The sequence below is a fragment of the Vibrio sp. 1180_3 genome, from assembly GCF_029478545.1.
GTDB lineage: Bacteria > Pseudomonadota > Gammaproteobacteria > Enterobacterales > Vibrionaceae > Vibrio > Vibrio aestuarianus.
In genome coordinates this window covers 1-57,671 of the sequence record NZ_SJFM01000010.1, presented here as the reverse complement: position 1 = coordinate 57,671, position 57,671 = coordinate 1, and the positions used below count along the sequence as shown (strand labels likewise).

The window sequence follows — 57,671 nt, the reverse complement described above, 5'->3', positions numbered from 1 at the left end:
CCATGTCACAGACTACACCAACGCATCTCGCACCATGCTTTTCAATATCAATAACTTGCATTGGGATGAGAAAATTTTAAAAGAGTTTAATATCCCACTCGCAATGATGCCTGAAGTGAAAAAATCCTCTGAAGTTTATGGTCAAACGAACATTGGTGGTATTGGCGGTACGCGTATTCCAATTGCAGGTATTGCTGGTGACCAACAAGCAGCGCTTTATGGCCAAATGTGTGTTGAAGCAGGTCAAGCGAAGAATACCTATGGAACGGGCTGTTTCTTATTGATGAACACAGGTAAAGAGAAGGTGACTTCTCATAATGGTTTGTTAACCACGTTAGCTTGTGGGCCATCCGGTGAGCCTGCATATGCGCTTGAAGGCGCGGTGTTCATGGGTGGTGCTTCGATTCAATGGCTACGTGATGAACTAAAGCTGATTTCTGATGCCCATGACTCTGAATACTTCGCAACCAAAGTTGACACTTCTAATGGTGTATACGTGGTACCAGCCTTTACTGGTCTTGGCGCACCATATTGGGATGCTTATGCCCGCGGTACGATTGTTGGTTTAACGCGTGGTGTTAACTCGAATCATATCATCCGAGCCACACTAGAGAGTGTTGCTTATCAAACTCGTGATGTACTTGATGCAATGCAAGCTGACTCGGGAATTAAACTGTCGGCTCTGCGTGTTGATGGTGGTGCTGTAGCTAATAACTTCTTGATGCAGTTCCAAGCGGATGTGCTTGATACAGAGGTTCATCGTCCTAAAGTGACCGAAGTTACAGCGTTGGGCGCTGCATATCTTGCCGGTTTGGCGGTTGGCTTCTGGGGAAGTCTCGATGAGTTAGCTAATAAAGCGGTGATTGATCAGACATTCATACCTCATCAAGATGAAGAGAAAAGAGCACGTCGTTATAGAGGTTGGAAGCGTGCTGTGAACTGTGCACAAGCCTGGGCAACTGAACACGACGAAGAATAACCCCCTAATTGCTTCTATGTGTCCCCCGCTAGAGGCTTTTTTAAATGGTACTAAAATAAAAATGCTCTGCCTGTTAAGGCAGAGCATTTTTCACACGTCGATTTTAAATGCGTTCTATTGCTTATTTACGCGGCATTTTTCGCTTCAGCTGTTTTTTTTTCCTGTTGCATTTTGACCAGGAAGTAGACATTAACACAAGCGATAAAGCTATTGGTTAAGACGACTGGCCATGCATCAATCATCAAGCCGTAAGCGGTAAACAGCGCACAACCCACGAAGTTAAGAATACGTAGCTTAACGATATCTTTCATAGTGAGAGATATGGCTACCATGATCGAAGCAGCATAACCTAAAATTTCAATCACGTTCATTTCCATAATTTGACCCTTTTTAATATGCCGAACAGTGTCAGTGTCGGTACCAATCTTCTCGTCGTGAGATAATTGAGGAAGCTCCCTGCCTCGAATGGTCATAATTGTTTAACTGTGTATAAATATAGCAATAGCTAATCTGTGATGAAAGGCTCAAAATCAGGTTCGGTGAAGGTTAGCGATTACGCAAACGTTTAATGCCTCTCACATAAAAATAATCACAGCTTTTGTTGATATAATTATTGATTGATTTTGTGAATTATTCAAAAAAGAAAAACCCGCATTAAAGCGGGTTTTAAAAGATAGAAAAGCGTTCGCTTTATTTCTTACCTTGTGTCATCTGTTTATCTTGATTGGTCAGCTCGCTAATACGACGACTGATGTCACGGCGTTCTTTTGAAATCTCGGCACTTTTAATGATGTGATCATCAACGCGATCTTCATAATCGGCTTTCATGTTAGTGACGATTTCCATGATTTCCTGATAAGTCATGTTAGGTTTGATGTAATCAAGCAGGTTCTCTAAAAGTTCTACTCTTTTACGGTTGTCGCGAACTTTTTTTTCGTTGTCTAGCAGTTCACGCTTTAGCTTGTTTTTACGGCGAGCTTGGCTAACGATTTCAAATACAATACTCATAAGTTCTCTTCCTAGCTTAAATGTAGACTGCCAATGATTAAATCATATTGGGCGGCCTCGTAACAGTCTTTAGATCAATCCTAGCGTTAACTTGACCAATAAATAGCCACACTAACGACTAGTGATTGTACTGATAAGGTTTTGCGCTATATGATGTGCGCTTCAGATGACAATGTAATTATATAAAGATGCAACTTTCAGAAATTGTAGTACCACAAATTGAGTACGCACCAGAAGAGTCACATCATAATGTCAAATTGCGCGAAGCTTATGTTAGTGAGCGTGAAAAACTAGAAATGACTGAATTAGAGCTAAGCCGCGCTAAAATAGTGATGATTGATGAAAATGGGAATGTGACCCGTATTTCACTGTTGCTAGAGCATTGAGCGTGGTGATAATAAGGGAATCACCCTTAGAAGAAGGAAATGATAATGAATATTGAGCTTTCTCCCCTTGAAGCAAGGATCATTGGTTGTTTGATCGAAAAAGAAGTCACAACTCCGGATTATTACCCATTAACCCTCAATAGTTTAACTACTGCTTGTAACCAAAAAAGTAACCGTGAACCAGTATTATCTTTAAGCGATGCAGAGGTACAAGATGCCGTTGAAGGCTTGGTTGCTCGTCGTTTAGTTAGCGATGAAAGTGCATTCAATAGCCGGGTAAGTAAATTTCAGCACCGTTTTTGTAACACCGAATTTGGTGACCTAAAACTGACGGAGCAAGAACTTGGATTAGTCTGTTGTATGTTGTTGCGTGGAGCACAAACACCAGGGGAATTACGCACTCGTACTGCTCGTTTATGTCATTTTACGGATGTAAAAGAAGTCGAAGCGGTATTGGATAGCCTAGCTAGTCGTGAGTCTGGAGCTTTGGTCGTAAAATTACCTCGTGAAGCTGGTAAGCGTGAGTCACGTTACCAACATTTGTTTTCGGGTGAAGTTGACTTAGACGCTTTTTCACAAGCCAATAGCGTTGTATCGACTGACGCTGATACGTCTCGCATTGATGAATTAGAGCAAGAAGTTAATGCATTAAAAACTGAATTGGAAGATTTAAGAACGCTAGTTGAAAGTTTAATCTAAGCAATGCCTGAATCGTACGATATGAGTTCTAATTGGTGGGTGTATTTGATTAGGACTCGTAATCAGTCGTTGTACTGCGGTATTACGACTGATATTAAAAGACGTTTCGCCCAGCACCAAGCGGGTAAAGGTGCTAAGGCATTACGCGGCAAGGGGCCGTTGCAATTGGTGTGGTCACAGAGTTTAGGGGGCAGTAAAAGCCACGCTCTCAAAATTGAGCTAGCGATAAAAAAGCTCAACAAACGACAAAAAGAACAGTTGGTCATAACCCAAGAACCGTTTTATTTTCCGACAGATCTCCCTTCCTAAGTAAAAATGAGAGCTGCATCCTCTAATTTTGTGTCTGAATTGTAAAACTGTATTAACCTTGTTCATAGGACGACTAAAACAAGGTTGATAATGATGGATACATACAAAAAATGGTCTGTGGTAGCATTGCTTATATTGTCTTCGGCATCTGTACAATCGGCGAATACAGTAGCCGATGCGCGCGGTAATGGCATGGGGAATACTGGTGTCACAACTGCGGACTACTTAATTGCCCCGTTTTATAACCCAGCACTGGTTGCGGTCTACCGTGACCGCGATACTTTTGGTGTGCTTTTCCCTGCAGTTGGTGCAACTGCAAGAGATCCTAACAAAAGCCTTGAGACAATTGACGACTTACAAGACAGCATCAAGACTTTCGAAAACACCAGTAACCCTAATCAGAGTAATGTCACACAATTGAACAATTACCTAGATCAATTAGCTGATGATAAACCTTTGGCGGTTTCTGCCGGTGCTGGCATGGCGGTCGCTGTTCCACTCGATGTTTTGTCGCTGAATATTTTTGCTCGTGGCTACGCCGAAGTTATTTCTCGGTCAGACATTGCTGCCAATGGTGGCGACAGTATCGCTGCTGTTGAAAATCGCTACCAAAACTCAACGGTTGACTTAATTGCGTTTGGTTATTCTGAATTTGGTGTGGCCATGGCTAAAATGTATAGCCTGGCTGGTCAGCAATTATCATTTGGTATCACCCCTAAAATTCAACAGCTTAGAACCTACAAGCAAACGGTTTCGGTCAAAGATTTTGACTTGTCAGATTATGATAAGAGTGAAACCAACGATAACGCTTTTAATCTCGATTTTGGTGCTATTTGGCTCATAGGTAACTTTCGTATTGGTGTCGCTGTTAAGGACCTTTTTGCTCAGGAGTTGAAAACTATTGATGGTATCAGCGCCTATCAACTTGATACGCAGGTTGCTTTTTCTGGTGGATACGTCACAGAATTATTTTCGGCTGCTATCGACATCGATGCGACTAAACAAGAGCGATTCAAAAATCTAAAAGATGACACACAATATCTACGTTTTGGGGTAGAAGGGAATGCTTGGGGTTGGGTGCAATTACGAGCCGGTTATGAAATGGATCTTGAAGATACATTAGATGATGCGTTTACTTTTGGTATTGGCATCAGTCCGGGGGATTTAGTGAGCTTTGATCTTGCAGGTAACTACGCGGGAGACAACCAATTTGGTGTTTCAGGTAATTTAGCTTTTACCTTTTAAATCGATCGGATAAATGGTGCTTGGTAATTGAGCAGTTATCAGTGTAAGCCAGTTTTTTTTGAAGGCTTGCACTATCATTTGTATAACACATGTTTGATAATCAATATGATATGCTGCATTTTGTTTTGTGAAATATAAAACAGCAGCGTTTGTATATTTTATCAGGGTTAAGTCGATCATTATTTGTTTAAACTCTGAATCTGGTATAGAGAATTCCATGAAAAAAATTTTGCTCAATTTTTTAGTCTTAAGTTTTGCATTACTGATGACGGCTCAGGCTTCTGCTCAACCCTTAAATGGTTACTGGCAGTATCAAGAGTTTTTGGATCTGAATCCAGAGCAAAAAATTTTAACTAACAAGATGATGGAAACGGTCAGTCATGCTCCGATCCCACTTTCTAAAAAGCAAACCAAGCCAGTTAATATTTCGGTCGTGTACCCTGGACAGCAAGTTTCTGATTATTGGATCCGTAATATCAAAGCATTTGAAATGCGATTAGATGAATTAGGCATTAATTATCAACTTAATCAGGTGTTTACGCGCCCTAATGTAGATGTTCGGCAACAAAGTCTTTCTTTGATGGAGGCGATTAAAAATAAGTCCGATTATTTGATTTTCACCCTCGACACCACTCGCCACCGTAAGTTTATTGAGCAAATTCAAAGCGCTAAAAAAACTAAAATCATATTACAAAACATCACCACACCGTTGAAAAGCTGGGCTGATAGGCAACCTTTTATGTATGTGGGGTTTGATCATAAAACGGGTGCAATGCAGTTAGCGGATTACTATAAGCAAGCAATACCGGCTAAAGGTTCTTATGCTGTGCTTTATTTTTCTGAAGGGTATGTAAGTGATGCTCGCGGTGATACGTTTATTCAAGAAATGACTCACGATGATAACTATCAGTTAGTCTCTTCCTTTTATACTAAGGCAACTCGCGAGAGTGCGTTTGATGCCACCATAGCTCTTCTTGAAAAAACACCACACATAGACTTTATATACGCTTGTGCTACTGATGTAGCATTAGGAGCTATGGATGCTTTGAAACTTCACCATAGAGAAGATATTAAATTAAACGGTTGGGGTGGGGGATCGGCTGAACTAGAAGCGATACAAAATGGAACGCTTGATGTCACTGTGATGCGTATCAATGATGATACAGGTATTGCGATGGCTGAAGCCATCAAGTGGGATCTAGAAGGTAAGTCCGTTCCGACAGTGTATTCGGGAGGTTTTGAAGTGGTCACCCAAGATGTTCCGCCTCAGCACATTGAAATGCTCAAACAACGTGCATTTCGTTACTCAGACCGTTAACGGTTGATCTGACGATGAGTTTAAGATCTAGCAGCGTTAAAAAAAAGCAGAAAATAGCCACTCTGATTACCAAGTCGGTTATCGCTGTGATCGGTATATTGACGTTGAGTGTGTTATTTCAAAGCTATCAGATCAGTAGCAATATCATTGCTCAAGAAGTGCAGCGAACAGCGGTACAAACTTCTCGTTTGATTCAAAATCTGTTTAATTTTCGACTTTCATTGTTACAAATTAATCAAGATAGCAGTGCAAAGAATGCTAATTTAGTGAAAGCCATCCGCCAAGACAGTAATCAATTATTGGATCTCTACTTTCTGGGAGTAGATCAGCTTGAACCTATCAATACTCCAGATATTCGCTTTATTTCGAATGTTGATGAGTTGATATGGGAAGATGGTAACGCTCAATTTTATGGTATAGCACGACTAGATTTAGCGAAAATGGCCCGTAAGATTGCGCTCAGTAGCAACTGGCATATGATTAAGTCTGGGTCGATTTATTTGATGGCTAGGCGTTCACCAATTATTGATTTGGTGTCTGGTGAAGTGGTTGGTTTACTGCATATTGCTACTGTATTGAATAATAATTTCATATTAGCTGAAACATTACGAGATGGCAGTAACTCAGAAAACTTACTCATTACGGCTGGTGAAAATATCTTAGCTTCAACGCTCAACGGCAATGAAATCTACTCTGAAAATGATGTGTTAGCTGATAGCATCAACCAAGATGATTTTGAAGAGCTTATCGTTAGTCGCACTAATTTGACGATTGAAGGTGTGCCTATTTATATTGATGTGCTCAGTGTTCAAAGTAATGAGAATGTACTCAAATTACGCGATAATTTCTATTTTTGGATGGTTTTCGCCTTAATTGCAATGGCGTGTATATCGGTGTTAACTCGCTGGTGGCTACACCGACGAGTTAAGAACGAAATCAGTAGTTTGATGATTTACACCCATAAGGCGGCAGAAATCGGTAGTTATGAGCTATTTTCAGGTTCTAAAATTTATGAATTTGATCATTTTGGACGAACGCTAGAGCACACTTTTAAGCTCCTGTCTGAGCAAGAAAAGCAGTTTGAAGATCTGTTCAATTTCTCACTTTCCCCCATTATTGTATGGGACATCGACGGTCAACCGATCAAAATGAATCCGTCTGCGCAAAAGCATTTTATGCACCTGAATGAGAATCAGGAGTGTCTATTTGACGCTTTACAATTGGAACTACAACCTAAAATACGCCAAGCGGCGAAAGAAGAAACTTTCCGTGAAGTGAATGTAGAGGTGGGGAATAAAGTTTTCCGCTGGAATTTGTCGCCAATAGTGTTTGAACAAGAAATTGAATCGATCATTACCCAAGGACAGGACATTACGACCATTGCTGAAGCAGCCAAACAGAGTCGCCTTGCAAGGCAAGAGGCGGAAGAAACGGCCAGAATTCGTGCCGAATTCTTAGCAAAAATGAGTCATGAACTGCGAACGCCATTAAATGGTATTTTAGGGGTATCCCAATTACTCAAGCGAACCGTTCATAGCCAAGAGCAGCGTGAGCAAGTGGATGTGCTATGCAATAGTGGCGAGCATTTACTGGCGGTACTCAATGATATCCTCGATTTTTCTAAAATTGAACAAGGTCAATTTAGGATTCAAGAGGCTGATTTTAAATTGGTTGAAGTGATTTCTGCGGTTGAGAGTATCTACCGTCCACTTTGCGTAGCGAAAAATATCGACTTCAAGATCGAAGGAAATATTGCACCAGATATGGTTATCCATAGTGACCAGGTGCGTTTAAACCAAATTCTTTTTAACTTATTAAATAATGCAACCAAGTTTACCCATCAAGGCTCTATTTGCGTCGAATTTCTACACAAGCAAGTCAACGAGTTAGATTATCTGCACATTGCTTTGTCTGATACTGGCATTGGCATTAAAGAACAAGATCTTGAATCAATTTTTGAGCCCTTTATGCAAGCAGAGTCGAATACAACTCGTGAATATGGAGGAAGCGGTTTAGGGCTTGCAATAGTGAAGAGCTTGGTTGAGATGTTAGGTGGTTGCATCAGCGTTGAAAGTCAATTTGGTATGGGGACGCAGTTTTTTATTGAGCTGCCACTTGCCTTAGGTCATACCTCTTGTGATGCGCTTTCCGTTGAAAAAGTACTGCCAAACAACATGTTTGAAAGTACGATCAAAGTTTTACTTGTTGAAGATAACCATACCAACGCTTTTATTGCCCAAGCTTTTTGCAAGAAATATAAGATGGAAGTGATTTGGGTTGAAGATGGTCTACAAGCAATTGATTATTTGAAGGAGCATAGGGTAGACCTTATTCTCATGGATAACCAACTTCCATACTTAGGCGGTGTGGAGACTACACAATTGATTAAGTATGAATTGGGGTTAGATACGCCAGTTTATGCTTGTACTGCCGATGGCATGCCGTCAACCAGTGAAGCGTTTCTTAAGGCTGGCGCTGAGTATGTGATCGTCAAACCGATCAAAGAAAAAGCACTGCATGCTGCATTTAGTCACTTTCAGCAACAACGGGTTAATTTAAATCGTAACCTGAGAAGTTAAGCCTGCCATAAAAGAGTGTTCGAGCACTTCTTGTTTTAGTTCAGGTGTCATCTCGATTGGTTGTGCAAACTTAACACCAACCAAATATCCATTCTCGTGAGAACGAATGCTAATAATTTGGCTGGTTAAATCACTAGGTAGTAGCGGTGTTAAAGCTGACTTCACATTAATTATCGTTTCTTTTTCTAAGTCGTTAGTTGTTGTGATAAACAGAGCACACCCCGAAATGGAAAAGTCGACCAATTTTGCCTTTATTTTTCGTTCATTGTCAGTAATCGTAGCAGGAAGCGACAATTTATAACGTTCATGCTCTCGAATTGCTTTGGTCACAAAATGGTTGGGGAAGCGAATAAAAAGTAACCCTATAGGTTTGGACATCGAGCGAATGATTGTCGATTTAAACGCAAGAATATGGCCAAACTCAGTGTCACAAATGCCACGAAGGGTGACTTGGACATTGACTATTTTGCGCATTACTAAGTCATCTTGCACTTTGGTTGGCATATCGAGCAACGCGTAGCGATCTCGCTTATATCCAACAACCGAGGTTGAAAAGCTATAAGAATCTTCAGGTCCGAATTCTATATTAGCCATCATTTTCATACCGGGTTTGAGAAGCCGGAGTAACTCAATTAGGTTTGTATTTGGTATCGGCATTGACGTCACGCTGCTACATTGACATATATTAACTATAACTCGTGATGTATTTCCGGACTACTAAGATCAAGGAAAAAGCTCTTAGAATGTGAGGTTTCTAAGAGCTTACGTCAAATCATCTGCTACCTATCCACATTAACTTTCAGGCACTGATGCGTTTATCATTATCTTGCTGCAAATAAACAAGATATTCTTCGAGCTGTTGAAGTTGTGGTTTGGTTAACGTTAATCCTAACTTACTGCGACGCCAGACGATATCTTCGGCGGTAGCCGCAAATTCGTAGTGGACCAAATAATCGACCTCTTGTTGATAGAGACCTTCACCGAAATCTATGCCGAGTTCTGTTGCACTATTAACGCCATCAAGCATCACTCTAACATGGCTACCATAATTGGTGACCCAGCGTTTGATTGTGCTGCTTTCTAGTTGTGGAAACTGTTGTTCAAGATGTTGTCTCAGTTGTACTGGATAAAAATCTTCCCCGCCGGGGAGTGCTTTATCAGCGGTCCAACTGCCGGACATTTGATTGAAAAATGGTTTTAAATGGCCCATTGCCGATTCGGCTAGCTTACGATAAGTGGTTAATTTTCCACCAAAAATGGACAGAAGAGGCGCGTTATCAGCAGATTGGTCAAGAGACAAAGTATAGTCACGAGTGATCGCTTGTGGTGAGTCAGATTCATCATCACAAAGTGGTCGAACGCCACTAAAGTCAGCAACTATATCTTCTAACCCAATTTGGTGCACAAAGTGCTTATTGACGACTTCCAGTAAGTAGCGCTTTTCTTCGCCACTGATAGCCACCTGACGGGGGTCGCCTTGGTATTCTACATCTGTTGTACCAATCATTGAGTATTGATCAAGGTATGGAACGACAAAGACGATCCGCTTGTCTTCATTTTGCAAAATGTAAGCTTGTTCTTCATCGTGTATTTTCGGCACGATGATATGTGAACCTTTGATCAATCGAATGCCATAAGGTGATTTAATATCAATTTTATCATCAATAAACTGCTTTACCCATGGCCCAGTCGCATTGACTAAAGCATGACTTTGACGCATAAAATGGGTCTGCGTTCTTTCATCAAACAAGCTGACCTGCCACAAGTCACCGACACGTTTGGCTGATTCAACTCGGCAATAATTTCTTACCTCGGAACCGAGTTCACGAGCTTGCATCGCATTTAGCACAACTAAACGTGCATCATCTACCCAGCAGTCTGAGTACTCAAAACCCACTTTCATGTCAGGTTTTGTCACACTGCCAGCTTCCAAGGTGATTTTTTTACTCGCAGGAAGTGATGTTCGTTTGCCCAAATGATCATAGAGAAACAAGCCAGCGCGAATCATCCATGCTGGCCTTAAAAAAGGACGGTGTGGCAGACGAAAACGCATTGGCCTGGCAATATGCGGTGCTTTACGAAGTAGAACCTCTCGTTCTGCTAAGGCTTCTCCTACCAGGCGAAATTCATAGTGCTCAAGGTATCTCAAGCCACCATGAATGAGTTTTGAACTGGCTGACGATGTTGCGCTTGCAAAGTCTTGTGCTTCATATAAGCCAACTTTCAGTCCACGACCGGCAGCATCAGTCGCAATACCAGCACCGTTGATACCACCACCCACAACAATAAGATCAAGCACATCATGTTCATTATCATTAGGGTTTGAAACAGAAATATTGTTCATTGAGCATGCCTTTATTTTCGTTTTTATTCTTTAATGTTCGTATGAAAACATAAAGTGAGTGTTTTGGTTAGTTTTTTGTGTTTTTATTTTGATCTTGATCATTGTTTGAATTGAATCCGAAATACAAAAAAGGCCCTGCGTAATGGCAGGGCCTGATAAAAATAAAAACTGAAAGCGTGAGAGCGCTAGTTTGTTAGCGAGCGAGTTTGTGGTGCGCGCGTGAGAAATGCCCGGCGCAAAACGCGCCTACAATAGAAAGTTCACCAGCTAAGCAAAGTGCTGCTGCAACTTCTGCTAGCGCTTGTGATTGCCCTGTGCCATGCAGACCGAGAATGTCTAAACACGCTTTTTGGCTTGGTAGGCCAGTTCCGCCCCCAACGGTTCCTATCATCAAATTTGGCAGCGTTACGCTAGCGTATAAATCGCCATTTTTATCGACTTCCATACGAGTCATGCCCACCGCTGATTCAGCAACACACGCGGCATCTTGCCCACATGCAATATAAAGAGCGGCAAGGGCGTTGGCATAATGAGCGTTAATACCAATGGTTCCGCTGAGTGCACCACCAACGGTTGTCATTTGACCAAACTGCATCATGGCTTGTGGGGTAGTATGTAGGTACTTGTTGATTAAAGATGCTGATAGGTGAATTTCAGCCGTTACTTTTTTACCTCGTACACTGCGCAAAGTTTGGCTATTTGCTTTTTTGTCACCCGATAAATTGCCATCAAGAAACGCATATTCTGGCGCTATAGGTGTTGTGGCTAAAATGGTTTGAAATACGGCATTGGTAGCAATGGTTACCATATTCTGGCCAGACGCATCGCCCGTTAAAAATTCAAACACAAGGTAGACATGATTGCCCTCAATATTGACGTTGATATCAGTGAGTTTGCCGTGTGAAGTGGTCGATTCTGCTATTTGCTTAAAATAATCATATTGTGTCACTAGCCATGCGACAAATTGACCAGCTTCAACCAGATTATAGAAAGCGAAACCGGGAGTTCGAGTTACTCCTTCATTGAGTAACATAGCACTAGCGCCACCAGCTGCGGTGATGAGGTTGGCTCCACGGTTGTAGGAAGCAACCAAAGCGGCTTCTGTTGTGGCTAGTGGGACTAGATAATCATCGGTGGCAAACAAGCCATTTACTCGTAGTGGGCCTGCAATACCCACCGGAACTTTGACTGTGCCAATAAAATGTTCGATATTTTTGCTATAGCACTGCATATCTTGTGCTGTTGAAGGGTCAAATAACGCTGATTTGTTCGTTCGCTCATCAAGTACTTGCCAACGGCGATGTACATTTTTCTCGGTAAGATAAGGACTTGGGGTTAATTTCAGTGTCGGACGGGCTATATTTGGCTGAAGTTTTTGCTCTAATTGTTGAGCAGAGACGTCATTACCCAAAACAGATACATAGTCTCGTCGATGCAGATTTAACTTAGGCATTGCGAATCGTCATAAAGAATTTTCAGGCATTGTACTAATCAAGCGCGTAAACACAACGCTTGCTCAATTTCTCTTACAGTTTATTGCTCGGCATGTTAATTTTTTGAGAGAGGTGAAAGCTATACTTGGATATCTAGCAGAGAACCTATCATATCTTGATCTCGCTGAATGACATTAGTACCAATGCGGCTGTATTGGGTTGCTTGATTTAATTTGACTAAGCTATCTACTTGCGGAGGTTTTTCTGGTGGTCTTGTATATTCGATTTTGTTAAAAGAAAGGGCTTGATCGGCTTTACCAACGGGAGAGATCTCTTTCTCTATATTAATTTCACGCGCCGCTTCATCAGCCATTTTTCCTGACTGATTGAGTATTTGATAACCCGAATGAACTGCTGATATTGCCATAGACTCACCCTCGTTGCTCTTACAAGCATAAGTCTGGTTTGCTATTTTAGCAAGCTGTGCTATTGGTTGCGAAATAAGCTCGAAATGACACTTATCTCTTCATCAGTTAGTAAGATGTCACAACTCTTCTCAAGTGAATTTTGGATTTCATTTTGTAATGATCTCAGTTGCTGAGGGGTCAAGTGATGCAACTGTGATTTTAAAGATTCAAACTGTACATGTGTCATAGGGGCTTTTCCCAGAAAAAAATGATTGTCCTTATGATTGCTATAAGCTTGATTTCCTTTCATTGCTCTGCGTCTGTAAGAAATTTCTTAATCTAGGTTATTGGCGGATAGGTGTCTTTTTGTCCGAACAATGTCAGTTTACAACAAGGAAAAAGTAAGAGCGCACTTAACTAGAGGCGCTCTTATTTTTGTGACAGAGTGTTAGTTGACTCTTACGGCGAATTTACTGGCTAGCGAGTGAAGCTCCGGAAGCATACGGTAAATAAGGTGCAATTGTTGGAGTACCATTCTGGCTGAATTTTCGTCTTCTTCGCGCCATTCAGATAATCTTTTTTCTAATCCTGAATCTTCAATGTCACTGGTATCACATGCATCACAATGCTCGTACAGTTGCTTATGCAATATATCTAGATGACGATGAATAACGCGGTGCGTTTCTAAAACCAATTGATGGGTTGTTTCATCTTCAATGCGCGTTCGGTGAGCACCGAGTGCTGAAATGTAGCTCAACAGTGCATGGTTTAAGGTAAGAAAACGGAAACTTTCATCGACAGCGGCTCTATATTTTCCTGGTTCTACCAGCATATTACTAATAGCTGCTGTTAAGTTTGCATCTTGGTTATGAGCATTTCGGCGGGAAATTCGGTAGCTCAAGCTATCTTTTTTACCGATGCGGTACTGCCCAATGATTTGCCCTAAATACGTTTTGTTGGCATCTATCGCTTCAGCCATCACTTTGTGTAACCGTTTGGATTGCCAGTCTGGCAAAATCATGACGACTGCGGCAACGGCTAATGCACAGCCGATCAACGTATCAGCTAGCCTTGGCAGTACTACCGCGTACCCTTCACCCAATTGATTAAAACAAAATAAAACCAATAGGGTAATAAAACCGGTAGCGTATCCGTAATTATTAAGTCGGAAAGCAAAGAACATCACGCCAGATAAAACGATAAAGACCAATTGGCTTTCTTGTGAGGGAAACAAGGTGAGCAGTAACACACCGATAAACAGACCAGCCAGCGTCCCGATAATACGAGCAGCGAGTTTTTGACGTGTTGCCGAATAGTTTGGTTGGCAGACAAATAGAGTGGTCAGTAAGATCCAATAGCCTCGCTCAATATTAAAACCTTGGATAATGGCATAGCCAATAGTCAGTGCGATAGACATACGCAAGGCATGGCGAAATAACATCGAATCTTTATTGAAGTTAGCTTTTACCCGCAACCACATCGCTTTCAATGTATGCGCTTCGGTATCATCCAGCACGCCCTCTTCTGGCTTGTTTATATCTGGATTACTGACGTTGCTCAGCTGTTTTTCTACTGTTGCTAAGTTATTGAACAGGTAACCTAACTGAGCAAGCAGCATGCGCCAGTCTGAGCGTTTTTGCTCTTGCAGGTGATTGAGTGAACTTTGTAATTCGTCTAACGCGATAACGGACTCTGAACTGTGCTGATAGCTGCGACCCAGTTGGATCGATTGGGCAATGTCGCGACATGCGGTCGCTTGTGTTTCCAATAAATATTTAAACCGAAACAGAACGTCTGTTCGCCCGAAATGCTCAGCTAATTCTTGATAGCGGTAGTGGGTCGAACTGACACGTTCATGGATATCTTGTGCTAAGAAGTAGATATTTAGAAAACGGTCGCTAGCACCATCGATGTGTCCACGTTTTGAACGACTTAGTAGCGTTGCTTTACATTGGTTTAAGGCGGTGACAGTCGCAGCATTTAGATTCGCTTCGGCAATACGATGCGGCTGTGGAACTAAGTCTGATACTGGATGAAATAGATGACTTTTCGACTCAAGGTAGTTCGCTAGTTGCAAAAATACGTTGGCCAAGCTTTGTTGTACCGGTTGCATTGGCCAAATGATGTGCCAAATCATTGACATAAAATAGTACCAAGCTGATCCAGTTAATAGCAGCACGGGTTGGAACCAGAGGTTAACGCTTTGATGTGCGCCCAGCATGGTGTAAATGGCAATGAGTAGCGAACCAAATGCAATACTGGCATAACGAGGACCAATAGCTCCGAGAATGATAAAGCCAAAGGTTGAGATAAAAAGCCCAATAGCGAACAAGATTGGTGTATGAAACAAAAATTCGATCGAAAACGCCGCAATCGCAAAACAGATAAAAGTTAGTGTTAGTGACTTTATCCTACCAGTGAAACTGTCGTCACTTTCCGCCAATGCCGCTGCAATAACACCCAGAATAAGCGGTGTTATCCAAGTATTTAAGTCGAAATGCCAAGCTGGTATCACCACCCCTAACAGGGTGAGGAGTATAAGAATGCTGTAATTGACAGTTTTGTTCGCCCAATGTAGACGCAATTTGCTTGAGAGCTGCACGGTTATTCAACATATAAAAATAAAAAACTAGTGTAGCAGAAGCTTAAACTAACACCCTGATCAAAATAAAGAAAAGTGACTACTTGCTGAGAAAAGAAGCATTGCAGTATTGACATTAATTTTTCAATGGCCACAGTGATTGGTATATCATACTTACACCTTCATTAAAGAGCATAAAACAATGCAGCTAAGCGCAAATAAGACTGCACAATACCTAATTCAAAATGAATACCACCAAGTTGAACTAGAGCATGAACTTTTGATCATTGCTTCCACAGTTAGTGAAGAGCGTATTCCATTTAATGTTTGGAACGGTAAGGTTCGAATTAAACGTGGCTTAGTGTGGGGAACATTACAGTTTTTTGCTCATGAAGAAGAAGATATTCAGCAGTCTTGGTTAGTACAAGGGTTACCCTGGCCGCAATGTCGTCAGTTTGCTCATACTGCTGTGGCCGCTTATCAAGAGTGGCATCATCATCAGTGTTTACAGTTGAGCCAGTATTTGCCTCGCTGGGAGCTCGAACTTGAACGCCTTAAGCGTTTACCTTCATTTTTGCCCCACTCTTTATTAAATGCATGGATTGCTCAAGTTGAAGATGATTTCCAGACGATGGGGATGAATCTCACAGAAGCTCACCAGCGCTTACCCGATGCAATTGAAAAGTTATTGCCGTGGTTAACGGAACCGTCAACGTCTATCGCTGAGCGTAACCAAAGTTGGTTAGAAACAGAGCGCAAAAATTGGGAAGTGTTATTTTCTCAAGTAGAGCGTTCACCGCTCAATCTTTCCCAACAATATGCAGTGCTGCTTAATGATGATCACAACCTTATTTTAGCAGGCGCAGGTTCAGGTAAAACCAGTGTATTGACGGCACGTGTTGCGTATTTGCTGCAAAGTCACCTTGCTCAAGCTGAAGAGCTACTTTTAGTGGCATTTGGTCGTGATGCTGCAAAGGAAATGGAGCAGCGGATTGATGCTCGTATTGGTATGGCGGCTGAACAGGTGCGTGTTAACACCTTCCATCAACTGGGTTTGAAAATTCTAAACGACGTTGAAGATGGTGATGTTGTTATTTCACCGATTGCTTTAGATAGTAACTTAAAACAAGCGTGGTGCGTCGACTGGTTGAAAAAACATTGGATGACGCCCACCAATTTCAAGCGTTGGCAAAAGCATTTATCGAATTGGCCGATTGCTTATTTGGCCGGTGATGATGAGCTAGGCAGTCATGTTGAAAATCCAAAGCTGATTGCGTGGCTTGAAAAGCAACTTGATCAACTTGCGATGCTTGGCCTTGGGAAAAAAGAGCTACAACAACGTTTGATTGATCACCATGACTATACGCGCCTTAACAGCGAGCTTTCATTGTGCTGGCCTTGCTACCAAGCATGGCAACAAATGTTGAAAGAACAGAAGCAGATTGATTTCAATATTATGATCAGCCGTGCGACTGAATATGTTGTAAAAGGCAAATTTAAGTCGGCGTGGAAATTTATCATGATTGATGAATATCAAGATATTTCGCCGCAACGTATGGCGTTGATCCAAGCTTTGTGTGACCAAAACCCTCAAACATGCAATTTGTTCGCAGTTGGCGATGATTGGCAATCCATCTATCAATTTGCAGGATCTGATGTCGACTTAACCATGGGCTTTACTGAACGGTTCCCACACTCGACTGTTCATAATCTCGATACGACGTATCGCTTTAATGATCAGTTGGGAGCGGTGGCGAATCAATTTATCCAAGTGAATCCGAACCAAATTCGCAAAACGCTCAATAGTTTTAAGCAGCAAAAACAAAAGTCGGTATTTATTGCGCCAAGCAGTAATCTTGAGAAAATCTTGGATCAATTAAATCGTCAAGCCAGCCAGACGAAATCGGTGCTGCTGTTAGGACGTAACCACTACCACAAACCTGAATTGCTCAAGGATTGGCAAAACCATTATCGCTCGCTTGATATTGAGTTTATGACTTGTCATGCAAGTAAAGGGAAAGAAGCCGATTTTGTTATTATTGTCGGGGTCGATGAAGGCCAGTTCCCAGCTCGCGTCAAAGCGCTGCACATTGATGGTGCTTTAGCTCAGTCATCGGATGATTTCCCATATGCAGAGGAACGACGTTTATTTTATGTGGCGTTAACGCGTGCTAAAGAGAAAGTATGGATTACACACAGCGGCAGTGGTTCGATGTTCGTGCGAGAATTGTTATCGGGTGACTATCCTGTTGTGAAGCAGAAATGATCTGCCCCCTATGTTTAGGGGGCAGGATTTACCTTTCAACTCAACGTATGTAACTTAATATTCAGTTACATACGCTCAGCGAGATAGGCCTGATAGTCAGGAATTTCAATATCGACTTCTTGTTCAATTAGCTGTGATGAAAAGAGAAATTTTGCGCTAGCGCGGTTGGTGGCGACAGGAATATTCCACACGCTAGCAATTCGTAATAGCGCTTTGACATCAGGGTCATGCGGAACAGCGTTCAGTGGATCCCAGAAAAAGATCAATATATCAATTTTACCTTCCGAGATTAGCGCACCGATCTGTTGATCGCCGCCCATAGGGCCGCTGATCATGCTTTTGATAGCCAAGCCCGTTTCTTTACTGAGCATACTGCCGGTTGTACCTGTAGCGTATAAAAAATGACGTTGCAATTTTTCTTTATTTTCTTTAACCCAGCGAAGTAATTCTGGCTTGCAGTTATCATGAGCAACGAGAGCGACATGTTTATGCGCAGGCATAGTACGAGTCGTGTTTTGCATTGAAGTGTTCCTAATATTTTAAATAAGCACTTTAAATAACGAAATCGCCGCTTTTATTCAATCTCTTTTACGCTAAAAGTTGGCCTGTATTCGGATGGGGATAACGAATCTGCAATTATCTGCTTATTAAGTGAATGTGGTGTTAGCGGCTCAATGATGGGGGCTGCGTTTTTTTGATAAGTTTCATTATTCAAAAAAGCAGCCGCTTGCTGAATCGATAAACGCCCTTGTTGAACCATTTTATCTGTAGGGGAAAACTGTACTCGCCCACGCAATAACCCACGATAAACGCCGTGACTCAAGTAGGTGGAAACTAAGCCAATATTCTCTGTTTTGCCGGTTGTTCTTAATTCGCTAATAGCTGCTTCAATAGCCACTGCACTGCCTACGATGTAATTGATGTCAGGAATATCAATCGCTTGCTGGACTAAGTTGCGTTGTAGCTCTTTATCGTTGTCTGCCCATAAACTTTCGATTACCTCAATATCACTGCCTTTAATGGCACTATAAAACCCTCGCGTTACTGGCTTTGTGCCCCCGCTGACTTTAGGACCAAGCAGAAGTGCTATTTTGGTTGTTCCACTGCCTTTCGGGTGCTTATCGGCAAGGTATTTCCCTGCGTAGTAGCCCATCCAGTACCAATCGACACCGACTTGACCCTGCAGTAATTGAGATTGTGTTTTATCCAAAAAAAGGTGATTGACTACAGAAAAGACAGGCGTTGAACCTACATATTGGTTTAGTTCAGAAAAGTATAGATCGGGTGACACGGTACCTAAAATAATCGCATCGGCTCCCCAGCGGACACATAATGACAGTTGCTCTTTTTGGCGTTCATGGTTTGGATAACCGCCAGATTCTAAGACGCGTAAATTCAGTTTCTGCTTTTGAGCTTCATCAACCATGCCATAGTTGACTGACAACCAGTAAGAATCTTTAAGATGCGGGTACAAGGCGCATACTTTGTTTGGTGTATCGGCAATAGCAGAACCGGTAAATAGGGTAAGAAGCACGGCTGCTAGCGAACGTAAAAGGCATTTGGATATCAATCGCATTAGGGATTCATTGGCATAACAAGAATAAACACTGCAAAATATAGCCTATTCCGTCTTGCTTAAGAAGTTATGTTTAAGGTTGAGTGTCATGCGATTAGCTAAGGCCAGTATTGGTAGAAAATTAATGTTGTCCTTTTCAGCGATGGCATTACTGGTTTTGATGTCAGCGTTGATTGGCGTATTTGGTTTTTCTTTGGTCGCAAAGACAGAGCGTGATGTAGTAAATAGCGCTATTCCATCAATGTTAGAAGCTCGTCAAGTTTCAGAACTAAGCAGTCGAATTATCGCATCTGTACAGACATTAACCAATGCAAAAACGGAACAAGAACGCAAGCAATCAGGTAAGGAGTTATTCGACCAGTTAGACTCTTTACTCGGTCATATCAAACAATTAGGAGCGGATTCTTTTGATTCAGAACTCCTGACGCGTTTAGAAAGCCATGTGCAAAATGTTATTGATGCGCTGGCGCAACTCGGCATTACCGTTGAGCGCAAATTGTATATTGCGGATGACTTAGATATTCGAGTTGAAGAGATGCGTCAGTTAACGCAGCAACTCGAAGAACTAACGCGCACACAAGTGTTGAACACGAGTACCATTGCGGTAGCCAATATCACGCATATTTATGACTTATTGCAGGCAAATAAAACACAGCAAGTTTATCAAGCGCTTGATGCATTGGTTGAGGTTGATTTAGATCTTTCTGAACGGTTGCACGAGTTGCATCTACTTGCCTTTAAGATGTTGAATCATATCGAAGAAATACGTACCGCCACCAACGTGGAACGTATTGAGCAAATCCAGAGCGAGTTCTTACACAACCTTTCTATTATGCAAAGGCGTGTTCAAGTAGTGGAAGATCCAACCCGCTCAAAACAAATGCTCGCACTGGTTAACGATCTACAAAAGCGCACTGTAGTCTTTGATGTTTTACAGCAGCGTTACCAGAATGAGCAAGCGGCTTTAACTCTGATGCAAAACACTTTGCGGCAGTTATCTGAATTAAATACTACCGTTAACCGCTTAGTGGATGACTCCAACCAAACGACCACCAATGCTGTTGAGGCACTGTCGAGTACCTTAAATTTGGCTCAATTAAGCTTAACTATTTTGACGTTGATCGGTTTTTTAGTGGCGGTCTTGATCATGTGGAAAGTCGTTTATCTTTCGGTTGTTAAGCGCTTAGCGCAATACTCTTCAGCGTTGCTTTCTATTGCTCAAGGTCAGTTACAAGTTGAGTTGACTGTGAAAGGGAGTGATGAGCTTGCGCAAATGGGTAAGGCTATTATCACCGCAAGAAACACAGCCAATGCGCTAAAAGAAGTTGCACAAGCGGAAGTGAAAGCCAAACGAGAGTTACAAGAGCACAAAGAACACTTGGAAGAGGTGGTGACTGAGCGCACCCAACAATTACAACAGGCGAATGTTAAGCTAAATGCAGAGGTGTTGAATCACACCAAGGCCCGTAACCAAGCAGAACAGGCCAACCGTGCGAAATCGGCTTTTCTTGCGACGATGAGTCATGAAATTCGCACGCCGATGAACGGCGTATTAGGGACAGCTCGTTTACTCCAAGATACTCCATTGACCAGCCAGCAAAGTCATTATGTAGATGTCATCAACCGTAGTGGTAGCACATTACTGGCTATTTTGAACGATGTATTAGACTACTCAAAAATTGAGGCAGGGTACTTGGAAATTCGCCCTACTAATTTTAATTTGCATCGTATGGTCGAAGATATTTATCAACTGATGGAAGGGCGCGCGCAACAAAAAACACTTGAATTTACTAAGCAGATTGAAAGCGAGGTTACGTCTTTCTGGTTTGGTGACGTGACTCGTTTAAGTCAGGTTTTGACCAATTTAGTCGGTAATGCCATCAAATTCACCGACCAAGGTTATGTCGATATCTACGTTAGTATTGATGCTGATAACTCTGAAAAGGTGATATTCGAAGTGGCTGATTCAGGGATAGGGATTCGTGAAGATGAACAAGAAAACCTGTTCGAAGCGTTTACTCAAGCTACGGGGGGTGTTGGCCATAAAGGGGGAACAGGGTTGGGTCTAGCGATCAGCAAACGGATCGTAGAAGCGATGGGCGGCGAGCTGAATTTGGAATCCGAATCGGGTAAAGGCAGCCGATTTTGGTTTTCTGTACCACTAAAACATGGAGAAGCGATAACCGTTCAGCCAACTCAGTCAACCTCATCTGTGCACGCTAAAGTGTTATTAGTAGAAGATAATCCGGTAAACAGCATGGTTGCTGAAGGTTTCTTGGTACATATGGGGCATGAGGTGCTAACCGCCAAAGATGGCGCTGAAGCGCAAGTATTGTTTGCACAGCAACAGTTTGATATCGCATTACTTGATATCAATTTACCCGATTGCAATGGGGTTGAGCTTTTGGCGCAATTGAAATGTTTAGAAGTCAATCGAGCAGAGCACAAATCAACTCCGATGATCGCCGTATCTGCTCATGTTTTTAACGAAGAGGTCGAGCAATATTTGACAGCAGGTTTTGATGGCTATCTTCCTAAGCCGATTGTAAAAGAAGATCTTGAACAGATAATCCAACGTAGTCTTGAAGGCAAACCGTTACCACTCACTCAAGATTCAAATCCATCAAACCATGTTGAAGCTAAATGCACTGTGATTGATAACCGTATTGTGCTGGCCGACATTGATGTTCTCGGCCATGAGAAGATGCAACAGATCGTGGAGTTGTTCGCCAGCAGCGCCAGTGAGGCGCTGCTAGAGTTACAGCATCACGCGGACAATGGCGAGCAAATTAAGTTGATCGTACACAAACTTAAGGGCTCTGCCGGTAGCTTGGGTTTAGATGCTTTGTTTGATGCGTGCCTTGAGATAGAAAAAAATAGTGCCCCAGAGAAAGTTTACCAAATGCAACGAGTAAAGTTAGAAAAGGTAGTGGCGTTGTCAGTGCAAGCGCTTAGGGCTTTTTTTTAATTAAACGCTAGGCGGTTAAACTAGCGAGTACGGATAGCGTAATTAACCCTTGTGCGGTGTAATACGTTACCATGACTACATGTCGAGAGAAATGAGAAGCAGAGCGAAACCTATCAATGGCAAGTACTAAGTCAGACATCATAAACATTAATGCTCCAACCAAAGCCAATAGCCCCGCCGATGAGCGATAAGCCACCCAAAACTCGGCCGCTGATGCAGTCATAGCCACAATTACAACAATGTAGAGAGCGACTGGAATGATCATCGCACCTAAACTGGGTAGTAGCAGTAAAAATACCAATACACCAACCGCTAGGAATCCTGCGGGTATCCACCAAGTGATGGACTCTATCGTTTGTAAAAAGCCGATGCTATAGGCAATGTGCGCAAACAAAAAACAGCTTAATCCAGCAACAAACTTATCTTTTGGGTGCATCAAAAAAGCGTCGCCCATCGCTGAAAGCAGTAGTCCCACAAGCACCCATAAACCGAATGAATTATTCATGGCATGAAAGGATAATTCACTGATACCAGCAAGATACAGTGACGTGGCCATTAACAGTATTGGTAGCGGTTTGCTAATATAAAACAACCACCTAGGCCCACAGCTGATCGAAAATAAATGAATAATACAAATAACGATGATGATTGGCCACATAGGTTTTCCATATAGGTTTTCTACAAACAAAAAAGCAGCGCCTATCAGCGCTGCTCGGATTGTAACAGAATATATTTCATGGAATCTTATTGATGCACTAAACGTATCTAATTAGATGATAGCCTGCTCTAATATTTCACGAGATCTTTCAATGGTAATTGATTGTTGCTCACCTAACACGACCATGCCATGAGCTTCTAGTTGTGCAATTACTGCGTCGACCGCTTCTTGTTTGCTGCTGTTGTGGTCAGTAAATTGAGTTGCAACATTTAAGCTATGGTAAAAGGCTTCGATAGCGTCAATAGTGCGTAGTGCTAGGTCTTCGCCAACTGGTAGAGCAAATACATTTTTGCCCATTTGCTCTAACTTAGCCCGTTTGTTTTCAAGCTGATTACGCAACAAAGAAGGTTGCACAATAGCCAAAGAACGCGCGTGGTCTACATGCCACAAGGCCGTGAATTCATGACCAATCATATGCGTCGCCCAGTCTTGAGGAACACCGCTACCAATTAAACCATTCAGTGCTTGGTTTGCAGTCCACATCAGGTTAGCACGCCACTGATCGTTGTCTCTTTCTGCGTATTGTTGGCTAAGTGCCAACAGGTTTTTAAGGAGCGTTTCAGCATAGCCGTCTTGAACCATCGCATTGGTTGGTAGAGTAAGGTACTGCTCGCAAACGTGTACCCATGCGTCTACCAAGCCATTGATCAACTGGCGTTCAGGTAATGACTTCATCACATCTGGATCAAGTACAGCAAATTTCGGTTGAACCGCTGGTGCCATGAATGCCAGCTTATCTTGTGTCTCAGCTTTGGTGATTACCGCGCCCATATTGGATTCAGAGCCTGTTGCAGGCAAAGTTAAGATTGCACCAATAGGTGTCGCTTCAACAACTTGGTGCTTGCCGAGCATAATATCCCAACCATCACCATCATATTTAGCGGCGGCTGCAACGTATTTTGAACCATCAATCACTGAACCACCACCAACGGCAAGAATAAAATCGATACCTTGTTGCTTCACTATCGCTACGGCTTTGTCGAGTGTTTCCTTGGTTGGGTTTGGCTCTACACCGGCAAACTCAACCCAGTTGTGATTTGCTAGTGCACTGACGACTTGATCGTACACACCATTGTTCTTGATTGAACCTCCGCCATAAATAACCAAGGTTTTTTTATCTGTAGGGATTGCACTGCTGATCGCTGCAATTTGTCCTTGGCCGAAATGAATTTGGGTAGGGTTAACATAAGTAAATTTCATTATTCTCACCTTTTTATGCTTCTAAAAATGGAGGTAACCCTCCAAGGCAGTGTTTTTACGAAGTGCATATTAGTACTGAATTGACGTTGAATATAGACCGATTTCTCGAAATAAATTGCCTAATTCTATTTGATTGGTATCCTTTGGCCATATTATCACTTTAGGGGGTGTCATGAGCGAACTCGCGCAACTGATGCAACAGTACGTAGAAAAACAGTCTTTAGATCAACTGGAGGGAATTCACCAGACGGTTATTGCTGGCGTATGGTTTTACCGCAGTAGCCTGGGTAATCAACGGCAGCCGTTTGTTTATCAGTCAGGCATTATTCTTTTAGGTCAAGGGCATAAACAGATTCATATTGGAGGCAACCCTGTCCACTATGGGCCGAATGACTATTTAGTGGTAGGCGTTCCATTGCCATTAGAATGTGAAGCTTTTGCCACAGAAAACGAACCGTTGCTGGGTTTAACCATCAATATTGACCATTCGATGTTACTCAAACAGGTAAGTAAGCTTGAAGAGTCGGGTTTTTATCGAAACTGCAGCGATAAAACATCGAAATGTGGTCTTAAGTCGGTAGAAATGAACAAAGAAATGCTGGCGAGCACTATTCGCTTAATGTCCGCATTGGTGAATGATCTGGAAGCGAAAGTTCTGGGAGAGGCGATACTTGAAGAGATCGTATTTCGTGCCCTAACCAGCAGTGAAGGGCATGTGTTGTTTGATCTCGCTCATCAAGAAGGTCATTACGCACGTGTAGCGAAAGCACTGAGCAAAGTCCATCAAGAGTATGATCAATCAATTACCGTGCAGCGATTGGCTGAAGAGGCCAATATGAGCGTTTCTGCATTCCATCAAGCTTTTAGAACCGTCACTTTAGAGTCTCCCTTACAATATTTGAAGAAAGTACGACTCAATAAAGCCAAAGAGCTTATTCATGTGGAAGGCAAAAGGGTCAATGATGCCGCACGTATGGTCGGTTACACCAGTGCATCACAATTTAGTCGAGAATATAAAAGACACTTCAACGAAACACCAAGAGGAGTTCAGCGATAAAAGAGGAAAGATAAAACATAAGGTTTACTCTTTTATTGTTACGAGCACTGCGACATTATTCCCCAAGTAGTGACGATAGCAACGAATCGTCATTGTTCCTCCTAAAGAATGCTAGTCACGTTCTGCCTACAAGCCCTTATTTGAATCAATCTATGCTGAATTCAATAGGGGCTTTATTTTTCATCACATTAATCAGAATTCATCCACTAAAAAAGCCGTTATGTGCTAAACCTAAAGAGTAGACAAATCGTCATTCAAGGGAATTAGGCAATGGATCTTTTTGCAGATTATCAGCAAGAAAATGGAAGTGAGCATAAGGTCTCATATGAGCCAAAAGTTGAAATTAGGCCATGGTATGTGCTGCTTGTGGATGATGATGAACAGATGCACCAAATTACCCGTTTGGCACTAAACGGTTTTACATTTCAAGGCCGACCTCTTGATCTCATATCCGCAATGTCAGGCTCTGAGGCTCAAGATAAACTGAGAGAAAACGACGATATAGCTTTAGCATTAATCGATGTTGTCATGGAAACGGAACATGCTGGTCTGGAATTGGTAAAATATATTCGTGAAGTGTGTAATAACAAGATGATTCGCTTAGTGCTTCGTACAGGACAGGCGGGTCAAGCACCTGAAGATACTGTTATCCAAGAGTACGAAATTGATGATTATAAAGAGAAGACCGAACTCACGACGCAGAAGCTTAGAACGCTGCTGTATTCCATGCTTCGTGCTTATCGTGACTTATGTTTGATTAAAGAACAAAAAGAAGGCTTGAGCCGTGTCATTCAAGCTTCTGCCAATGTGCAAAATACCACTACATTGAAAACTTATGCTGAGTCAGTACTGGGGCAACTAACTTCACTTCTTAAACTTCATTCGTCAGCTTTTTACTGCATTGTTCAGCCTAGGCCGGAGGGGGAGGAGTGCCGAGCGCTGACATTAGCGGCTACTGGCGACTATATTGATTTTTATTCTGAGTGCAACCTCGGGCGTTTACCCGACCTAGTTGCGACTCGTTGTCGGTATGTATTGAATTCCCAGCAATCACAAGATTTTGGTGATGCTTCCGTTTTATTCACAACGGATGATCGTGGCGTAGATAACTTACTGTACATTAATATTGAAGATGATTTGTGTGAGCTTGATAAACAGCTACTGGAGATCTACATGCACAACATCGGACTGACCTTTGAAAAATTAAACTTGTTAGTCGACCTGCGGGAAACCTCAAAAGAGCTAGTGTATAACTTAGCCAATGCGGTTGAAGCGCGGAGTAGAGAAACCGGTGCACATGTACAGCGAGTTTCTCTGATCAGTGAAAAACTAGCTGTATTGTATGGTTTACCGGAACAAGAGGTAGATATGCTCAAGAGTGCCTCACCGCTACACGATATCGGTAAGGTTGCCATTCCAGACAGTATTTTGCATAAACCAGGCAAGTTGGACGCGCAAGAATGGGAGATTATGCAAAAGCACGTTGAATATGGAGTGGAAATTTTAAGTCGATCCAAGCGTCGCCTGATTGCCGTCGCAAAAGAAATTGCGGCTACTCACCATGAAAAGTGGGATGGAACGGGTTATCCCCACCAATTGATCGGTAATCAGATACCGATCAGCGGTCGTATTACTGCATTAGCCGACGTATTTGATGCATTGGGTTCTAAGCGAAGTTACAAAGAACCGTGGACAGATGATGCCATTATGCAAGAAATTGTTGCCCAAAAAGGGAAACATTTTGATCCAGACTTAGTTGATCTGATGATAGAGCATTGGGATGACTTTATTGCCATTCGTAATCAACTACCCGATTAGTCATTTGTTTTGAATTAAACTTTGTTTATCAATATTGCATCACCGCCAATGGCGGTGATGCATGTTTAAGGCTTTATATGCTGTTCTAGTGTCTTAGGTAGGGTGAAAGTGTAATGTACGCCTTCATCGACATCTGATTCAAATAGCAACTGGCCACTCAGCTTTTGCTTCATCAAATTAAAGACGAGATTCAAACCTAGCCCCGAGCCACCTTTGCCTCGCTTAGTAGTATAAAAGGGCTCAAAAATTTTGTGGTGCAAAGCAGGCTCAACACCGCAGCCGTTATCTTGATACTCTAAAATAATATTATCTTGTTGCTGATAGAAACGAATTGTTATTTCCGGATTTGGCTGCTGTGCAAAAGCATGGTTAATGCTATTCATCACTAAATTGGAAACAATTTGAGTCAACACACCCGGTAAACTATTCATAGTGATTGTTTCATCGCCTTCTATATTAGGCACAACGGGCACCTTGCGTGTTTCTGGATGAAGACTTGCAATTAGGGCATGCAGAACTTGATGAATAGAAAACTGACTTCGACTCTCAGAGACTTGATCAACCGCTGTTTGTTTGAAGTCTCGTACCAGTTTTGCTGCCCGGTTTAGGTTGCTTTCCAACATTTGAGTCGTGTCATTCATGCGCAGCATCAACGATGAAAACTGACTGCTGGTCAGTGTTTGGTCGGCAAAGGCTTTATTCAGTTCGTTTTTGATGTCGTTAATCACCGATGTTGCGGTTACGGCAATACCTAGTGGTGTATTGACTTCATGAGCGACCCCTGCAACTAGCCCACCTAATGCGGCCAGTTTTTCTGATTCAATCAACTGACTTTGTGTTTCCTGTAGCTGTTGCATGCTCTGTTTTAGGTCTGAAGTTCGCTGTTGAAGATCAAGCGTTCGTCGCGCAACTTGCCGCTCTAAGTTTTGGTTGAGCTCTTCAAGTTCGGTTTGCGCTAGTTTTAATTCAGTGATGTTAATTGCTGTACCTCTAAAACCGATGAATTGCTCATTACGATAGCGTGCAATCGCCTGAAACATGAGATATTGCGTGACACCGGAAATAACGATATTTTCTTTACACTTGGAAAAGTCTTCTTTTTTTTCAAGAAGATGTAAAAGGTGCTCCAAATCTTTAAATTGCGTTAGTTCGGAGAGGAATGGCTTCTCATTTGCCGCAATGTTTAATGCATGGCGCATTGGTTCTGAAGCATAAATGAGCTGATTGGATGCGTTTGTCTCCCATAACCAATCTGATGAAACTTCGGTGAAATCTGCAAGTCGCTCTTGTTCAAACTTGATATTGTTGTACAGCGTTGTCAGATTGGTTGTAATTTTATTGGTCTCATCGGCTAACCATACCAATTCATCGTGGTGTCCCATGATCCACTTTTTATGTACTAGCTGAAGAGGTTTAGGTGGGTGTCGAGGGTTGTATTTACGTAAGTAGTTAGCAATGGCAAATAACCTTCGATTCACGCTTTCGTGGAAAATCATTAGAATCACATAACATACAAAAACAGTCTTCATCGCGTTCACGACAAGTACAATTAAAAACTGCCGAATAAGATAGGTATAGATTTCTTGAGCATTGGACTCAATGTAGATAGTGCCTACTTGCTCTTTAATGCCAGTATCAGGGTTTAGGTAGAGCATGGGATAGCTGTTTTTTAAGACACGTTCAGTTACTTTATTACCAGCACTGAAGTGATAATTCCCAGAAGAGATGAGCAAATAATCAATTTTGGGTAAATTAACCAGACCATCCAGACGTTGTTGAAGGGTCACGAGATCATAACTCCACAAAGCAGTGGCCAGTAGATCGGCATGAACAAATTCTATTTCGTGATGACGCTGAGCGACGTCATTAAACTCACGATTATAGTCGAAATAGGTTTGTGCTAGGGTGGTCATTAACGTTACTAGCCCACTGAGAATAACTAGAAAAATAATGATTCGCCGGCCAATATGGCTAGAGATCGGGCTGCTATCACTCTCTTCAAATTGACGACTTCTATTCATTTCTCTACTCATGTTTTGGCGTGATGTATTTCAGTATAGATGCTGAATCTAAAGTATGAATGAGGGGGTATTGGCTACACTTAACAAAATAAATCAAATTATTGGAGATAACTCATGCGTTGGATGTTGTTATGGTTGCTGATCAGTCCTTCGGTTTTGGCAGAAAAAATTTTAGTCATTGAAAGTTATCACCAACACAACGAATGGGATCAAAGTTATCTGAAGGCCCTTAAGCATACGTTAACACCTCGCTATGAACTCGAAAACTTTGAGATGAACACCAAGCGAATTCCTGCTAGTCAATATTCGGTAATGGCTGAAAAAGCATTCGCGGCCTATCAACAGGCTAAACCTGATGTAGTGGTGCTGGGTGATGATAACGCTTTAGTTTATATGTTGCCGAAACTGTATAACGAGCCGATTTCAATTGTATTTCTGGGGATCAATGACAACCCGAGAAAACTCATTATGCAATACCAAGGACAAGCCAAAGTCACGGGGATATTAGAACGACCTCTGTTTGTGAAAACCATGGGCGAAATAGGCCGTATGCTGGAAGAGGATAAGCGAAAAGTACTCGTGCTGTTTGACTCTGGTAATACCGCGAAAATCGCTTTGGAATATATGAAAACTCAAGTCAGTATGATTGAGAATAATTTAGGCATCACAACGGAGATTTCCTCGATCACTACTGATAGAGAATGGTATGAACAGATTAATACAGCGAATAAAAGAGGCTTTGGTGCGATTGTTGTCGGTTTATTTCAAACACTAATGGATGACGCTGGGAATCATGTTGATGCTGAAAAAATCATGACATGGACCAACCAAAATACCCAAGTACCGCTATTCGGTTTTTGGGACTTTTCGATTGGTAAAGGCAAAGCCGCTGGTGGCGTTGTACTTGCAGGAAGTGATCAAGGGCAGATGGCCGCTGATATAGTGGTCCGCATTTTGGATCACAATGAAGATGCAAGCCAAATACCAATACAAATAGGGCTACAAGGAAAAGCAATTTATCACGCGGACGAAATGGCGCGTTGGGGGTTATCGATACCTAAAGGCTGGACTGCGATAGAGTGATTCTTTTCATTGCACTTGTTTTTACTTAGACTGACGCTTTTACTAGTCAAAAAGAGAGTCGACATGGAATTGAACGAACTGCTCACCTTGTTAACACGGCAGCCTGACAGCATAGTCTTTAGCCAAGTGATTGAAACCATTGATGAGAATTATCACTTTACACCAACGGAGTTTAAAAATGGTGAAATTCTCAATGCGGAGAATCAAAACAATGGCTCATGCAAAATTTTTGCTTTTGCACAATTACAGCAGTTAGATAAGGCGCAAACATTGGCTTGTTTTGGTGACTATTACCGTAAAGATGTTCTGCAAAACCCAGAGAATGATGATCACCAAAACATTCGAAACTTCATTGAATATGGTTGGGATGGTATCCAGTTTTCTAATCAAGCCTTAAGTAAAAAGTAGGAATAGAAGAGGGAGGCTATACGCCTCCCTGACCACTTTAAATTGCCAATGGCATTTCATTGGATGGGTCTTGTTTGCTGTAGACTCGAATCAGTCCTAGAGTCGCAAACACCGACATCAATAGCATTAAACCACCTAATGGCATTTGGCTATGAGCTGGAATGGCTGATGCCAACAGTGTTGCTAAACCTGCGCCTAGGTTTTGCATGCCGCCTAAGACTGCGCCGCCTGTTCCTGCGTGATAAGGCAGTGGAGTTAATGCTCCTGTTGTCGCAGCAGGGAATAAAATACCCGCCCCTAGGAAATAGACCGTAGCCCCACCAATTAAAGTGAGTGCCGTTGTTTTCTCAAACAAGCCTGGAATAAACACCACGAGCGAGCCGATGGCTATCGCAACTAGTCCAACGTACAGCGCACTTTTTTCATTAACGCGCTGTGCAATAACACTCGACAATCCGGCACCAATTAAATAGCCAGGAATTGGTAGTACAAACAACAAACTTACGGTTGTCGCTGGTAATTGTAATACACCGCCCAATAGCACACCTGCCGCTGCTTCAAACACCGCAACGCCAGAAAAGGTTGCCACAAGGCAAATTAAGTAACCTTGAAAACGTCTGTCACTTAGTACATAACGATAGCTGCTAGAGACGCGCTCATGTTTTCTCAGGTTTTTCGGTAAGGTTTCCACCATACTGGTCATCATGGTAATGATTACCGCAATGGCAAATAGTGACAGAAAAAGATAACTAGAACGCCAACCAAAGCTTTCAGTTAAATAGCCGCCCAATACAGGAGCAATAAGTGGTGAAAAGATCACACACATGCTGATCAAACTATTTGCTTTATGCAGTTCTGCCCCAGAAAAGCAGTCGCGCGTTAGGGTACGAGACATTGCGCCACCGCAACCAATACCTAGCCCTTGCACAAAACTACCCGCTAAAAACCATTCATATTGATTGGCAAACAAAGCCAATATTGAACCTACGATGTAAATCAACAAACCAGCAATAATAATAGGTTTGCGGCCAAGTCGATCTGACAATGGTCCGTAGACAAATTGCGATAAACCATACGGAATTAAGTAACACGCCATAACGGCTTGCAATGATGCTGGCGTAACCAAAAACTCACCCGCCATATGACCAATGGATGGGACATACATAGTTTGTGTCATTTGACCAACAGCGGTCAAAATCGCAATTAAAAACGTCAGCTTCACTAATGGAAACGATGCGGACATGATGAATCTCCTGCACAAAAATGCAACAACGGAATGAGAGTTAAATGGATACTGAAACTAATGATAATATGAGAAAGAGTAGCTCTTTCGGTGCGAGATATTAGTAGGGGTTTGGCTGTTTATCAATCGAAAAGTGTGATCTCAAGCAAGATAAAAATCTATAGGAATCATTAGTTAAACTAATCCAAAAATCACACAATTGGCAGTGATGTAAGGCAGTGTCGACATAAGCATTTTGCATGATTATCAAGCGATGAGGTATCTCTATCTTCTAGCTCAAAACACCAGCAGGTAGTTTTACCTTCACTGATGTCACAATGAGCGCTTTGTTTACAACTTGGGCAGCGGTGGGTTCCTTGGTCACGTTTCAGTTTTGTCATGATCTCATCGCGTTGTTGCACAGAAAAGTTACGCCACTGTACAATTTCTTGCATTGTGCGGTGGCAACCAGAGCATATTCCACCTTCATTTTTACACGCTGCAATACAAGGAGTTTTCATCAACTTAAGCCTAGTTATTTTGGGAAGCTTGGATTGTATATCATCTTGTATGGATTGTTTACCTTGAAAGGTTAACACGACCTAGTATTCACAATACGTATAAGGTAGGATTGCCGACCTTTTTTTGATGCTAGGAAACAATAATGTTTATTGGTTTTGATTACGGTACGGCAAACTGTTCTGTGGCGATGATGCAAAATGGGCAGCCCACATTGCTGCCGATAGAGGGAGAGAGCTACTACATTCCTTCGACTATTTGCGCTCCGACGCGTGAATCTGTCTCTGAGCATTTATTTCGCCACCATAACATCAAACCGAGCGACAAAATTGGCGAACAGGTATTAAGAAGAGCGATCAACTTCAACCGTGAAGAGAGCATCGACCTTGCTGTACAAGATATCGCGTTTGGACAAGCTGCACTGGATCTCTATTTACAAGATCCAAGAGACATCTACTATGTGAAATCTCCGAAATCGTTTTTAGGCGCATCGGGTTTGCACGATGTTCAAATCAGCTTTTTTGAAGATTTAGTCTGCGCCATGATGGTTAACATCAAACAACAAGCAGAGCTGAACGTAAAGCAGAGCATTCAAAACACGGTTATTGGTCGCCCGATTAACTTTCATGGCCGAGGTGGTGAAGATGCCAACCGTCAGGCTGAAGCGATTTTAGCAAGGGCAGCTAGACGTGCTGGTTTTAAGCAAGTCAGTTTTCAGTTTGAACCAGTTGCCGCGGGTTTGGAGTATGAAGCAACCCTTGAACAAGACAAAACAGTGTTAGTGGTCGATATCGGTGGTGGTACCACAGACTGCTCACTGATCGAAATGGGGCCAAGTTGGCGAGGTCGCGATGACCGCAGTGCCAGTTTGTTGGCTCACAGCGGGCAACGAGTGGGCGGGAACGATCTGGATATCTACCTTGCGTTCAAACAGTTGATGACACCGTTTGGCTTGGGCAGTAAAGCCGTATCAGGAATTGATATGCCGTTGACTCAGTTTTGGAACCCGATTGCGATCAACAATGTTGAAGCGCAACGTGATTTTTATTCTCAACAAAACCTAGCGGCACTTAAGTTATTGCATAAAGAGGCGCAGCAACCAGACAAATTGGCAAGACTACTTAACGTTTATTTCGAAACGTTGGGTTATCACATTGTGCGCCGAGCTGAAGAAGCGAAGATCGCGCTATCGGACCTTCCTCAATGCCAGGTGATGCTCAACCTTTTGTCTGAACAGGTTGCAGTTGATATTAAACGTGAACAGATGATCGAAGCGATTGAATCACCAAAATCAAAAATGGTCGATCTAGTGAAAGAAGCTGTCGAGCAAGGCGGGGTAAAACCCGATGTCATTTTCATGACGGGCGGCTCGGCGCGTTCCCCTATATTGCGCCAAGCTGTTGAACAGCAACTGCCACATGTGCCAGTGGTAAGCGGCAACTATTTTGGCTCAGTAACTGCGGGTTTAGCTCGCTGGGCTGAAATCTGTTATCGCTGATAGGGTTGTGCCCTTGGTTTTTGATGCGTTGGCGGTTGATAGCTGAGTGACGTATCGTGTTTCATCAGCACATTACTGGCCACTAAGCTACCAATGCAGATAAAGCCGAGAGCTCCCCAAGTGAAAGTGGTGGGTATTTCTCCGAAAATAGGAATTGCTAACAGTGCTGCTATGGCCGGCGTTGCCGACCCAATAGCGGCCGAGCGTTCTGCACCTAATGTGGATACTGCATATAAGTAGGTGAATGCTGCAATTAAACCCGCTCCGACGCCTTGCAACAGTATATGCCCAATCACTGTCTTCCATGGCCAATCAATCAAAGGTGTGACGGCTAAATAGCTGTCTAGCACCCCAATTGATACTAACAGTACTAGTGCAATTACTGATAATAATGAAATAAACCCAGCACTGACTAAAGCATGCAAATTTGCCACTCGCGCGCAAATGGTAAAAATAGCCCACATCAAACTGCCCATTAGAAACAACATATGGCCTGTAAGACGGTTTGATGCAAAATCAGTCATACCTGAATACAGAAAAAGGGCCACACCTATCATGATCAGAACCAGTCCAATGATTCTGTGAGTGCTTAATGGTTGCTTAAACAGCATAACTGCAATGCCAGAGACAAATAAAGGCAGCACGCCCGGCACGAGTGCACTTCCATCAGCAACAGGCACGTAGTGCATCGCGTGACTTGCCACTAACAAATACGGTAAGCCACAACCTAAAAACATACCCAGTAAATAACGATTAGAGACAGCTTGCACATTTTTTCTTGCTTTCCATAGCAATGGAAATAGAACAATGGCAGGCAAAAGAAAACGTGTAAGGGCTATATCTGCTGGCGTCAGGTTACTGATTGCACCGCCTTTCAGAGAGAGAAAAAAACCAGACCATAGTAAAAGGGTTGTAATTATTGCCAGATAGCCAGAGATCATAATGGTATTAACATTCAGTTAGGATGTTTAACAATTATCTATCGATCTGCACGCTTTTATCTGGCAAATTAGCGCTTGATTATCATTATTTTTGCCAAAATCAGTTAAAAATTAGAGGTTTTGGGGTGGAATTTATCAAGGATTACAAAGTGGATAAGATAGATCGTCGAATGTTGGACTTGTTACAACAAGACGGCCGCCTAACAACGGCCGAATTGGCAGATAAGGTAGGTTTGTCGCCTTCTCCTTGTGCTAGGAGGTTGAAACGTTTAGAAGAAAGTGGGGTGATTGATGGTTATCAAGCGAGCTTAAATCGCCAGGCTATTGGGGTCGGTATGACGGTGTTTGTTGAAGTCAGCCTTAGCAACCACCAAGCTAGCTCGATTGAGGATTTTGAATCTGCTGTGCTTGATATGGAGGAAGTGATTAGTTGTCATGTGGTATCGGGTGCGTACGATTACCTTCTGGAAGTGGTGAGCCGAGATTTAATAGGCTACGAGAGTTTTACTCGTAAATTACAACGTCTGGAAAACGTCAAAGATATCCACACTCATTTGGCAATCCGACAAGTAAAAGCCGCTAGCGCTATGCCTATATGGATTGTATAGACTGATACTGCGAGCGGCTGTGGATGTATTTTCAGTCAGTGATTATTGTCAAAAATGAAATTGCTTAAGTGATGTCTTGATTATTTGATCAGCAATGAACTTATGCGTAGCTGTGGTTGGGTGAGTGACTCCCCAGAACACATATTTATCCGAACCATGATACGCACAGTCATTGGTCAGGCTATGGCTATAGAGATAATCTTTTGCAGAACTACGATTAATATCTAAACAAGCATCGGATGAATTTTCAAAGCCATAATGTTGAGGATTTGATGCTAGGTTTTCAAACAGGGTGTACGCATCAAACAGCGCGATATTGATCCCTTGCATTTGATAATAAAGTGCTTGTTCTTTGATGAACATGTTGAAAGATTTAATTTTCGAGCTAACTTTAGCCATTTCTTCCGCAGTAGAGTATTTGAATTGAGGTGCTCTGGTTGCATCGGGTAATGTAAATAAAATGATATTTTTCGCCCCGGAATCGACAAGTCTTATCATCGCGCTACTAAAATCGGCTTTTACTTCAGGGACTTCGCGGTTGTAATTCATAAAGTCATTTAAACCGAACTCTAAGGTAAATAGCGTGTTTTCAGGATGATAATTTTTTGCCATCTTCATATAAGTGAGATACGAAGTGACTTGGTTATACACCCCAGTTAAAGCAATGTATTGATTGCGCCCCGCAGCACCACCTACAGCCCAATTATATAACGGTAAATTTTTCTCTTTTGCCAAATACTCAGTCCACACCAAACCGTTAGAGAAATGCCCTAAAAACCATGAATTAGGATTAGGAAACGTCCATTGTGCAGCGTTAAATATATTACCTGTATCAGAAAGGCTGTCACCGAGAGCGACGACTCTATTAATTGATGGTGATGAATTTTGCTGATCATTAGTCCAAATGGAATGGTTATAAGATAAGCGGTTATCTGCCGCAAAATAAGTTATATCGGCAGTGTCATGGGAGACATCTAATGTGTTCTCACAACGCTGCTTAATTTCTTGCTGGGGTGTGTCGGTGTAGAACATATTTTTAAATCTAACCGAAGACCACCAATAGCCATCAATCGTATAATAATCACCGTTGTCATCCAGTGCCCATTCCCAATCGGTTGCTGGGTCATCATTACTTGCAGCAGGTCGATACCAGCAGCGTACATAAGTGTAGGTTTGCTTACTTTGTGTGCTCGTTATTTCACCAGCGGAAAGAGATTCTGGTGTAATGGTACTGTCATTAGCGTTAGCTATCGAAAGTGGTAATAAAGAAGTTACTAATAAAGTTAATAGTTTCATCATCAGATTCTTATGTTTGTTCGTATATCGAAAAAATATAAACGAGGTTAGAAGATTAATAACTGGTCTGACCTATATTCTTCTCACATAGCAATCAGTCAATGAATAACTATCTTAGATAATAAATATTTGTAATGAAGATCAAAGATTCACTAAGAAATGTTAATAATATGATTATTTTAATAGCTGAGAGATAAAATATATTTTAAGTGTTGTTGATAGGGATCTAATTTAGCATCTGAATGTTAAGCTTTGACTTTATTAAAACATTCTAATGTTATTCGTCATTAATATAATAGAAGTATCAATAAATACAAATCCAGTCAAATAGTATAAAAAATATTCGTTTTATTTGTGATGCCCAGTCATATAAATTAACTCAAGTCTTTTAAATGTTTATCAAAAGCACTATTGATCTATGTGTCAATTAACGTGTAGGAATTTTCTGCATTTTAGATGATTCATAAACGATGGAATACCTAAGTAACTCTTTAGGTTTTCACCAGATAATAATTAAAAGTGCTTAGAGGTTTATATGCCAATAAACAAAAATAAAGCAGTAAGCGTTATCGCCATTATGTCAGGTTTGGTATGGAACACCGCAATGGCTGAGATCAATCAGCCTCAAGGTTTGGCCATTGAAATATTCAGTGAGCTTCAGGATGACAGCCAAATAAATTACTTAAATGCTAGCTACTGGTTGCAGAACGATGTCGAACCACCAACCCTAGCTGAAATTCGTGATAACGTACTCAGTCAACATCAACGTTACTTTGTTGATTTCAGTAATATTGATGATGAGCAACAAAGAAGTGAAGCAAAGGCATTGTTCAGAAAGAAACTAGGTTTAGCATTTTCTAGCGATCTGTTAATCATTAGTGAGCATAAAGGCGAACTGCTTTTTACACCGTTAGAAGATGAAAATGACCCCAATATCACCTTACTTGAAGCGAGCAAGGTGTCTCATTCTCGGCAACGTCGTAGTGCAGAGCCTGTATTGCGTTCAAGTAATAATGCTGAAACTAACTCGTTGCCACATGTGGCCTTTTATTTAAATGTTAATCGTCCGATTACCGATAATGAGTGCACGTTTAACAATTCACATTTTTGGAATAAAGGAACGCGAGTTTTCTGTGACAACCCTAATATCTCATTGATTTATAGAGTTAACCTTGAGCGCTCTCTGCAGTATGGCACGATAGGTTCTGCGACGCCTGATGCCAAAATTGTGCGTATTAGCCTAGATGATGACGCCAGCGGTGCGGGCATTCATTTGAATGATCGTCTCGATTATCGCCAGTATGGAGCTGATTACGTAACACTTGATGCTTGGTTCAGGGATTGGTCGACGGATGCTATTGCCCAAGACTATCAGTTTGTTTTCAACTCATCGAATAACAAAGCTCAAATTTTAAAGACATTTCCGCGTGAAAATTTAAATAGCGACTTTGAGCATAAGGAAGTTTCAGGTTTTCAATTGGGGGTCAGCGGTGGAGTTGAAGTTAGCAAAGAGGGACCTAAAGGTAAACTAGAAGCGAACGCGAGTTATAACCAGAGTCGCTGGTTAACTTACACTAAATCTGACTATGCGGTTGAGCGTGGTTCTCGTAGCCCGCAAAATGTGAGTTTTAAATGGTACCGTAGTCAGTATGCGACGGCTGAATCAATGATGGATCGCTCAACGGACGCGGTGTGGGTTAATAAATATCCTATTGATATCAACCGTATCCATCCAATTGGTTACGCCAGTTTTGTTCCTAAAATGGATGTGATTTATAAAGCCGCTTCTAATGCTACCGGCACAACAGAGTTCACTATAGATTCTTCGGTGAATATTCGTCCAATTTATAATGGAGCTTATAAACATTACTACGTAGTGGGTGCACACCAGTCATATCATGGCTTTGAAGACACAGTGCGTCGCAGAGTCAGTAAAAGTGCAAGCTTTACTGTCGATTGGGAGCATCCTGTTTTCACTGGTGGACGACCAGTAAATCTACAACTAGCGAGTTTTAACAACCGCTGTGTTGATGTTTCTGATAATGGCACTCTTACTTCAGCTATCTGTGATGAAACTAAGAATTCACAGTCATTCATCTATGATCAATTAGGCCGTTACGTGAGTGCAAACAACACACACCAATGTCTTGATGGACAGGCACTTAATCAGCTTCAAACTTGTGGATCTAACTTAAGTCAACGTTGGGAATGGATCGAGAATAGTGACAAGCTCAGTAATGTGTTCTCGCACGAAATTCTAGGCCACGATAAAACGACGGGTGCTTTAGGCTTGTACGCAGCAGGTGGTGATACCGTGAGTACCAGAACTATCACCGCTTATACAAACGTGTTTAATTCAGAAAATGAAACACCGGTATTTGGCTTCACGACAGGGTCACTATCAGTACAAGATGTCGACCAATCAGGTCAGCTATACATACGGCATGGTGCAGCCATTGATGCTATTGGAACACAGGAGAATGCCATGCATGGTGGTGATAGTGGCAGCCTAACGCAAATTGACTTAAATAGAGTCACGAAAATTAAGCTGACCTCGGGTGAATTCCAATATGGTGGTAATCATTTGTTAGCAATGACGTTTACTTATGATGATGGTTCATCGCAAGTGGTTGGTTCAACCAATTATGCGCTAAGCACGCATGACGAAACCTTCGATTTACCGATTGGTACATCATTTCGCCAAGTCAAAATATGGTCAGGTGGTTGGTTAGTCGATGGAATGCAATTTGTCCTAAATTAATATTTTAATAAAGCACAATTTGCAGCTATGCACTCATGTTTTTAGTCAATGGTATTGATACCGCGTTATTGAACAGGTATCTGAAATTTGGCTAAAAGGTGAGTGCATTTTTATTTGCACAATGTTCATAATAACTGTTGATTTTTGTGCCGCGTTCACGGATTTTAAGTTTTAAACTGAAAAATCAATGGTTTCTTCTACAGTTAGGTTGCTCGTAAGAGGTCTGATCTCTTGACTTAGTACGACTCAAGTTAACACCCTATACAAAGAAGGAACATCTTTTGAGAAAAACGATCATTATTGCTGCTCTTTATTTATTGAGCACTTCGATATTTGCAGCAACCAGTGCTGCTGCACTGAATCCTACCGGCTACACGCAAACAAAGTACCCGATAGTATTGGTTCATGGGTTGTTCGGTTTTGATACCCTCGCTGGCGTTGATTATTTCTATGGTATCCCTCAATCGCTAACTAAGGATGGAGCTACGGTTTATGTTGCTCAGGTCTCAGCGACAAATAGCACAGAACTACGTGGTGAACAGTTGTTGCAGCAAGTCGAGTCAATACTCGTGGCTACTGGTGCACAAAAAGCCAACTTAATTGGTCATAGCCATGGTGGTCCGACAGCTCGCTATGTGGCATCGGTCAGACCAGATTTAATTGCCTCTGTAACAAGTATCGGTGGTGTCAATAAAGGTTCTAAAGTGGCTGACTTAGTCAGGGGGCATGTTGCAGACGGTTCACTTTCGGAGGCAGCTGCGATTAAACTGGCTGAGGGGCTATCAGGGCTGATTAGTTTGCTCTCTGGAGGAACGGATTTAGAACAAGATCCGCTTGCGTCTTTAGAGGCATTAACCACTAAAGGTTCATTAGAATTCAACCATTATTACCCTGAAGGGATCCCAACGTCAGAGTGTGGAGATGGTGAGTTACTGGCCGAAAACGGCGTTTATTATTACTCGTGGACAGGAGCTTCTACCTTCACCAATGTACTTGACCCTACCGACGGTGCAATGACCATTTTAGGTTTGGCGTTTGATGGACCAAATGATGGACTTGTTGGTGCATGCAGTGCTCACTTAGGCAAAGTGATCCGAGATGACTATAAAATGAATCATTTGGATGAAATTAACGGTTTGCTTGGGATACATCACCTTTTTGAAACTGACCCTGTCACTCTATATCGTCAACATGCAAATCGTCTCAAACTACAAGGTTTGTAAGGAGTCATGATGAAAAAGCCTGCGCTATTTGGTTTCGTTGTTGTCTCTGGGATCTTTGGGTTGGTTTTTTTTCTGCGACAATCGTCGACGTTACCCACCGCGTTACAAACACCATCTCAAATGGATACTCAAATTGATGACGCTTCAAGCTATGATCTCATCAATTATTTTATCTCTACTCTCGGTGAGAGTAGCTTAGCTGAAGTTGAACAACGCACTTTGCAATATGCTCAGCAAAAAGAAGGAATGACGGTTGATGACGCTTTGTTAGAGCAATTTATTCTCTACAAGCAAGCACTGGCATCTTTGGATTTTGCGTGGGAGTCATCGAAATTAGAGCTACTCACCTTGGAACAAATTCACCAACGCTTATTAATGTTACAAAGTCAGTTTTTTACCTTAGAACAACAACAGCTTTTATTTGCCAATGATAATGCGTTACGTGAATTAGCGATTAATAAGTTGCGAATCAAAAATCAAGCAATTGATCAACAAGATGCAAAACAGCAGTGGCAGGTTCTACTGAGTAAGCAGGCTCAATACATCCAACGTAGTGAATATAATGCACGGCTTATTCCTGCGTTAAATAAAAATGATGAACGATCTCCTCAAGCACAATATTTAGAACGTGTTGAGTTAGTCGGAGAGGAAGGGGCACAACGGTTGGCAGAGCTAGACCAACAAAGAGAACGATTTTCTGAGCAGTTAGCGATTTATCTACAACAAAGAGAAAGTGTGCTGAATGAGCAAGCCTTAACCGATGATGAAAAAAAGCAGTACATTGCACAGTTACGAAGCGAAACATTTGATGTAAAACAGCTTAAGCGAGTGGAAGCTTTAGAAAGAATGCAAGACCATACGCTTTAACCATTCCTCTTTTTATATCTCTTATAAAAAAGAGCGCAACCTAAGTTGCGCTCAAGCTTTCTATAAAAGATAAAGGGTAGTTACAAGTTGACAGTAATCGTTTTTGTCACCGTTGCCCCTTTATCATCCATCACTTTTAGGGTGACTTCGTGATTACCATAGCTTGGGAAAATCGAAGTAAAGGCGCGACCACGTTTTACTTTGCCATCCGGTAATGTCCACTCAATATCAACAATACGCCCATCGTTATCACTACTTGTTGACCACATAGTTACCCAGCGACCAAGATGGATGTACTTCGCATTGGCTTTCGGTAGAGCATTAGGTAGTTCCACATGAACTGTGCGAGTGACGGTATTTGTTGCTCCTTTATCGTCTGTCACCGTTAAGGTTACTGAGTAATCACCCGCCTTAGCATAATGCCACGTTGGTGCCATGTCAGTGCTGTTTTGACCATTACCAAAGTCCCACACATAACTGACTAATTCACCATCTCGATCAGCACTGTAGTTAAAGGCTGTGACGGTTAGCCCTTCGGTTTTGAGTTCAAAGTTTGCAACAGGCTCACTATTTTGCTCACTCACTTTTGATAAACGAACTACACCATATTCATTATTTTGACCTTGATTCACAATATCGATCATCAACCCAAATTCAGTTAATTTACGACCGGAATCAGGAGCCATTGGTGAGCTGTAGTCTTGATCATCTGAGAAATTACCATTGCCGATTAAACTACTATCTTGCAGAACATCACCGTCGGAGGAGACTAAGCGTAACGGCGCTTGATCTTGAAGAGAAAATGCAGCATCGCGAACTTGGTAACGAGTTTGTGCCGCTTCGCCAGTCTTTGACCAAACCAAGGCATTTTGATCGGCATCGACCACACCTAACCAACCTTCGCCCGGGTGTTTACCTACCCAGTTATCGGCGTAAGATTCATCGACATACCAAACCAGTAAGCCGGGTTCAAAGGTCATTAATTGCCCCATACGCTTAATGTTGGCTAAACCTTGGTCAACGTCATTATGACTGCGCCATTGCAATAAGTAGTAATGCGGCGCTTGGTGGAAGCCATTGTTGACGGTATAACCTTTAAAGATAAAAGTTGAGGTTGCTTCTGCGTCATCAATCGCCGTCTGAGTGCCATCGACCTCAAGCGTCACGTCATCGATATACAAACCTTCCATCGCGAGACCGCCATCGGTCACGTAGTCGAAGCTCAATTCAACCTCTTGTCCAGCCCATTGAGAAACATCAAATGTCGCATCAACCCAGCCGTTTGATTCCCCAGAAATAGCAGGTGCAAGACCAGTATTGTAAGGGTCATCCATCGTGGTGATATTGCCTGAAAGTGCTTGGCCATTAATCAGAACACGAGCGAAATCATAATCTTTTTCGATTTGATACCATGCTTTAAAGCTTAATATAGCGTTGCTACCAGCGGGAATCGAAAGTTTGCGCGACATGCTGTTCTTCAGGTCGTCGCCTTTATTTGAATAGAATGAGAACTCGCCAGCATAAGGTTTAATGCCGTCCACACGTTTCATTGGTAAATCGACTTTCACCATATTAGGGCGAGAGTTATCGGTTGTTTGGAACAGCGTGAAGACTCGTGGCTTATTCTCCAGATCATTAATAGAGATTTGATCGTCGTTAATCCAACGCCCACCAATGGCTTTTTGTAAAAACTGTTTGGACCAAGAACTGAATGCAGTAGGTTGTGTGCCACCAATTTTACCAGCCCAACTACCCGATGACATGATAGACCAATAAGAAACAGGTTCACCCTTACCGGTGTACTGTGTATCGTATTCATCTGGTAACCCTAAGTCGTGTCCGTACTCATGAGCACAAACTCCAGCGGCTGCATCAATTGGCTGGATAGTGTAATCATAAGCCGCATATTGACCGTTAAAACGACCCGGTACAGTGCTTTGTGTTCCTTTTAATACGTGATATTGACCTAAATTATAACGGTGAGACCAAATCGCATCAGGGCCAAGTACACCACCACCGGCTTCTTCACCGACTGAGGCATGAAACACCATTAAATGATCAATAACACCGTCTGGTTCGCGGAAATTACCGTCTCCATCATAATCGTAGCGGTCTTCGATATCGTAATCGGCTAGGTTGATGCTTGGGTCCTGCGCCAATTGATTAAGCGCTTCACGCACTAACTCTTGCGCATTCATGTCGCTATCTGTGGTCGGGGAGTTACCGCCATAGTACGCCGCATTTTTGGAAGCACGATACCAGCCAGCTGCTTGCCCAGACACGCTGTAACTATTGCCGGATTCACTCTCATAATATTGGCGCATTGAAATGAAGTTTTCACCATTGGGGCCAGTGTAACCTGCGCTAGAGAATAATAAATCTTGGTAGTGTGCTGGTTCGTAACTCGTGTAGAGCATTTCGGTGTGCTCATTGGTTAGCTTATTGTCGTTCCAAGATAAATCAGGGAAGTCAACCAATAAAGCAAGCACTTTATCTGTACGTTTAGTACTTATATCTAACGCGAAAACACTCGCTTTTTGCATCCCTTTTTGTTTTTCGATGGTTTTTAGTATTTTGGCTCGTTGCTCAAGAGCCTTTTTACCAAATTGTGCATCACCGTGAAAACCAGAATTAATTCTATGCTCTAGGTAGTGGTCTAATGCATCACGTTTAGCTGCGTCAGAAGCGTGAGTATCAATAACACCATTACGCACTAACATTTCAATCAGCTTATCTTCGTTTACTGTACCTAAATCAATGGGTGTTTGTGCGTAAGCACTGACGTTAAATAGAGTGACCATTGCAGATGTGAGCAATGTTTTCCTCATAAGTTTCATTTTATTTCCTTATTTTATTTCCTATATTTATGGTATTGCAATTTCACTATTTTCTTTTTTTTAAATAAGAATCAGTGAATATTGAATTTTACGGTATACCCAAACCACTTAGATTTGCAGGTAGGTGGCAAGTCATTTCATCCCCATGAGCATAGATTAACTATGTAATTGGGGGGAGTAAGCGTCGTCAACACTGCTGTAAACTCAAGTCGGAAAGGTATATTTAAGCTTTCTCTTTGTACTTGGCTGAAATACAAGTATCAGTCGGGTTAGGATCTTTATCGTTTGAGTTGGTATTCTTATTATTTATTTTTTTTTGTAGATAGATATTTAATGCTTGTTGTTGTTCTTCGGATGTGAGTCCTTCACATATAACACCACGTTCGATCAAAGATGAAATCAAAGCTTCATCGTTAACCATAGGCTGTGCGACGGTGATCGTGGAGTAACTAATTAATATAAAAGAGATTAAATGTTTCACGGCATGTCCGTATGTTTTGTGAACTATTTGTAACAATTTATATATTCGGTATATCTATAGCAAGTGTGAATGTTTTTCAATTTCACAAAGGATCCCATTAACAACATATATAGTTAACATGTTCGCATTATTTTATTGATATTAATATCGGCTAATTATTTATTTAAAGTGGTTTTTTAGTTGACATTATTATCTTTTAATTTTACTCAATGGATGAGATGGTCTTAACTGTACTAGTTTAGTAATACTTTGTGTTTTTAATGATTTTAATAATATGGAATAAAAATGTTTAGGAGTGTTTTTAAATGGAGTAAATATGATAATGAGGAAAGTATGATCTTGATTCACTTTATATAAAGTAGTATGAACTAAATTAGGTCTTTATTTTTGCTCTCATTCATATAAATAAAAATATTGCCTATTTTTGAGTTACATCTTTAAACGGTATTTTTATTGATAAAGGAAATAATGACACTTTTGACACCTTGCGAGAGGAGCATAAACATGCTTTATTGAAGATACTGTTATCTAGTTAGGAATATTCCCACTATGTGCCGCTGGCTCGCTTACCAAGGAAGTCCCATTTATCTTGACCAACTGGTTTATCAACCGGAACATTCATTAGTTCATCAAAGTTTAGAAGCACGTAAAGCCGTGACTCGAGTTAATGCTGATGGTTTTGGATTAGGTTGGTATACCGAGAGAAGTACCCCCGGACAGTTTCACGAAGTCTTACCGGCATGGGGCGATGAAAATTTACGCTCTCTTGCTCATCATATCTGCTCTCATCGGTTTATGGCACATGTACGTTCTTCCACAGGGACACAAGTGTCGCGTTCAAATTGCCACCCCTTCATTTTAGATAATTGGATGTTTTTGCATAATGGGCAAATCGGTGAGTTTGAGAAAGTGAAATTTGCCCTAGAGAGAAAGCTGCCAGAAGCGCTTTATATAAAGCGTATGGGGACCACAGACAGTGAGCTAATTTTCCTACTTATGGTTAACAATGGCTTGTTTATTGATCCGATCAAAGCGATTCGTTCTACGATCAGTGAAATTGAAAATTTAATGGTGGAAAAGGAAATTGAACTGCCATTTAAAGCCTCTATTTGTATCTCTGATGGACGTGAATTTTGGTTAGTTCGTTATAGTTCTGATGGTGTGCCACCCACTATATTTAGTAAGGTCGAAGGGGATGACATCGTATTAGCATCCGAACCTTTGGACAGCCATAATGGCTGGAAAATGATTGATCCACAGACCATTACTCACGTTGTGTTATCTGAGTGTATTGCCTATCCAATTATTGATTAACATTATTATTAATTGGTTTATCGTTTGCTCTTTTATTAGGGCAAATTACTTTTGAATATTTATCAATGTGTTATCGATATCACTCCATTAAAATAACAACAAAAAATGTTTTGATCTATATCCAAACTATTTGGAGTTGCAGGTAGGCGGCCAGTGAGTGAATCCCATAAGCATAGATAAACTATGTGATTGGGGTGAGCAAACGTAGCCAACACCGCTGCAACTTCAAGTAGGAATGGTATATTCCTACTAAATCAACTGATTAGAAGAAAAATGGCGCTACATTAACACTTGTTAATTTAATGTTTGCTAAAGCTTAATTTGATCTTGTGGGCGAAATATAAAATATCATTATATTTTTATATTGAAAGAATAGCGTTCGGTGATACTGTATTCTTATGGAGCATTTACTCTATATGTGTGGCTCTAATACTAATAACCCCTTGCAAATTGATGTGTCTATTTCAGCTGGTAAGGGAATAATAACGAGAATATAAAGGGTTCATTATGAAATATATAACACCCGTTTCATTACTACTTGTGGTAACGCTGGTTGGCTGTCAATCTGAAGAGACGAGTACGACTAACTCGGCACAATTTAATGCTGATGCCATCACACAGCAAAAACGCGAATTGGCGCTGAAGTTAAGTGAAAGTTATAGCGAGTTTGAAGCGACGCTTAAAACACAAATTAGTGCTCAAAACTTATCCATTTCGGTTTCCACTTTGAAAGAAAAACAGCCTGATTCTGACTTTAGCCAGCAAATGGTTGCGGTTGATGCCCAAATTCGCTCGATGAAAGGGATTGAGGAGTTTACTCAACAGCTGCTACAACTTCGTATTGCTGATGCGTCCATGGTTAAAGAATGGCAGGAAGGGCAGAGCCCACTATTTGCATTCGAGCCGAAAGGAAATGATGCATCATGGCAATATATTGAAGCTTTTGATGTGTACGGGCAGGTTCATCAACTTGATGTGTACCAGATGCCAGATGTGCCTGTTTTTGTTGTTGATAGCAATAGTGAAGTGGAACTGCGTGCTGGTTTACAAGCGATGCGCGTTGAAATGAATAAACTTGGTCAACCTACCATGTTGACTACGACGGAAAGTGGTCAAGTTGAAGCAGTTTCAATGGCACGCAGCACTGAAGTTAGCAGTGTTGCTCCAATCTCCACGACCGTACTAAAGAAAATTCAATTAGCGGATGATAAAGAACCGTGGATTTCTGGCAGAGCTGAAATCTACGCCATTGTGACCGGAGTGAACCCCAGCCGTGATGAACCGACTATTGATTTAGTTGAAATGCCTTATTTGGACTATGACAAGCAAGACTATTTCCCAAACCAAGTGATGATCCAATGGTCTCGTTACCGTTGGGGAGCGGCTGATCTCATTCTAATGGAGCAAGATGATGGTACTGATTATAAGGAATTGGGTAAGTTATTGGTCAAAGTAGCTGAAGAAGTTATGAAGCTTATCCCAGATCCAGAAGTACAAGCTTATGCGATTATTCCACAGATTACCGGGAAGATTATTGATGCAATCCCAGATGGTTTGCTCACTAATGACGATGATTACGTAGATGTTTTTTATACGATTATGCAAGACACATCTTACATTGATCATCCTGGAGCAAGTGGTAATGCAGTGGCAACGTTTGAACCACTAACGATTAATCCGACCCGCCCTTAACGACTCTTTTCTTTGTTTTCAGCCCCACCAAACCACCTACTTCAGTAGGTGGTTATCATTTATATAGCGCTAACGGTTTGTTGTTGTTTGTTTTTTCGACACTCTGCCTATTTCATCATCTCATCGTCAGTTTTTCAGGTAAAGACGGTTGCTCTTAGCGATGTCTGCAATTATATTACCACTAAATCCAATGCGAATGATTATCAAAATCTGTCGCAATTAACTTTAGATGGGAATCTGTATGAAATCGCTTATTAGTTTGGTGACGGTAGGGTTGTTTGCCTCTTTTTCTTTGCACGCAAACACTGTTTCAGTGGAGCATGAACTCGGTACCACTACATTAGAGCAAAAACCGCAACGTGTTGTTGTCATTGGTTTGGGTGCGCTTGATGCACTAGATAGCTTTGGTGTGGAGCCTGTTGCCGTTTCGAAAGTCGCCCAATTACCAAGCTATTTGGACAAATATAAAACCAAACAATACGTTTCAGCTGGTTCGTTATTTGAACCCGATTTTGAAGCTATTTACATGCAAAAGCCGGACGTTATTGTGATAGGTTCACGAGCGGCAACCAGTTATGACGAGCTATCAAAAATTGCTCCAACCTTTGTGTTTGCTGCTGACGCGAGTAAAGGCTACTGGCAGAGCACTCAAGAGCAGTGGCGCAATTTGGGTAAAGTCTTTGCGATTGAAGACAAAGTAGAAGCAAAAATAGCGGCTTTGGATAAACAGTTTCAAGCGATTCGCCACTTCAACCAAACCAGTCATATAGATGCTCTCACAGTGATGAGCTCTGGTGGCAATATTACTACTTTTGGTCCTGAATCACGTTTTTCTGCCATATACAAAGATTTTGGTTTTCAACCGACAGTGGAGAGTATTAAGGCGACACGACATGGTGACCTTATCTCCTACGAATTTATTCGCGAGCATGATCCAAAAACATTATTGGTCATTGACCGCGATAGATTGGTCAATAAAGGACAAAGCAATACTCGTCAAGAGTTCGAGAATGATTTGATCAAAGCAACGCAAGCTTATCAAAATAAACATATGGCCTTCCTAGACCTTAACGCTTGGTATCTTTCTATTTCTGGCGTAACAGCAACAGAGCAGATGATCCAAGACGTTAAAAATGCAGTTGGTATTCAATAAGTTCCCACAAACAAGCTGAGGTTAGCTTTGAAAAAGTTATTGCTTGTTTTATTGGTAATTGGTCTATCTTCACTGTTTGTGGGGGTAGGCGATTTATCGTTGACAGCGTTATTCCATGGTGATGCTAGTGCGTGGCAGTTATTGTTTACCAGTCGCTTGCCTCGTTTATTAGCTGTGGTACTCGCAGGTGCCGGGCTAAGTATCGCCGGGCTTATTATGCAGCAAATTAGTCAAAATCGATTTGCTGCTCCTTCCACTTCCGGCACCATTGAATGTGCAATGCTTGGTTATGTACTGAGCCTAGTGTTTTTTGGGCATGGTGATAATTTGTGGCTTATATTTTCAGTCGCGATTGCTGGCACTTTAGTGTTTGTGCAGCTTATCCAGCGTATTCAGTTCAAGAATGCCATTTTTGTCCCTTTGATCGGCATTATCTTTGGTAATGTTATCGACTCTGTCGCTTCGTTTATTGCTTATAAATACGATGCCGTACAGAACTTGTCTGGTTGGGCGGTTGCAAACTTTGCTAATTTATTGAAAGGGGATTTCGAGCTTCTGTATATCGCACTTCCTATTGCTTTGTTCAGTTACTTGTATGCAGCGCGAATTTCCGCTGTGGGTATGGGTAAAGATTTCGCAATGAACTTAGGACTTAACTATCAGCAAGTACTTGTCATTGGTGTATGCCTAGTTTCTGTAATGTCAGCCACAGTAGTGATGATCATCGGACAGTTGCCTTTTTTGGGGCTGATTGTACCGAACTTAGTCAGTCATTATTACGGTGATAATTTGCGCAAAAACATTCCGCGTACCGCGATGTTTGGTGCGCTGTTAGTTTTGCTGTGTGATTTAGCTAGTCGGCTGATTATTTTTCCTTATGAAGTCCCTATTTCGATGATTATAAGCATTCTTGGTGGTGGCGCATTTGTGTTGCTGATTTTACGAGGTCGCAGCCATGCGTGATAATACAAAGCTTTTGTTGCTAGTTTTGCTTTCACTAATATTTGCTGGGTTATTTATTGGTATTGGCCTCAATCTTGATAATTATCAGTACTTTTTATCTCGTCGGGTACCTAAAGTCTTAGCAATAGTATTAGCGGGAATTGCGATCGCACAATCTTCTCTGGCATTTCAAACCATTACTCATAATCGAATTTTAACACCTAGCATTATGGGGTTTGATTCGCTGTATATGTTTGTTCAGGTCATGGTTGTCGTGCTGTTTGGCGGGTTAAGTAGCTACGCTCTGAATCCGTATGTGAATTTTTCACTTTCTGTTGCTGTTATGTTGGCTTTTTCGAGCTTATTGTTTGCATTCTATTTTCGTAGGCAGCAAAGCAACCTGATGGCGCTACTACTCTTGGGCGTCATATTGGGGCAATTATTTTCCAATATATCCTCGTTCTTCATCATGCTGATGGATCCGAACGATTTCTCATCAGTACAAGCCAATATGTTCGCTAGCTTTAATAACGTTAAAGTAGAATTAGTTTATTGGGTGACACCGTTGTTATTACTGGTTTGCTTCGGATTATTTCAAATGCACCGTTTACTTGACGTGTTCTGGTTAGACAACGATAACGCGATCAGTTTGGGGGTCGACGTACGGTTGGTTACACGTAAGGTCTTGATGTTAAGTGCGGTTTTGATTGCAATTTCGACGGCATTAGTGGGGCCTGTGATGTTCTTTGGCTTGCTAGTGACCAACTTAACTCGAGAATGGTTTCGTTCATATCAACACAGAACATTGTTGATTGGTTGCTCAGCGATGTCGGTGTGTGCATTGCTATCTGGGCAGTGGGTGGTGGAAAAAGTGTTCCAATTTGAAACCACGCTGAGTGTGGTGATTAACTTCATTGGTGGCATTTACTTTCTCTCACTCCTTTTACGCAATAAAGTGGTTTAATTTTTATGATCCAATTAGATAAATTGACCAAAGTGTTTGGTCAACAAGCGGTAGTCGACAAAGCCAGCGCGCAGTTCGAAAAAGGTAAAGTGACTTCAATTATCGGCCCAAATGGTGCGGGTAAAAGTACCTTACTATCAATGGCAAGCCGATTAGTTAGCCGTGACAGTGGTAAAGTTTGGATTGAAAACCAAGAACTAGTGGAGTGGGATACTAAAGTCCTCGCGAAAAAACTATCGGTACTGCGTCAGGCTAATACATTGACGATGCGTTTTACGGTCAAAGAGCTTGTTGCGTTTGGCCGCTTTCCTTATTCACAAGGTAAGCTGACGGCAGATGATCACGCCGTCATTGAACAATCTATTGATTATCTCGATCTGAAAGCCATTCAAGATAAATATTTAGATGAATTAAGTGGTGGCCAACGTCAGTTAGCATTTATTGCGATGGTTATCGCGCAAGATACCGATTATGTCTTTCTTGACGAACCTTTAAATAATCTCGATATCAAACATTCACTGCAAATCATGGCGACTATCCAGCGTTTAGCTCATGATCTAAACAAAGCCGTGGTTGTTGTTATCCACGATATTAACTTTGCTTCTTGTTATTCTGATCGCATCATCGCGCTTAAAAAAGGCAAAGTGGTTGCGACGGGAGCCGTCGAAGAGGTGATTGAATCTTCAGTACTCAGCGATATCTATGAAACGCCATTTAACGTATTAGAGATCGAAGGTAAACGTATTTGCTTGTATCACAATAATTAACCTACTTCTAATGCGCATTCATGCAGTTAAGTTAGTAGATGCATATTGATGTTAATCATTCCAGTTTATCTGCTACGAGATTCAATGGCGCCAAGAATGGTAAGGGTGTAAACGATTGCTTCAATAAGCGCTTTCGTAGATATAAATCGATATATTTCTCTGTTCGAAAGAAATAATAGTTTGCGTTAGATCAAGAAAAAATCGTTTGGTTTGGATAAAAAACTAAAACAAAGTTGAAAGATTCAAAAATTATTGAATAATGGTTCTTATATCTAAACAAGCGATAAAGCTTGAAAGTTGGTCTCACACAGGAATCTTACCCCCATGTCTAATTCGTATGTTCTGGTTATTAACTCTGGCAGCTCTTCACTGAAGTTCGCTGTAATTGATTCAAATACGGGCGACGCCGTACTTAGTGGTCTAGGCGAATGTTTTGGGCTGGAAGACGCTCGAATGAGCTGGAAATTTAATGGCGAAAAAGCAGATTTTGCCATTAAAGGTGAAGAGAACCATCACCAATTGGCTGTCGCAAAATTAGTTGAGTTAGTGAAAACCTACGGTCTGATTGATGATGTGGTTGCTGTTGGGCACCGAGTGGTACATGGCGGTGAGAAGTTCACTAAAACCGTTAAGTTAGACGATAAAATTGTGCAAGAAGTGGAAGCATTAAGCGATCTTGCGCCACTACACAACAAAGCACATGCTATCGGTATGCGCGCAGCAATGGCTGCATTCCCTGAACTGCCACAATTCGCGGTTTTTGACACGGCTTTCCACCAAACCATGCCTGCAAAAGCGTATACCGGCGCAATCGCGAAAGAGTTGTACACTGAATTTGGCATTCGTCGATATGGTTTCCATGGTACAAGTCATTACTATGTGAGCCGCGAGGCTGCAAAAATGATCAACAAGCCAATCGATGAAAGTAGTTTTATCTCTGTACACCTTGGCAACGGTGCTTCTGTGTGCGCGATTAAAGACGGGCAAAGTGTTGATACAAGCATGGGTTTCACACCACTTTCAGGTTTGATGATGGGTACACGTTGTGGTGACCTTGACCCAGGGATTATCGAGTTTCTACTGAAGAAAGGTTGGTCACAAGAGCAAGTATTCAACTCACTCAATAAAGCGTCTGGTTTCCTTGGTGTATCAGGTTTAACCAGTGATGCTCGTGGTATTTTAGAAGCGATGGAAGAAGGTCATGAAGGCGCAACTTTAGCATTCCAAGTATTTACTTATCGCGTTGCAAAATACATAGCTTCTTACCTAGCCGCTTTAGATTCATTAGACGGCATCATTTTCACTGGCGGCATTGGTGAAAACGCACTACCAATTCGTCGTGAAATTCTGCGTAACCTGAAAATTCTAGGTTTTGTTGAAGATGAACAAGGCAACGAGCAAGCTCGCTTTGGTAACGCTGGTATTATCGCAAAATCAGACATGCTAAATGCAGTAGCGCTTGTTGTACCAACCAACGAAGAGTTCGTGATTGCCCAGCAGTCGGTTGAATTGCTGTAATTTCATCTAAAATCAAAAAGATAGAGGCGAGCTTGGTGCTCGCTTTTTTTGTGTTCATATGTTGGGTAGACCATCGCTAAGTGGCCTTTTAGCGAGATAGTCATGATTCATTCTATTGATTTCGGCAAATCATTTTGTAGCTTCAAACTAGTGATGTTAGGGCTGGCTTGTGATGCCCCAAAAACGCCTAGAATTGAACTTGCAAGGTTTGAGATACAAAAAGTAATAGATGCGACGATCTAGCCCCATCGCCCTCAATGAAATTAAGACTATTGCTTGAACAGTCACAACGAGGGTATCGTAAACCCAGAGCTAAAGTAGGCACTGAACATATCATTTCAGCTAATAAATTAGCCAGAGAGTTCAACCCAACGGCTCCAAACCAATCGTGGGTGACCGATATTACCTATATAAAAACACATGAAGGTTGGTTGTATCTTGCCGTTGTTGTCGATCTTTTTTCTAGAAGAGTGATTGGTTGGTCGATGAAAAGTCGAATAACTAAAGAGTTGGTTTTGGATGCGCTTTTAATGGCTATATGGCGCCGTTCTCCGAGCCAAAAGGTGCTCGTACATTCAGATCAAGGCAGTCAGTATACGAGTCACGACTGGAGCAAGTTTTTAAAGCAACATGGGCTGGAAGCCAGTATGAGTCGTCGAGGTAATTGTCACGATAATGCTGTGGCAGAAAGTTTTTTCCAGTTACTGAAAAGAGAACGAGTTAAACGAAAAATCTACTCTACGCGGGAAGATGCTCGCATGGATATCTTTGAATATATTGAGATGTTCTACAACGTAAAACGCAGGCATGGTTCCAATAATCAATTGTCGCCTGTAGAGTATGAGAAGCAATATGAGAGAAGACTAACTAGTGTCTACTGACTCGGTGGCTATTCACTCAAAGAGAAGATGTGGGGCACACTCTGCGACTTTGCCCATTCAGGGGGAATACAGGCAAAATGGAATCTAGGGAAAGATACGATTGGATCTGCTTACACTGAGGAGCAAATTATTATGATGCTCACCCAGGCAAACAGCTTCGCTTTTAGTAACGCTATTCAGTTCACTATGATCTGCAGTGATGAAGAATCATAGTGAATGATAAGTAGAAAGCATCGGGAGATCTTTAGCTCGTTATATGCGGGTATCTAACCCTGAGGGAGTGGTTCGCTCTACCGTACCTCCCTTTGTTTCACGCGTGTGAGCCAGCGCTCAGTTTTGCGATTTTCTATCCACAATCTTGGTGGGTAACTCAGTGGATAGGTTTCTGAAGCCAGCATGACAGAAGGTCATCAATTGGAAATAGTGTGCGGATGACTAAAGCAGGCAAAATCCCATGTTGACCTGGTGATCGCTACGAGTCTGGGTGTCCCTGTGACGTTGTCACAGATACCGTGAAAAGTGAAATAAACTTTCAGGCAAAAAAGAGGCCCGCTCACCGGAAACAGGGAAATGTTTTTCTGGTTAGCGGGCTTCTGTGCGACTTGTCTTCTGTTTTTACAGCTTAGCAGAGCTATTTAACATAATGGGGATTATGCGGCGTTATACTTTACCTTTTACGTTACTCTCTGTTTCATGAGTGCCACTTCCTTTAAAGGTGACACCGCTGCGACCTCGGCAAAAACACATCTTTATTTCACTGTAATGGATACCTTTCTCTTTTAATCTACTTAAAACATCACCTAGCGACAGGCTAGTTCCTTCAGATAAGGATAAAACATCATGAGGCTCAGGAGGCATAGGGAATAGACTCTTTTTTGATGGCTCCAATTCATTGTAAAGTGCATTTAAATCTATATTTCCAGAGATCGTATCCTCAATGGTATGGATACCATCCCCTTCGAAGTAATGAAGATTATAGTTTGCCATCATCCCATCTTGACTGCTCCCTGTTATATCTTTGATTTGACCGGAATCCAATGCTCTTTTTGCTTGATTTGTATGTGGAGTGACTCCACCCTCACTAATCGAAGCATATGTTCTTTTATTAGACGTCGAGTTAACTAAAGCGGGATCTTTTAAATCATAGTTATGTGGTCCAAGGAATGTTAACTGGACTCCTTTGGGGATGGGCATAATATTCTTTTTAAAAGAGCTGTAATCACCATGAGCTGTGATAACAAGTTTTTTTGATAGAGAGTCGCCTTTCGTATGAATCCGTATGCCATTTCCAATATCCCAAGTGAAAACTCTTTTATTGCTACTCTCACACGACAAAGTTAGCCCTCTAGAATTTGCCCAACTAAAAATAGGGTTAATACTATCTGAAGGTCTATTATGAATAGGGGTTGGAGTTGTTTGATGAAATACCCGCGTACGAGTTAGCTGATTAGTAATCCCTTGAGGTTCCTCTGAAGTATTACGAATACTTTTTACTGAAATAGCTAAGCTAGACTCGGTACTAGAGCTAGCTGAGGCTATGGAAAGCTCACTTTTTCTAAGATGTGATTGTGAATTAAGATAAGCACCATTGGGCATAAAGTAACCTTTGTAGGTTTGTAGGTTTGTAGGATTAATACTCTCCTATCCGAAGAAAAGCGCAAGTGATATAACTTGAAAAGGTCGCAAAAAAATGGCAGGCTATTGAGCTATACCAACGATTAGCCACCTCCCCATAGGTCAAATTTCTCTCTCAAACCCTTCTCAAACCAACCCCAAAAAACAACGCGTTACAAGTCAACAGATAGGGTTTTTAAAAGACATAAGTAGCTCAATGCGGGGACATCTGCGCGTCGCGCAGACCGCGGGAAAGCCTTGTGGACAGCGGTGTACAGGCAAGCTGCCCACTCGCTGACACACAAGTTTCCTCCGCTTGCCCACCGCAACCGCTCCTCTATGGAACACAAAGGATTCTCATTTTTTACCACACAAAAAAAAACCCCTTCCGGGGCTACTATCTGATATGGCTTTGTTTTTGATCACGATTTCAAATTTCGTAACCAGTTGCTGACTGAGCCCGCCGAAATACCAAGATCATCAGCAATGGCGCGGTTGTTGTAACCTTTTGACTTGAGCTCTAAAACCATCTCTAGCTGATCTTGTTTCTTACTTGGTCTACCACCGCCCCTCGATACCTTGCCACCAATCAAACCACCTTTGCGTCCTTGCTCAGCTTGCCACGAGCTAAACCCTGCGGAGCTAAGGTTTCTGTGTGTCCATTTGGCAATCGACTTTGCGATATGCTGGATTTCCGATGGATGCAGCGGCACATCAAAATCGTTGTATGCATAGGCTCGTGTTTCGACAGCACTCAACCATTGCGTTAGCTCTGGCCATCCTTGCCGAATCGCTAAGGCAAAATATTGCTCTTCTTCTAGGCGAAGGAAAAAGCTGGTCGAAAATACAGAGTTTATTGGGTTGCAGCCGCTCAACGATCGCTAAAGTAAAGAATTTAACCAATTGATTAATAGTTATATTTTAGACTTTATGGAACGTTTCGGTGAATGGGACGCAATACATTAACGCCTTATCGTACGTTTTCGTTCCATTGGACTTCACAGAGAATAATATGATTAATATCAGTCTGTTAACCCCTGATTCTAAGTAATAAAGAATCATACTGAGTATTAAAGGATCATACTGAAAGGCAGCGATCACATCGGTGTACTGCATTTTCTAAATCGTTTATGTCGAGTAGACGACACCTGTTACCAAGTGTCGTCCCTCTAAGAACCCAGCGTGCAACTTTCACCGCACTAGGCTCAAGCCTTCACTAAGGCACTGATTGGCACCCAGCAACTTATAAAGCAGCGAGAGCAGGCTCATGCCAAGAGTTACGGCATTGCCTCTTTGATTTTCTCTTTGCCAAGTATTCTTGGTATTGAGGGTCAAAAGGTGTAGCGGCACTCCTGATTTTCACATGTCTCTCTATTGGCACCTTGGCTATTTGAAACAGATTGAACTGACAATCCATATCCATGATCTTCTGCCAACCGTGAAATTGCCATTGACCTTGACGGTTGATGAAGTATTTAAGCGCGATCCAAGTTCTGGATTTTGTTGGATGACGCCTTTTAGCCCAGTGCCATAACGTATGGAATAGCTTGTGACCTACATATCCGAATACCTGTTTCGCAACGCAGTGCCGATAGTAATTCGACCAGCCCCTGAGTTTCGGATTTATCAACTTGATTAAATCGTTAACAGGGATGGTTGCGTGCTTTTTGATGAGTTCGCGCAAGTTACTCAAGAACAGTAGTGTGTTGGATTTGCTCGGTTTAATGAGCAATTTCCCTTTGTACTTCCTATGATTAAAACCTAAGAAATCAAAACCACGGCTGATATGGGTAATGTGCGTTTTCTCTTCGGAGAGTGTTAAGCCTCTTTCTGCTAAGAAATCAGCAATCAACGGTTTAATATCGTTCTCCAGCACTTCCTTTGAAGCACAGGTGACGACGAAATCGTCGGCGTATCCAATAAAGTTGGCTCTAGCACCCTTTTTTAGTGCGGTAGACTTTATGCGTTGCTCAAGCCCTGCAAGAGTCATAAGCATCAAGGTCGGAGATATGACCCCACCTTGTGGTGTTCCCTCGTCAGTGTGATAGAACAACCCTTTGTCTATAAAACCAGACTTTAGCCATTGTTCCAACATACGTTTATCTACGGCAATGTTGTCCATAAGCCATTGATGTCCGATCTTGTCGAAACAGGCTTTGATGTCTCCCTC

Annotated in this window: 46 protein-coding genes and 1 pseudogene (1 of these 47 running past the window's edge); 26 read left to right on the top strand and 21 right to left on the bottom strand. The window is 41.8% G+C overall.

The window, feature by feature from the left end:
* Window positions 1-979 carry the 3' portion of a glycerol kinase GlpK gene (gene glpK / locus EYW48_RS08350; RefSeq protein ID WP_053310544.1) on the top strand. It extends 539 nt beyond the left edge of the window, so only the last 979 of its 1,518 coding nucleotides appear in the window; its start codon lies off the left edge, out of view; the stop codon is at window positions 977-979.
* Between the two features lie 125 nt (window positions 980-1,104).
* On the opposite strand, the gene EYW48_RS08345 is transcribed toward glpK, so the two are convergent.
* Together EYW48_RS08345 and EYW48_RS08340 are read right to left on the bottom strand one after the other, a co-directional pair.
* Window positions 1,105-1,356: a YgjV family protein gene (locus tag EYW48_RS08345; RefSeq protein WP_053310545.1), complete on the bottom strand. Its 252-nt coding sequence runs from the start codon at window positions 1,354-1,356 to the stop codon at window positions 1,105-1,107.
* Between the two features lie 313 nt (window positions 1,357-1,669).
* The gene (locus EYW48_RS08340; protein ID WP_053310546.1) at window positions 1,670-1,987 is read right to left on the bottom strand and encodes a DUF496 family protein; all 318 of its coding nucleotides are present in this window, start codon (window positions 1,985-1,987) and stop codon (window positions 1,670-1,672) included.
* A 188-nt stretch (window positions 1,988-2,175) separates the two neighbouring features.
* Between EYW48_RS08340 and EYW48_RS08335 the strand changes: the two genes are divergently transcribed.
* The 6 genes from EYW48_RS08335 (at window position 2,176) to luxQ (ending at window position 8,523) form a co-directional block, all read left to right on the top strand.
* Entirely contained in the window at window positions 2,176-2,373 is a 198-nt protein-coding gene (locus EYW48_RS08335; protein ID WP_053310547.1) for a hypothetical protein, read from the top strand.
* A gap of 45 nt (window positions 2,374-2,418) precedes the next feature.
* Window positions 2,419-3,072, top strand: a complete 654-nt coding sequence (locus tag EYW48_RS08330) for a YceH family protein (RefSeq protein WP_168524526.1) — start codon at window positions 2,419-2,421, stop codon at window positions 3,070-3,072.
* A 3-nt stretch (window positions 3,073-3,075) separates the two neighbouring features.
* Entirely contained in the window at window positions 3,076-3,381 is a 306-nt protein-coding gene (locus EYW48_RS08325; RefSeq protein ID WP_171980450.1) for a GIY-YIG nuclease family protein, read from the top strand.
* A 93-nt stretch (window positions 3,382-3,474) separates the two neighbouring features.
* Complete coding sequence (gene traF / locus EYW48_RS08320; protein WP_277432254.1) at window positions 3,475-4,626, top strand: conjugal transfer protein TraF; 1,152 nt, start codon at window positions 3,475-3,477, stop codon at window positions 4,624-4,626.
* A 217-nt stretch (window positions 4,627-4,843) separates the two neighbouring features.
* Entirely contained in the window at window positions 4,844-5,944 is a 1,101-nt protein-coding gene (locus tag EYW48_RS08315; protein ID WP_277432241.1) for an autoinducer 2-binding periplasmic protein LuxP, read from the top strand.
* Between the two features lie 14 nt (window positions 5,945-5,958).
* A complete protein-coding gene (gene luxQ, locus EYW48_RS08310; RefSeq protein ID WP_277432240.1) occupies window positions 5,959-8,523 on the top strand; it encodes a quorum-sensing autoinducer 2 sensor kinase/phosphatase LuxQ in 2,565 nt (854 codons plus the stop codon).
* On the opposite strand, the gene EYW48_RS08305 is transcribed toward luxQ, so the two are convergent.
* From EYW48_RS08305 to yccS, 5 genes are all read right to left on the bottom strand, one after another.
* On the bottom strand, window positions 8,500-9,180 hold the full coding sequence (locus tag EYW48_RS08305; RefSeq protein WP_277432239.1) for a PilZ domain-containing protein: 681 nt from the start codon (window positions 9,178-9,180) through the stop codon (window positions 8,500-8,502). The genes luxQ and EYW48_RS08305 overlap by 24 nt on opposite strands.
* Before the next feature lie 142 nt (window positions 9,181-9,322).
* The gene (gene glpD / locus EYW48_RS08300) at window positions 9,323-10,867 is read right to left on the bottom strand and encodes a glycerol-3-phosphate dehydrogenase (RefSeq protein ID WP_176313281.1); all 1,545 of its coding nucleotides are present in this window, start codon (window positions 10,865-10,867) and stop codon (window positions 9,323-9,325) included.
* A 193-nt stretch (window positions 10,868-11,060) separates the two neighbouring features.
* A complete protein-coding gene (locus tag EYW48_RS08295; protein ID WP_171980455.1) occupies window positions 11,061-12,320 on the bottom strand; it encodes a hydroxymethylglutaryl-CoA reductase in 1,260 nt (419 codons plus the stop codon).
* A gap of 119 nt (window positions 12,321-12,439) precedes the next feature.
* Window positions 12,440-12,727, bottom strand: a complete 288-nt coding sequence (locus tag EYW48_RS08290) for a hypothetical protein (RefSeq protein ID WP_053310557.1) — start codon at window positions 12,725-12,727, stop codon at window positions 12,440-12,442.
* Between the two features lie 428 nt (window positions 12,728-13,155).
* Window positions 13,156-15,309: a YccS family putative transporter gene (yccS, locus tag EYW48_RS08285; protein WP_274675956.1), complete on the bottom strand. Its 2,154-nt coding sequence runs from the start codon at window positions 15,307-15,309 to the stop codon at window positions 13,156-13,158.
* A gap of 181 nt (window positions 15,310-15,490) precedes the next feature.
* Here yccS and helD point away from each other — a divergent pair, with 181 nt between their 5' ends.
* A complete protein-coding gene (gene helD, locus EYW48_RS08280) occupies window positions 15,491-17,554 on the top strand; it encodes a DNA helicase IV (protein WP_053310560.1) in 2,064 nt (687 codons plus the stop codon).
* A gap of 65 nt (window positions 17,555-17,619) precedes the next feature.
* On the opposite strand, the gene EYW48_RS08275 is transcribed toward helD, so the two are convergent.
* Complete coding sequence (locus tag EYW48_RS08275) at window positions 17,620-18,075, bottom strand: methylglyoxal synthase (RefSeq protein WP_053310561.1); 456 nt, start codon at window positions 18,073-18,075, stop codon at window positions 17,620-17,622.
* Window positions 18,076-18,128: 53 nt separating this feature from the next.
* Window positions 18,129-19,130: a TMAO reductase system periplasmic protein TorT gene (gene torT / locus EYW48_RS08270; protein WP_176312327.1), complete on the bottom strand. Its 1,002-nt coding sequence runs from the start codon at window positions 19,128-19,130 to the stop codon at window positions 18,129-18,131.
* Window positions 19,131-19,218: 88 nt separating this feature from the next.
* Between torT and torS the strand changes: the two genes are divergently transcribed.
* Window positions 19,219-22,098, top strand: a complete 2,880-nt coding sequence (gene torS / locus EYW48_RS08265) for a TMAO reductase system sensor histidine kinase/response regulator TorS (RefSeq protein WP_277432238.1) — start codon at window positions 19,219-19,221, stop codon at window positions 22,096-22,098.
* A 7-nt stretch (window positions 22,099-22,105) separates the two neighbouring features.
* Here torS and EYW48_RS08260 read toward each other — a convergent pair whose 3' ends face one another.
* Both EYW48_RS08260 and EYW48_RS08255 read right to left on the bottom strand, forming a co-directional pair.
* The gene (locus tag EYW48_RS08260) at window positions 22,106-22,756 is read right to left on the bottom strand and encodes a lysoplasmalogenase (protein ID WP_277432237.1); all 651 of its coding nucleotides are present in this window, start codon (window positions 22,754-22,756) and stop codon (window positions 22,106-22,108) included.
* A 111-nt stretch (window positions 22,757-22,867) separates the two neighbouring features.
* Entirely contained in the window at window positions 22,868-24,016 is a 1,149-nt protein-coding gene (locus tag EYW48_RS08255) for an iron-containing alcohol dehydrogenase (protein ID WP_277432236.1), read from the bottom strand.
* A 172-nt stretch (window positions 24,017-24,188) separates the two neighbouring features.
* On the opposite strand from EYW48_RS08255, the gene EYW48_RS08250 reads away from it, so the two are divergent.
* Together EYW48_RS08250 and EYW48_RS08245 are read left to right on the top strand one after the other, a co-directional pair.
* Window positions 24,189-25,073 carry an AraC family transcriptional regulator gene (locus tag EYW48_RS08250; protein WP_277432235.1) on the top strand — a complete coding sequence of 295 codons (885 nt, stop codon included), beginning with the start codon at window positions 24,189-24,191 and terminating at the stop codon, window positions 25,071-25,073.
* Between the two features lie 270 nt (window positions 25,074-25,343).
* Complete coding sequence (locus EYW48_RS08245; protein WP_277432234.1) at window positions 25,344-26,891, top strand: DUF3369 domain-containing protein; 1,548 nt, start codon at window positions 25,344-25,346, stop codon at window positions 26,889-26,891.
* A 65-nt stretch (window positions 26,892-26,956) separates the two neighbouring features.
* Here EYW48_RS08245 and EYW48_RS08240 read toward each other — a convergent pair whose 3' ends face one another.
* Window positions 26,957-28,912: an ATP-binding protein gene (locus tag EYW48_RS08240; RefSeq protein WP_171980464.1), complete on the bottom strand. Its 1,956-nt coding sequence runs from the start codon at window positions 28,910-28,912 to the stop codon at window positions 26,957-26,959.
* Between the two features lie 114 nt (window positions 28,913-29,026).
* On the opposite strand from EYW48_RS08240, the gene EYW48_RS08235 reads away from it, so the two are divergent.
* Window positions 29,027-29,995, top strand: a complete 969-nt coding sequence (locus tag EYW48_RS08235; protein ID WP_053310570.1) for a hypothetical protein — start codon at window positions 29,027-29,029, stop codon at window positions 29,993-29,995.
* Between the two features lie 63 nt (window positions 29,996-30,058).
* On the top strand, window positions 30,059-30,403 hold the full coding sequence (locus EYW48_RS08230; RefSeq protein WP_277432233.1) for a HopJ type III effector protein: 345 nt from the start codon (window positions 30,059-30,061) through the stop codon (window positions 30,401-30,403).
* Window positions 30,404-30,440: 37 nt separating this feature from the next.
* On the opposite strand, the gene emrD is transcribed toward EYW48_RS08230, so the two are convergent.
* Window positions 30,441-31,646, bottom strand: coding sequence for a multidrug efflux MFS transporter EmrD (emrD, locus tag EYW48_RS08225; protein ID WP_053310572.1), 1,206 nt, complete (start codon window positions 31,644-31,646; stop codon window positions 30,441-30,443).
* A 191-nt stretch (window positions 31,647-31,837) separates the two neighbouring features.
* Window positions 31,838-32,146, bottom strand: coding sequence for a cysteine-rich CWC family protein (locus EYW48_RS08220; RefSeq protein WP_053310573.1), 309 nt, complete (start codon window positions 32,144-32,146; stop codon window positions 31,838-31,840).
* A gap of 143 nt (window positions 32,147-32,289) precedes the next feature.
* Between EYW48_RS08220 and yegD the strand changes: the two genes are divergently transcribed.
* Window positions 32,290-33,642: a molecular chaperone gene (yegD, locus tag EYW48_RS08215; protein WP_277432232.1), complete on the top strand. Its 1,353-nt coding sequence runs from the start codon at window positions 32,290-32,292 to the stop codon at window positions 33,640-33,642.
* Here the strand turns inward: yegD and EYW48_RS08210 are convergent.
* Window positions 33,633-34,583: a DMT family transporter gene (locus tag EYW48_RS08210; protein WP_168524543.1), complete on the bottom strand. Its 951-nt coding sequence runs from the start codon at window positions 34,581-34,583 to the stop codon at window positions 33,633-33,635. The genes yegD and EYW48_RS08210 overlap by 10 nt on opposite strands.
* A 149-nt stretch (window positions 34,584-34,732) precedes the next feature.
* Between EYW48_RS08210 and EYW48_RS08205 the strand changes: the two genes are divergently transcribed.
* Window positions 34,733-35,191 carry an Lrp/AsnC family transcriptional regulator gene (locus tag EYW48_RS08205; RefSeq protein WP_141652849.1) on the top strand — a complete coding sequence of 153 codons (459 nt, stop codon included), beginning with the start codon at window positions 34,733-34,735 and terminating at the stop codon, window positions 35,189-35,191.
* Between the two features lie 48 nt (window positions 35,192-35,239).
* Here EYW48_RS08205 and EYW48_RS08200 read toward each other — a convergent pair whose 3' ends face one another.
* Window positions 35,240-36,487: an SGNH/GDSL hydrolase family protein gene (locus EYW48_RS08200; protein ID WP_171980472.1), complete on the bottom strand. Its 1,248-nt coding sequence runs from the start codon at window positions 36,485-36,487 to the stop codon at window positions 35,240-35,242.
* Window positions 36,488-37,022: 535 nt separating this feature from the next.
* On the opposite strand from EYW48_RS08200, the gene EYW48_RS08195 reads away from it, so the two are divergent.
* From EYW48_RS08195 to EYW48_RS08185, 3 genes are all read left to right on the top strand, one after another.
* Window positions 37,023-39,248 carry a leukocidin family pore-forming toxin gene (locus EYW48_RS08195; RefSeq protein WP_277432231.1) on the top strand — a complete coding sequence of 742 codons (2,226 nt, stop codon included), beginning with the start codon at window positions 37,023-37,025 and terminating at the stop codon, window positions 39,246-39,248.
* Between the two features lie 281 nt (window positions 39,249-39,529).
* The gene (locus EYW48_RS08190; protein ID WP_168524545.1) at window positions 39,530-40,471 is read left to right on the top strand and encodes a triacylglycerol lipase; all 942 of its coding nucleotides are present in this window, start codon (window positions 39,530-39,532) and stop codon (window positions 40,469-40,471) included.
* A 6-nt stretch (window positions 40,472-40,477) separates the two neighbouring features.
* A complete protein-coding gene (locus tag EYW48_RS08185) occupies window positions 40,478-41,338 on the top strand; it encodes a lipase secretion chaperone (RefSeq protein ID WP_261927049.1) in 861 nt (286 codons plus the stop codon).
* An 80-nt stretch (window positions 41,339-41,418) separates the two neighbouring features.
* Here the strand turns inward: EYW48_RS08185 and EYW48_RS08180 are convergent, their stop codons facing one another.
* Together EYW48_RS08180 and EYW48_RS08175 are read right to left on the bottom strand one after the other, a co-directional pair.
* Complete coding sequence (locus EYW48_RS08180) at window positions 41,419-44,175, bottom strand: immune inhibitor A domain-containing protein (protein WP_277432230.1); 2,757 nt, start codon at window positions 44,173-44,175, stop codon at window positions 41,419-41,421.
* 223 nt (window positions 44,176-44,398) lie between these two features.
* Window positions 44,399-44,656: a hypothetical protein gene (locus EYW48_RS08175; protein ID WP_053310581.1), complete on the bottom strand. Its 258-nt coding sequence runs from the start codon at window positions 44,654-44,656 to the stop codon at window positions 44,399-44,401.
* Window positions 44,657-45,205: 549 nt separating this feature from the next.
* Here EYW48_RS08175 and EYW48_RS08170 point away from each other — a divergent pair.
* The 8 genes and pseudogenes from EYW48_RS08170 to EYW48_RS08135 form a co-directional block, all read left to right on the top strand.
* Complete coding sequence (locus EYW48_RS08170) at window positions 45,206-45,970, top strand: class II glutamine amidotransferase (protein WP_053310582.1); 765 nt, start codon at window positions 45,206-45,208, stop codon at window positions 45,968-45,970.
* A gap of 507 nt (window positions 45,971-46,477) precedes the next feature.
* Window positions 46,478-47,662 (top strand): DUF3103 domain-containing protein, encoded by a 1,185-nt coding sequence (locus EYW48_RS08165; protein ID WP_171375404.1) that lies wholly within the window; start codon window positions 46,478-46,480, stop codon window positions 47,660-47,662.
* 241 nt (window positions 47,663-47,903) lie between these two features.
* Window positions 47,904-48,815: a siderophore ABC transporter substrate-binding protein gene (locus tag EYW48_RS08160; protein ID WP_053310584.1), complete on the top strand. Its 912-nt coding sequence runs from the start codon at window positions 47,904-47,906 to the stop codon at window positions 48,813-48,815.
* Between the two features lie 27 nt (window positions 48,816-48,842).
* Complete coding sequence (gene vctD, locus EYW48_RS08155; protein WP_080996351.1) at window positions 48,843-49,778, top strand: iron chelate uptake ABC transporter permease subunit VctD; 936 nt, start codon at window positions 48,843-48,845, stop codon at window positions 49,776-49,778.
* The gene (gene vctG / locus EYW48_RS08150; RefSeq protein ID WP_277432229.1) at window positions 49,771-50,721 is read left to right on the top strand and encodes an iron chelate uptake ABC transporter permease subunit VctG; all 951 of its coding nucleotides are present in this window, start codon (window positions 49,771-49,773) and stop codon (window positions 50,719-50,721) included. The genes vctD and vctG overlap by 8 nt, the downstream gene beginning before the upstream one ends.
* 5 nt (window positions 50,722-50,726) lie before the next feature.
* Window positions 50,727-51,488, top strand: coding sequence for an iron chelate ABC transporter ATP-binding protein VctC (gene vctC, locus EYW48_RS08145; protein ID WP_261918635.1), 762 nt, complete (start codon window positions 50,727-50,729; stop codon window positions 51,486-51,488).
* Window positions 51,489-51,812: 324 nt separating this feature from the next.
* The gene (locus EYW48_RS08140) at window positions 51,813-53,006 is read left to right on the top strand and encodes an acetate/propionate family kinase (RefSeq protein ID WP_053310587.1); all 1,194 of its coding nucleotides are present in this window, start codon (window positions 51,813-51,815) and stop codon (window positions 53,004-53,006) included.
* 281 nt (window positions 53,007-53,287) lie between these two features.
* Window positions 53,288-53,887: pseudogene (locus tag EYW48_RS08135) on the top strand (IS3 family transposase); the annotation flags it as partial.
* 660 nt (window positions 53,888-54,547) lie between these two features.
* On the opposite strand, the gene EYW48_RS08130 reads toward EYW48_RS08135, so the two are convergent.
* The 3 genes from EYW48_RS08130 to EYW48_RS08120 all read right to left on the bottom strand — a co-directional run.
* Entirely contained in the window at window positions 54,548-55,483 is a 936-nt protein-coding gene (locus EYW48_RS08130) for a putative adhesin (RefSeq protein WP_277432228.1), read from the bottom strand.
* Window positions 55,484-55,923: 440 nt separating this feature from the next.
* A complete protein-coding gene (locus tag EYW48_RS08125) occupies window positions 55,924-56,376 on the bottom strand; it encodes a helix-turn-helix domain-containing protein (protein WP_277432227.1) in 453 nt (150 codons plus the stop codon).
* 368 nt (window positions 56,377-56,744) lie between these two features.
* The coding region (locus EYW48_RS08120; protein WP_277432226.1) for a group II intron maturase-specific domain-containing protein at window positions 56,745-57,671 on the bottom strand (927 nt) is incomplete at its 5' end.

Coding starts and splice junctions, on each gene's coding strand:
- EYW48_RS08165 (WP_171375404.1), top strand. CDS start 46,478: ATGAAATATATAACACCCGTTTCATTACTACTTGTGGTAACGCTGGTT.
- EYW48_RS08255 (WP_277432236.1), bottom strand. CDS start 24,016: ATGAAATTTACTTATGTTAACCCTACCCAAATTCATTTCGGCCAAGGA.
- luxQ (WP_277432240.1), top strand. CDS start 5,959: ATGAGTTTAAGATCTAGCAGCGTTAAAAAAAAGCAGAAAATAGCCACT.
- EYW48_RS08340 (WP_053310546.1), bottom strand. CDS start 1,987: ATGAGTATTGTATTTGAAATCGTTAGCCAAGCTCGCCGTAAAAACAAG.
- vctC (WP_261918635.1), top strand. CDS start 50,727: ATGATCCAATTAGATAAATTGACCAAAGTGTTTGGTCAACAAGCGGTA.
- EYW48_RS08220 (WP_053310573.1), bottom strand. CDS start 32,146: ATGAAAACTCCTTGTATTGCAGCGTGTAAAAATGAAGGTGGAATATGC.
- emrD (WP_053310572.1), bottom strand. CDS start 31,646: ATGTCCGCATCGTTTCCATTAGTGAAGCTGACGTTTTTAATTGCGATT.
- EYW48_RS08305 (WP_277432239.1), bottom strand. CDS start 9,180: ATGCCGATACCAAATACAAACCTAATTGAGTTACTCCGGCTTCTCAAA.
- EYW48_RS08245 (WP_277432234.1), top strand. CDS start 25,344: ATGGATCTTTTTGCAGATTATCAGCAAGAAAATGGAAGTGAGCATAAG.
- EYW48_RS08180 (WP_277432230.1), bottom strand. CDS start 44,175: ATGAAACTTATGAGGAAAACATTGCTCACATCTGCAATGGTCACTCTA.
- EYW48_RS08210 (WP_168524543.1), bottom strand. CDS start 34,583: ATGATCTCTGGCTATCTGGCAATAATTACAACCCTTTTACTATGGTCT.
- EYW48_RS08140 (WP_053310587.1), top strand. CDS start 51,813: ATGTCTAATTCGTATGTTCTGGTTATTAACTCTGGCAGCTCTTCACTG.
- EYW48_RS08195 (WP_277432231.1), top strand. CDS start 37,023: ATGCCAATAAACAAAAATAAAGCAGTAAGCGTTATCGCCATTATGTCA.
- torT (WP_176312327.1), bottom strand. CDS start 19,130: ATGCGATTGATATCCAAATGCCTTTTACGTTCGCTAGCAGCCGTGCTT.
- EYW48_RS08260 (WP_277432237.1), bottom strand. CDS start 22,756: ATGTGGCCAATCATCATCGTTATTTGTATTATTCATTTATTTTCGATC.
- EYW48_RS08160 (WP_053310584.1), top strand. CDS start 47,904: ATGAAATCGCTTATTAGTTTGGTGACGGTAGGGTTGTTTGCCTCTTTT.
- EYW48_RS08275 (WP_053310561.1), bottom strand. CDS start 18,075: ATGCAAAACACGACTCGTACTATGCCTGCGCATAAACATGTCGCTCTC.
- traF (WP_277432254.1), top strand. CDS start 3,475: ATGGATACATACAAAAAATGGTCTGTGGTAGCATTGCTTATATTGTCT.
- EYW48_RS08235 (WP_053310570.1), top strand. CDS start 29,027: ATGCGTTGGATGTTGTTATGGTTGCTGATCAGTCCTTCGGTTTTGGCA.
- EYW48_RS08170 (WP_053310582.1), top strand. CDS start 45,206: ATGTGCCGCTGGCTCGCTTACCAAGGAAGTCCCATTTATCTTGACCAA.
- EYW48_RS08295 (WP_171980455.1), bottom strand. CDS start 12,320: ATGCCTAAGTTAAATCTGCATCGACGAGACTATGTATCTGTTTTGGGT.
- helD (WP_053310560.1), top strand. CDS start 15,491: ATGCAGCTAAGCGCAAATAAGACTGCACAATACCTAATTCAAAATGAA.
- EYW48_RS08325 (WP_171980450.1), top strand. CDS start 3,076: ATGCCTGAATCGTACGATATGAGTTCTAATTGGTGGGTGTATTTGATT.
- EYW48_RS08230 (WP_277432233.1), top strand. CDS start 30,059: ATGGAATTGAACGAACTGCTCACCTTGTTAACACGGCAGCCTGACAGC.
- EYW48_RS08290 (WP_053310557.1), bottom strand. CDS start 12,727: ATGGCAATATCAGCAGTTCATTCGGGTTATCAAATACTCAATCAGTCA.
- glpD (WP_176313281.1), bottom strand. CDS start 10,867: ATGAACAATATTTCTGTTTCAAACCCTAATGATAATGAACATGATGTG.
- EYW48_RS08240 (WP_171980464.1), bottom strand. CDS start 28,912: ATGAATAGAAGTCGTCAATTTGAAGAGAGTGATAGCAGCCCGATCTCT.
- EYW48_RS08185 (WP_261927049.1), top strand. CDS start 40,478: ATGATGAAAAAGCCTGCGCTATTTGGTTTCGTTGTTGTCTCTGGGATC.
- vctG (WP_277432229.1), top strand. CDS start 49,771: ATGCGTGATAATACAAAGCTTTTGTTGCTAGTTTTGCTTTCACTAATA.
- EYW48_RS08130 (WP_277432228.1), bottom strand. CDS start 55,483: ATGCCCAATGGTGCTTATCTTAATTCACAATCACATCTTAGAAAAAGT.
- EYW48_RS08345 (WP_053310545.1), bottom strand. CDS start 1,356: ATGGAAATGAACGTGATTGAAATTTTAGGTTATGCTGCTTCGATCATG.
- torS (WP_277432238.1), top strand. CDS start 19,219: ATGCGATTAGCTAAGGCCAGTATTGGTAGAAAATTAATGTTGTCCTTT.
- EYW48_RS08315 (WP_277432241.1), top strand. CDS start 4,844: ATGAAAAAAATTTTGCTCAATTTTTTAGTCTTAAGTTTTGCATTACTG.
- EYW48_RS08250 (WP_277432235.1), top strand. CDS start 24,189: ATGAGCGAACTCGCGCAACTGATGCAACAGTACGTAGAAAAACAGTCT.
- yegD (WP_277432232.1), top strand. CDS start 32,290: ATGTTTATTGGTTTTGATTACGGTACGGCAAACTGTTCTGTGGCGATG.
- EYW48_RS08335 (WP_053310547.1), top strand. CDS start 2,176: ATGCAACTTTCAGAAATTGTAGTACCACAAATTGAGTACGCACCAGAA.
- EYW48_RS08330 (WP_168524526.1), top strand. CDS start 2,419: ATGAATATTGAGCTTTCTCCCCTTGAAGCAAGGATCATTGGTTGTTTG.
- EYW48_RS08200 (WP_171980472.1), bottom strand. CDS start 36,487: ATGAAACTATTAACTTTATTAGTAACTTCTTTATTACCACTTTCGATA.